Annotated in this window: 45 protein-coding genes and 2 tRNA genes (1 of these 47 only partly in view); 18 read left to right on the forward strand and 29 right to left on the reverse strand. The window is 61.2% G+C overall.

Features of this window, described 5'->3' with window-relative positions:
- A protein-coding gene (fabB, locus tag J7U39_RS19455) for a beta-ketoacyl-ACP synthase I (RefSeq protein ID WP_210629661.1) crosses the window boundary here: on the reverse strand, nucleotides 1-140 show its start. Its footprint begins 1,093 nt before the window's first position; 140 of the gene's 1,233 nt are visible here — the first part of the coding sequence; the start codon lies at nucleotides 138-140; its stop codon lies beyond the left edge, outside the window.
- Between the two features lie 45 nt (nucleotides 141-185).
- Nucleotides 186-701 carry a 3-hydroxyacyl-[acyl-carrier-protein] dehydratase FabA gene (gene fabA / locus J7U39_RS19460; protein ID WP_020920068.1) on the reverse strand — a complete coding sequence of 172 codons (516 nt, stop codon included), beginning with the start codon at nucleotides 699-701 and terminating at the stop codon, nucleotides 186-188.
- A 301-nt stretch (nucleotides 702-1,002) separates the two neighbouring features.
- On the opposite strand from fabA, the gene irrA reads away from it, so the two are divergent.
- The gene (irrA, locus tag J7U39_RS19465) at nucleotides 1,003-1,422 is read left to right on the forward strand and encodes an iron response transcriptional regulator IrrA (protein ID WP_210629662.1); all 420 of its coding nucleotides are present in this window, start codon (nucleotides 1,003-1,005) and stop codon (nucleotides 1,420-1,422) included.
- A 15-nt stretch (nucleotides 1,423-1,437) separates the two neighbouring features.
- On the opposite strand, the gene J7U39_RS19470 is transcribed toward irrA, so the two are convergent.
- A complete protein-coding gene (locus J7U39_RS19470) occupies nucleotides 1,438-2,073 on the reverse strand; it encodes a trimeric intracellular cation channel family protein (protein WP_210629663.1) in 636 nt (211 codons plus the stop codon).
- Nucleotides 2,074-2,250: 177 nt separating this feature from the next.
- Between J7U39_RS19470 and J7U39_RS19475 the strand changes: the two genes are divergently transcribed.
- Entirely contained in the window at nucleotides 2,251-2,724 is a 474-nt protein-coding gene (locus J7U39_RS19475; protein WP_210629664.1) for a hypothetical protein, read from the forward strand.
- A gap of 2 nt (nucleotides 2,725-2,726) precedes the next feature.
- On the opposite strand, the gene J7U39_RS19480 is transcribed toward J7U39_RS19475, so the two are convergent.
- Both J7U39_RS19480 and J7U39_RS19485 read right to left on the reverse strand, forming a co-directional pair.
- Complete coding sequence (locus J7U39_RS19480) at nucleotides 2,727-3,515, reverse strand: YdcF family protein (RefSeq protein ID WP_210629665.1); 789 nt, start codon at nucleotides 3,513-3,515, stop codon at nucleotides 2,727-2,729.
- 74 nt (nucleotides 3,516-3,589) lie between these two features.
- A complete protein-coding gene (locus J7U39_RS19485) occupies nucleotides 3,590-4,306 on the reverse strand; it encodes a YoaK family protein (RefSeq protein WP_210629666.1) in 717 nt (238 codons plus the stop codon).
- A 228-nt stretch (nucleotides 4,307-4,534) separates the two neighbouring features.
- On the opposite strand from J7U39_RS19485, the gene J7U39_RS19490 reads away from it, so the two are divergent.
- On the forward strand, nucleotides 4,535-4,771 hold the full coding sequence (locus tag J7U39_RS19490) for a DUF2798 domain-containing protein (protein ID WP_210629667.1): 237 nt from the start codon (nucleotides 4,535-4,537) through the stop codon (nucleotides 4,769-4,771).
- A 56-nt stretch (nucleotides 4,772-4,827) separates the two neighbouring features.
- Here the strand turns inward: J7U39_RS19490 and J7U39_RS19495 are convergent, their stop codons facing one another.
- The 3 genes from J7U39_RS19495 to J7U39_RS19505 form a co-directional block, all read right to left on the reverse strand.
- On the reverse strand, nucleotides 4,828-5,067 hold the full coding sequence (locus J7U39_RS19495; protein ID WP_210629668.1) for a GIY-YIG nuclease family protein: 240 nt from the start codon (nucleotides 5,065-5,067) through the stop codon (nucleotides 4,828-4,830).
- A gap of 120 nt (nucleotides 5,068-5,187) precedes the next feature.
- Nucleotides 5,188-5,263: transfer RNA gene (locus J7U39_RS19500), tRNA-Ala, on the reverse strand.
- Nucleotides 5,264-5,411: 148 nt separating this feature from the next.
- The gene (locus J7U39_RS19505; RefSeq protein ID WP_210629669.1) at nucleotides 5,412-5,795 is read right to left on the reverse strand and encodes a TIGR02300 family protein; all 384 of its coding nucleotides are present in this window, start codon (nucleotides 5,793-5,795) and stop codon (nucleotides 5,412-5,414) included.
- A 386-nt stretch (nucleotides 5,796-6,181) separates the two neighbouring features.
- On the opposite strand from J7U39_RS19505, the gene cmk reads away from it, so the two are divergent.
- A complete protein-coding gene (gene cmk / locus J7U39_RS19510; RefSeq protein WP_210629670.1) occupies nucleotides 6,182-6,829 on the forward strand; it encodes a (d)CMP kinase in 648 nt (215 codons plus the stop codon).
- 175 nt (nucleotides 6,830-7,004) lie between these two features.
- Entirely contained in the window at nucleotides 7,005-8,708 is a 1,704-nt protein-coding gene (rpsA, locus tag J7U39_RS19515; protein WP_210629671.1) for a 30S ribosomal protein S1, read from the forward strand.
- Nucleotides 8,709-8,785: 77 nt separating this feature from the next.
- Here the strand turns inward: rpsA and J7U39_RS19520 are convergent, their stop codons facing one another.
- The 3 genes from J7U39_RS19520 to J7U39_RS19530 all read right to left on the reverse strand — a co-directional run bounded on the left by J7U39_RS19520 (nucleotide 8,786) and on the right by J7U39_RS19530 (nucleotide 12,057).
- Nucleotides 8,786-10,312: a hypothetical protein gene (locus J7U39_RS19520; protein WP_210629672.1), complete on the reverse strand. Its 1,527-nt coding sequence runs from the start codon at nucleotides 10,310-10,312 to the stop codon at nucleotides 8,786-8,788.
- A gap of 224 nt (nucleotides 10,313-10,536) precedes the next feature.
- Nucleotides 10,537-11,163: a ribonuclease D gene (locus J7U39_RS19525; RefSeq protein ID WP_064800202.1), complete on the reverse strand. Its 627-nt coding sequence runs from the start codon at nucleotides 11,161-11,163 to the stop codon at nucleotides 10,537-10,539.
- 84 nt (nucleotides 11,164-11,247) lie between these two features.
- Nucleotides 11,248-12,057 carry a MerR family transcriptional regulator gene (locus J7U39_RS19530; protein WP_210629673.1) on the reverse strand — a complete coding sequence of 270 codons (810 nt, stop codon included), beginning with the start codon at nucleotides 12,055-12,057 and terminating at the stop codon, nucleotides 11,248-11,250.
- 165 nt (nucleotides 12,058-12,222) lie between these two features.
- On the opposite strand from J7U39_RS19530, the gene J7U39_RS19535 reads away from it, so the two are divergent.
- Both J7U39_RS19535 and J7U39_RS19540 read left to right on the forward strand, forming a co-directional pair.
- Nucleotides 12,223-13,503, forward strand: a complete 1,281-nt coding sequence (locus tag J7U39_RS19535; RefSeq protein WP_210629674.1) for a 4-aminobutyrate--2-oxoglutarate transaminase — start codon at nucleotides 12,223-12,225, stop codon at nucleotides 13,501-13,503.
- 63 nt (nucleotides 13,504-13,566) lie between these two features.
- On the forward strand, nucleotides 13,567-15,048 hold the full coding sequence (locus J7U39_RS19540) for an NAD-dependent succinate-semialdehyde dehydrogenase (protein ID WP_210629675.1): 1,482 nt from the start codon (nucleotides 13,567-13,569) through the stop codon (nucleotides 15,046-15,048).
- Between the two features lie 43 nt (nucleotides 15,049-15,091).
- On the opposite strand, the gene J7U39_RS19545 is transcribed toward J7U39_RS19540, so the two are convergent.
- The gene (locus tag J7U39_RS19545; RefSeq protein WP_210629676.1) at nucleotides 15,092-15,301 is read right to left on the reverse strand and encodes a SlyX family protein; all 210 of its coding nucleotides are present in this window, start codon (nucleotides 15,299-15,301) and stop codon (nucleotides 15,092-15,094) included.
- A 180-nt stretch (nucleotides 15,302-15,481) separates the two neighbouring features.
- Between J7U39_RS19545 and uxaC the strand changes: the two genes are divergently transcribed.
- Nucleotides 15,482-16,897, forward strand: a complete 1,416-nt coding sequence (gene uxaC, locus J7U39_RS19550; RefSeq protein ID WP_210629677.1) for a glucuronate isomerase — start codon at nucleotides 15,482-15,484, stop codon at nucleotides 16,895-16,897.
- Entirely contained in the window at nucleotides 16,894-18,351 is a 1,458-nt protein-coding gene (locus J7U39_RS19555; protein WP_210629678.1) for a mannitol dehydrogenase family protein, read from the forward strand. Before uxaC ends, J7U39_RS19555 begins: the two co-directional genes overlap by 4 nt.
- Nucleotides 18,352-18,524: 173 nt before the next feature.
- Here J7U39_RS19555 and J7U39_RS19560 read toward each other — a convergent pair whose 3' ends face one another.
- The 7 genes from J7U39_RS19560 to J7U39_RS19590 form a co-directional block, all read right to left on the reverse strand.
- Complete coding sequence (locus J7U39_RS19560; RefSeq protein ID WP_210629679.1) at nucleotides 18,525-20,975, reverse strand: FAD-dependent oxidoreductase; 2,451 nt, start codon at nucleotides 20,973-20,975, stop codon at nucleotides 18,525-18,527.
- Complete coding sequence (locus J7U39_RS19565; RefSeq protein WP_210629680.1) at nucleotides 20,976-21,851, reverse strand: phosphotransferase; 876 nt, start codon at nucleotides 21,849-21,851, stop codon at nucleotides 20,976-20,978.
- A gap of 99 nt (nucleotides 21,852-21,950) precedes the next feature.
- Complete coding sequence (gene ugpC / locus J7U39_RS19570; RefSeq protein ID WP_210629681.1) at nucleotides 21,951-23,027, reverse strand: sn-glycerol-3-phosphate ABC transporter ATP-binding protein UgpC; 1,077 nt, start codon at nucleotides 23,025-23,027, stop codon at nucleotides 21,951-21,953.
- A 26-nt stretch (nucleotides 23,028-23,053) separates the two neighbouring features.
- The gene (locus tag J7U39_RS19575) at nucleotides 23,054-24,151 is read right to left on the reverse strand and encodes a Gfo/Idh/MocA family oxidoreductase (RefSeq protein WP_210629682.1); all 1,098 of its coding nucleotides are present in this window, start codon (nucleotides 24,149-24,151) and stop codon (nucleotides 23,054-23,056) included.
- Nucleotides 24,151-25,029: a carbohydrate ABC transporter permease gene (locus tag J7U39_RS19580; protein WP_210631714.1), complete on the reverse strand. Its 879-nt coding sequence runs from the start codon at nucleotides 25,027-25,029 to the stop codon at nucleotides 24,151-24,153. Before J7U39_RS19580 ends, J7U39_RS19575 begins: the two co-directional genes overlap by 1 nt.
- A gap of 1 nt (nucleotide 25,030) precedes the next feature.
- Entirely contained in the window at nucleotides 25,031-25,990 is a 960-nt protein-coding gene (locus J7U39_RS19585) for a sugar ABC transporter permease (protein ID WP_210629683.1), read from the reverse strand.
- Between the two features lie 6 nt (nucleotides 25,991-25,996).
- Nucleotides 25,997-27,283, reverse strand: a complete 1,287-nt coding sequence (locus tag J7U39_RS19590; protein WP_210629684.1) for an extracellular solute-binding protein — start codon at nucleotides 27,281-27,283, stop codon at nucleotides 25,997-25,999.
- 306 nt (nucleotides 27,284-27,589) lie between these two features.
- On the opposite strand from J7U39_RS19590, the gene J7U39_RS19595 reads away from it, so the two are divergent.
- From J7U39_RS19595 to J7U39_RS19615, 5 genes are all read left to right on the forward strand, one after another.
- Nucleotides 27,590-28,267 carry a TetR/AcrR family transcriptional regulator gene (locus J7U39_RS19595; RefSeq protein WP_210629685.1) on the forward strand — a complete coding sequence of 226 codons (678 nt, stop codon included), beginning with the start codon at nucleotides 27,590-27,592 and terminating at the stop codon, nucleotides 28,265-28,267.
- Between the two features lie 131 nt (nucleotides 28,268-28,398).
- Nucleotides 28,399-29,547 (forward strand): Gfo/Idh/MocA family oxidoreductase, encoded by a 1,149-nt coding sequence (locus J7U39_RS19600; RefSeq protein WP_210629686.1) that lies wholly within the window; start codon nucleotides 28,399-28,401, stop codon nucleotides 29,545-29,547.
- A gap of 3 nt (nucleotides 29,548-29,550) precedes the next feature.
- Complete coding sequence (locus J7U39_RS19605) at nucleotides 29,551-30,714, forward strand: dihydrodipicolinate synthase family protein (RefSeq protein WP_210629687.1); 1,164 nt, start codon at nucleotides 29,551-29,553, stop codon at nucleotides 30,712-30,714.
- 30 nt (nucleotides 30,715-30,744) lie between these two features.
- On the forward strand, nucleotides 30,745-31,575 hold the full coding sequence (locus J7U39_RS19610) for a sugar phosphate isomerase/epimerase family protein (protein ID WP_210629688.1): 831 nt from the start codon (nucleotides 30,745-30,747) through the stop codon (nucleotides 31,573-31,575).
- Nucleotides 31,576-31,724: 149 nt separating this feature from the next.
- On the forward strand, nucleotides 31,725-33,002 hold the full coding sequence (locus J7U39_RS19615) for a Gfo/Idh/MocA family oxidoreductase (protein WP_210629689.1): 1,278 nt from the start codon (nucleotides 31,725-31,727) through the stop codon (nucleotides 33,000-33,002).
- A gap of 22 nt (nucleotides 33,003-33,024) precedes the next feature.
- Here the strand turns inward: J7U39_RS19615 and J7U39_RS19620 are convergent, their stop codons facing one another.
- From J7U39_RS19620 to J7U39_RS19630, 3 genes are read right to left on the reverse strand one after another with little or no spacing between them, the layout of a single operon-like run.
- A complete protein-coding gene (locus tag J7U39_RS19620) occupies nucleotides 33,025-34,035 on the reverse strand; it encodes a hydroxyacid dehydrogenase (protein ID WP_210629690.1) in 1,011 nt (336 codons plus the stop codon).
- A complete protein-coding gene (locus tag J7U39_RS19625; RefSeq protein WP_210631715.1) occupies nucleotides 34,032-35,888 on the reverse strand; it encodes a DUF2264 domain-containing protein in 1,857 nt (618 codons plus the stop codon). Before J7U39_RS19625 ends, J7U39_RS19620 begins: the two co-directional genes overlap by 4 nt.
- Before the next feature lie 7 nt (nucleotides 35,889-35,895).
- The gene (locus J7U39_RS19630) at nucleotides 35,896-36,924 is read right to left on the reverse strand and encodes a LacI family DNA-binding transcriptional regulator (RefSeq protein WP_210629691.1); all 1,029 of its coding nucleotides are present in this window, start codon (nucleotides 36,922-36,924) and stop codon (nucleotides 35,896-35,898) included.
- Between the two features lie 147 nt (nucleotides 36,925-37,071).
- On the opposite strand from J7U39_RS19630, the gene J7U39_RS19635 reads away from it, so the two are divergent.
- Nucleotides 37,072-38,358, forward strand: coding sequence for an ABC transporter substrate-binding protein (locus tag J7U39_RS19635; protein WP_210629692.1), 1,287 nt, complete (start codon nucleotides 37,072-37,074; stop codon nucleotides 38,356-38,358).
- Nucleotides 38,359-38,418: 60 nt separating this feature from the next.
- On the opposite strand, the gene J7U39_RS19640 is transcribed toward J7U39_RS19635, so the two are convergent.
- The 5 genes from J7U39_RS19640 to J7U39_RS19660 are packed head-to-tail and all read right to left on the reverse strand — an operon-like array spanning nucleotide 38,419 to nucleotide 43,805.
- Nucleotides 38,419-39,390 (reverse strand): glycosyl hydrolase, encoded by a 972-nt coding sequence (locus J7U39_RS19640; RefSeq protein ID WP_210629693.1) that lies wholly within the window; start codon nucleotides 39,388-39,390, stop codon nucleotides 38,419-38,421.
- Nucleotides 39,391-39,393: 3 nt separating this feature from the next.
- Nucleotides 39,394-39,912 (reverse strand): DUF995 domain-containing protein, encoded by a 519-nt coding sequence (locus J7U39_RS19645; protein ID WP_210629694.1) that lies wholly within the window; start codon nucleotides 39,910-39,912, stop codon nucleotides 39,394-39,396.
- 35 nt (nucleotides 39,913-39,947) lie between these two features.
- Nucleotides 39,948-41,804: a glycosyltransferase family 2 protein gene (locus J7U39_RS19650; protein ID WP_210629695.1), complete on the reverse strand. Its 1,857-nt coding sequence runs from the start codon at nucleotides 41,802-41,804 to the stop codon at nucleotides 39,948-39,950.
- Entirely contained in the window at nucleotides 41,801-42,784 is a 984-nt protein-coding gene (galE, locus tag J7U39_RS19655; protein ID WP_210629696.1) for a UDP-glucose 4-epimerase GalE, read from the reverse strand. The genes J7U39_RS19650 and galE overlap by 4 nt, the downstream gene beginning before the upstream one ends.
- A 1-nt stretch (nucleotide 42,785) precedes the next feature.
- Nucleotides 42,786-43,805, reverse strand: a complete 1,020-nt coding sequence (locus J7U39_RS19660; RefSeq protein WP_210629697.1) for a UDP-glucuronic acid decarboxylase family protein — start codon at nucleotides 43,803-43,805, stop codon at nucleotides 42,786-42,788.
- A 385-nt stretch (nucleotides 43,806-44,190) separates the two neighbouring features.
- Between J7U39_RS19660 and J7U39_RS19665 the strand changes: the two genes are divergently transcribed.
- Complete coding sequence (locus tag J7U39_RS19665) at nucleotides 44,191-44,511, forward strand: hypothetical protein (RefSeq protein WP_210629698.1); 321 nt, start codon at nucleotides 44,191-44,193, stop codon at nucleotides 44,509-44,511.
- Between the two features lie 116 nt (nucleotides 44,512-44,627).
- On the opposite strand, the gene J7U39_RS19670 is transcribed toward J7U39_RS19665, so the two are convergent.
- Nucleotides 44,628-45,410, reverse strand: coding sequence for a response regulator transcription factor (locus tag J7U39_RS19670; protein WP_210629699.1), 783 nt, complete (start codon nucleotides 45,408-45,410; stop codon nucleotides 44,628-44,630).
- Nucleotides 45,411-45,751: 341 nt separating this feature from the next.
- Here J7U39_RS19670 and J7U39_RS19675 point away from each other — a divergent pair, with 341 nt between their 5' ends.
- Both J7U39_RS19675 and J7U39_RS19680 read left to right on the forward strand, forming a co-directional pair.
- Nucleotides 45,752-45,982 (forward strand): hypothetical protein, encoded by a 231-nt coding sequence (locus tag J7U39_RS19675; RefSeq protein WP_210629700.1) that lies wholly within the window; start codon nucleotides 45,752-45,754, stop codon nucleotides 45,980-45,982.
- A gap of 29 nt (nucleotides 45,983-46,011) precedes the next feature.
- The gene (locus J7U39_RS19680) at nucleotides 46,012-49,431 is read left to right on the forward strand and encodes a DEAD/DEAH box helicase (protein ID WP_210629701.1); all 3,420 of its coding nucleotides are present in this window, start codon (nucleotides 46,012-46,014) and stop codon (nucleotides 49,429-49,431) included.
- A 51-nt stretch (nucleotides 49,432-49,482) separates the two neighbouring features.
- On the opposite strand, the gene J7U39_RS19685 is transcribed toward J7U39_RS19680, so the two are convergent.
- Nucleotides 49,483-49,559, reverse strand: a tRNA-Met gene (locus tag J7U39_RS19685).
- Nucleotides 49,560-49,576: the final 17 nt, after the last annotated feature.

The following is a 49,576-nucleotide window of genomic DNA, read 5'->3' on the forward strand; positions in this document are numbered from 1 at the left end:
TGGCACTTGAAGCCGTGTTCGGCGAAATCGTTGGAAAAGGAGATACCCGACTTTGCCTGGCGCAAGGATTCGGTGACTTCGGCCGCATCGCTTCCGATCGAGGAAACGATACCCAGACCCGTGACAACTACCCGTCTCATCTGATCAAACCTTTGTTGTTTTCGTCAGCCGCTCGAAATGCGGTTTCAGGCGGTCTTGTCTTTCGATAGACCGACGCGAAGGTCGGACGCCTGGTATATGGTCTCGCCATCCGCCTTCAGCCAGCCATCGGCCGTGCCGAGCACGAGGCGACCGCGCATGACGCGCTTGAAGTCGATGCCGTATTCGATCAGCTTCGTATGCGGCCGGACCATGCCCTTGAATTTCACTTCGCCGGTTGAAAGCGCCATGCCGCGACCTTCCTCGCCAAGCCAGCCCAGGAAGAAACCGGTCAGCTGCCACATGCCGTCGAGGCCGAGGCAGCCAGGCATGATCGGATTGCCTTCGAAATGGCAGGGAAAATACCAGTCGTCGGGGCGTACATCGTATTCGGCCCTGAGATAGCCCTTGTCGAAGGCGCCGCCCGTTTCGGAAATGTCCGTGATGCGGTGAACCATCAGCATGGGCGGCAGCGGCAGCTGCGCATTACCGGGTCCGAACAGCTCGCCATGGGCGCAAGCGATGAGTTCTTCATACGAGAAGCTGGACTGTCTGGTGGTCATAAAATTTCTTTTTCCCCCCGCGTGAAGCCGATGGATGTGAACGTGTAGTCCAAGTTCTTCAGAAAATGAAGCACAAGCAAGGCAGCTTCATTCATCGGTTTGGACCAGGCTTACGCCATTATTTGGTGGTCGCATACAGGAAGGCCAGAGCTGCGACCAGACCTATTTGCATCAAAAGCCCGTTTTTGCCGCGTTTGTCAGGCTCTTGTCCCCACTGAACTATTGAAAGGCTCCGATGCAAAAGTTATACCGCTTGAAGAAACATGATTGCTTTATGCAGGAATAATCGGAGTTGGTGTTGATGACGGGTGCACTCCCGATCGCAATAGAGGTAAGGCTGCGCCGCGCGGGCCTTCGCCCCACACGCCAGCGCGTCGCGCTCGGCGACCTCCTGTTTGCCAAGGGCGACCGGCATTTGACCGTCGAGGAACTGCATGAGGAGGCGGTTGCCGCCGGGGTGCCGGTTTCGCTGGCGACCGTCTATAACACGCTGCACCAGTTCACCGAAGCCGGTCTCATCCGCGTTCTCGCCGTCGAGAGCGCCAAGACCTATTTCGACACCAATGTTTCCGACCACCACCATTTCTTCATCGAAGGCCATAACGAGGTGCTCGACATTCCCGTCAGCAACCTGACGATCGGCAATCTGCCGGAGCCGCCCGAAGGTTTGGAGATCGCTCATGTCGACGTGGTGATCCGCCTGCGAGCCAAGCAAGGCTGACGGCGACCAAAAGGCTCACATCACATCGTCGGGATGCCGCCCGGGCTTGTGTTTGTAGATCGGGAAGGTCCAGCCGAACCAAAGGGCGCCGCCGCGAACGGCAAAGGCCGCCACAACGCCGCAGCCGGAGGCGAGATAGAGCGGCATTCCCAACGCATTGGCGAGCGTGAACACGCCGGCCCCGACCAGCGCCGCCGTCACATAGATTTCCGGCCGCAACAGCACCGAAGGCTCGTTTGCCATCAGATCGCGCAGGATGCCGCCGAAGGTCGCCGTCAGTGTGCCGGTGACGATCGCGATGGTCGGCGAGCCGGTAGCGGCAAGTCCCTTGGCGGCACCCAGAACGCAATAGGCGGCAAGGCCGATCGCATCCAGCCAGATCAGCAGGCGATAGCGCGATTCCAGCAGATGGGCGGTGAAGAAGACAATCACGCCCATGATGCAGCAGACGAGGATATAGGCAGGGTTCAGCACCCAGAAGACCGGTACACGGCCGAGCACGATGTCGCGCACGGTGCCGCCGCCGGTTCCCGTGACCATGGCAAAAAACAGAAAGCCGATCAGATCGAGCTGCTTGCGCGAGGCGGCGAGCGCGCCTGTCGCGGCAAACAGCGCAATGCCGGCATAATCGAGATAGACGAGCAAGGACATGCGGACCCCGGAGCCGGCGAACAGTTTCCGGAAAGAACCATGGCGGCAAGGGCGGCGCAAGGCGGCGCGGCGATAAAGCATCAGTCTTTATTCGATGTATGTCGTATCCCGAAACCGCTGCATGGTTTTAGGCGACATGCCTTGGCTTCAGAGCCTTTGTCCAAAAGAGGAAAGCCCGTGAAAACGCTGGTGCTCGCCGTTCTCAATATTGTCCTGCTGCTCGCCATGCCGGTAGCCGCGCTTGCCCAGCAATCGCTGATCTCCGACCCCGAAATCTACGAGAAGAAGCATTTCCAGGAACAGTGCAAAGCGGCCGAATTCGCCGACGGCTTCATCACCCGGCAGGACATCAACAATGACGGGCTGATCGACGCCGTGGTCAATGAGGGCGAGCTCACCTGCGACGGGCAGAAGGGGCCGCAATGCAACGACGACGGCTGCACCTATAATTTCTATCTGCAGGTCGCCGAAGGCGGTTATTTCATGATCGCGACGGCACAGATCTACGGCTACGACTTCGTCCAGCGCTTCGGCAACATGGTGCTGGCGATGAAGATGCATCCGCGTTTCTGCGACCGCACCGAAGGCGATCCCTGCATCGTGACCGCGCGTGTGCGCGGCACGAAATTCGTCACCATCTCGAAGAAATAAGCTTAGCGCGGATAAAGCTCCGACGTCCGGCCGGCGAGATAGTAGCCGACCAGGCCGTACCATTCGCGGACCGCAGTCGCCATATTCTGGGCGTTGAGGTTCGGCTGAGTGAAATCCAGGTTCAGCCGAACCTGCCCGTCGGTGCGATAGTCGGTCGGCCAGGGCACGATGTCGATGCCGAGCTTACGGAAGATGCCGACGGAACGCGGCATATGGAAGCCCGAGGTGATCAGCAGGCACTGGGAAAGGCCGTGGCCCGCGAGGACTTCTTTTGTATTGACGGCGTTTTCGAAGGTGGTGCGCGATTGCCGCTCCTCGATCAGGCGATCCTTGCTGACGCCGAAGAGCGGGAAGAAGCGCTCGGATGCCGCCGCATCGCCTTCGTAAATGCCCGAGAGTGAGCCGTCGCCGCCCGAGATCAGAATGCGCGACTGCGGAAACTTCTGCGCGAGCCGCAGCGCTTCGATGAAGCGGTCGGCGGCAGGATTGAATTCAATGCCGTGGCGCGCCGTATTCACCTCGTTTTCGAAGGCGCCGCCGAGCACGATCATGCATTGCAGGCTGTCGGGATCGGCGGCAGGTTTGGCGAAGCGCTGCTCGAGCCCCTGCATCAGAAGGTTGCCGGCCGTGGTGTAGAGCGTGATGAAGAGGATGAGGGCTGAAGCCATCGCGCCGAGGACGCTTGAGCTGTGCCAGCGCAGAAGTCCGGCGGCAAAGGCGAAGAAGACGAGAAGGAATGCCAGCGACAGCGGCTGGGCAAAAATCCAGACAAGCTTGGAAATGACGAACAAGACCTACTCCTTGAGGATGGGCGCGCGTCCTTCCTATCCGATTCGGCGGTAACAGGAATGCGACGGTCCTATCGCTAGCGCAGGGCGCCCGTGTGATGCGGCGCGAGCTTCTGGTTGAAGCGCCGCTGAAGCGGCCGGGGAATGAACATGGCGACAAGCGCCAGCGCCATGGCAAAGATGGAGACCAGCCACAAGGCATGGGCGCCGGTCAACCGGGTCAGGACGGCACCGGCGATCGCGCCGAGCATCATGCCGCCCCAGGGGACGAGCTGGATCGTCCATTCGACACGGCGATCGCCGATAATCCAGCGGCCGATGCCGCGGCCGAAACGCGACAGTGCGCCTGTGACATAAGTCAGGCCGATCGGCAGGCCTTCGATATGTTCGACGGCGGCGTTCACCATGCCCATGGAACAAACGATCATGTAGAACCGCACCAGCATCAGGCTCTCAGCCGTCGTCATCGAAGCAAGCGCCAGAACGGCCCCGACGCAGCCGAGAACGACGAAGATGCGCCGCTCGGAGACATGGGCGATGACGATACCGGTCGCATTGCCGAGCACGAAAACGAGAATGGCGGAGATCAGCACCGCCGCATGATAAAGATTGCCCTGGCCCAGCGCGAGTGCGGCCCGCGTCGTATTCCCCGTCATGAAGGAGACGAAATCGCCGGTCAGCAGCAGCCCGGTCGCATCGGTCATGCCGGCCAGAAATGAAATCGAACCGACGAGGGCGAGCCCGGTCAGGGTTCGTCGTGTACGAATGATACGGCGGCGTCTTGCTCTGGTCATTGGGGATCCTGAAGGCGAATCACTGAGATTCCTGCAGCAAGGATAAATCCTGTTCGTTGAGGAATTGGCAAAGAGGATTTGGCCGGGGCCACGCTTGCGCGAAAAGATTCTTTCGATCATAAAACGGCGTCGCTTCAGACCGAAGCTCCGTAAGCGTTTACGTCAATCAACGCGCAACCGCCGATCGGCGCTGCGCGATTGTTCGATCGGCATCTTACGGAGATCAAAATGCCCAAAGGCAAACTCCCCAAGCGCTACAATGCGATCGTCATGCCGCTCATCCTCTCGCTGCTAATGACATCAGTCGTCTCCGCAATCAGCATCGTCAGAGCGCAAGGCCTGACCGCAGCTGCACTTGCCATGTGGCCATCCGCCTGGGTCCTCTCCTGGGCCATCGCCTTTCCGGTGCGGTTATTGGTGCTGCCGGTGGTGAAACGGGTGACGGCAGCGATCGTGGAGATGTGAGGCGGAAGGCGCCGGCAGGCTGTGGGAACGGTCTGCCGGGGGTGGCGTGAGCGCGGCTAGAGTCTTTTCTTTGCGAATGCTCTGCCGGAAGCCGACTTCAAATACTTCTCAAAGGCAAAGGCCTGCGCTTCGTCGGAGAAGGCGAGATAGGTCTTGAGAGACCAAGGGGCGTATTTCGAGGTATGAGAAACTTCTCCGGCATTATGTTTTGCCAGACGCGACTTCAGGTCGCCCGTCACGCCAACGTAATAGCGATCCGGAAGTTCGACACTATTGAGAATGTAGACATATTTCATGGAAGGATCACAGCCCGCCTACGTTGCTTCGCAACTACGTCGCGGCAGCCTCCGCCTCCTTCTCGCCCTCGTCCCGTCAAGCCTTCCGGCTTGCCAAGCCGAAGCTCGAAGAGCGTAGGCTGGTGGAGCTAAGCGGGATCGAACCGCTGACCTCTTGCATGCCATGCAAGCGCTCTCCCAGCTGAGCTATAGCCCCATCAAGGCGGTCCGGCATGGCCGGTCCTGGGATGCTCCGGAGGGCGTTCCCTCTGGAGTGGCGGCTTCTTACTTGCGGTTTTCGCAGATAGCAAGCCCAAAAAAACCGACCCGGAATTTTTTTGTTGTCCGGGCCGGCATTTGTCCGATCAGACTTCGTCTTCGTCGCCGGTCACGCCGATAATGTCGCTCATGTCGTCATCGTCGTCGTCTTCGTCGGGCGTGAGGAAAGTGTCGTCATCGTCGTCGCCTTCGATTTCGACATCGTCGTCGCCCATGTCCGGAATGTCGTCGCCAGAGGCGCCGTCGTCGGCATCCTCAAGCGAAACCAGTTCGACTTCGGTGTTTTCGGTATCGACTTCCGCGACCTCGTCTTCTTCGGCAACCTCAGCGATCGCCGAGGTTTCCTCGAAGAAGGACAGGGGATAGGACTTGCCGGTATAAGGGGAAACGATCGGATCCCGGTTCAGATCATAAAACTTCTTGCCGGTTTCCGGATCGGTGCGCTTGGTTCCAAGTTCCGCTTTCGCCACTATAAGCCTCGTGAGAATGGCCGAATCCGCGATTCGGCAAAATGCCGTGCAAGCCGGCGTTCCATCGGAATTTATAAGCCGGTCCCCTTAATCGCTGTGGCTTCCCATGTCAAAGCCAAACTTTATCATCTCGGCGCGGGCGTTTTGGCCTGCAGACGGATGACCGCTCATGGTGTTTGTGGTAACGAGCCGCGGCAGTAGAAGAAGCGGGCGAAGGCAGCAGCCGGCCAGGCCGACGCTTCGGAAGAAATGTGCTGCAGTTACAGAGGATTACGGGATGCATGGCTCTGCGCCGCAGCCCACCGCCAGCTTCCAGCTGTTCCAGCCGCATCCGCGCAAGACGACCCCTTTGGCGCCATACGGCGCATCATTGCAGGATTGATCCCATGGCAACAAAGAGTTTCACCATCGCCATCGACGGCCCGGCGGCGGCCGGCAAGGGGACGCTTTCGCGTCTTATCGCTGAACGATACGGCTTTCACCATCTCGACACGGGGCTGACCTACCGCGCAACGGCCAAGGCGCTGCTCGATGCCGGCCTGCCGCTCGACGACGAGGCGGTGGCCGAAAAGATCGCGCGGGAGGTTGAACTCGCCGGACTGAATCGCGATATACTTTCCCGACACGAGATCGGTGAAGCTGCCTCGAAAATCGCCGTCATGCCGGCGGTGCGCCGGGCGCTGGTCGAGGCGCAGCGCCGGTTTGCGGCAAAGACGCCGGGCACGGTGCTCGATGGGCGCGATATCGGCACGGTCGTATGCCCGGATGCGCCGGTCAAGCTCTATGTGACGGCGTCGCCGGAGGTGCGCGCCAGACGCCGTTACGACGAGATCCTGGGCAAGGGGGCGACGGCGGATTTGGAGGCGATTTTCGAAGACGTCAAGCGGCGCGACGAACGCGACATGGGGCGGGCCGACAGCCCTTTGAAACCAGCTGATGATGCGCACTTGCTTGATACGTCGGAAATGAGTATAGAGGCCGCGTTTCAAGCCGCTCAATCGATCATCGATGCGGTCTTGAACCGAAATGCCTAAATTCAAGCGATTTTGCATGCTCAGACGCATGGATCGCTTTAATGCAGCCTGAAATTCCGTCCAAGCGCCGGATTGCCTTCGTCAGAGAAGGCGGACTGGGTTCAGGCCCATTCAACACGAACCAACCGGCGCATACGTGGGCCTTGACGCTATCGAAGGCCACGCAGGAGATTTTATGTCAGTAGCAACTCCCTCTCGCGAGGATTTCGCGGCCCTTCTCGAAGAGTCCTTTGCCAAAAACGATCTGGCTGAAGGCTATGTCACCAAGGGCATCGTCACGGGCATCGAAAAGGATGTCGCCGTTGTCGACGTCGGCCTCAAGGTCGAAGGCCGCATCGCGCTCAAGGAATTCGGCGCACGCGCCAAGGACGGTTCGCTGAAGGTCGGCGACGAAGTCGAAGTCTATGTCGAGCGCATCGAAAACGCGCTTGGTGAAGCCGTTCTGTCGCGCGAGAAGGCTCGCCGCGAAGAAAGCTGGATCAAGCTCGAAGCCAAGTTCGAAGCCGGCGAGCGCGTCGAAGGCGTGATCTTCAACCAGGTCAAGGGCGGCTTCACGGTCGACCTCGACGGTGCGATCGCCTTCCTGCCGCGTTCGCAGGTCGACATCCGCCCGATCCGCGACGTGACCCCGCTGATGCACAACCCGCAGCCCTTCGAAATCCTCAAGATGGACAAGCGCCGCGGCAACATCGTGGTTTCGCGCCGCACGGTCCTGGAAGAGTCCCGTGCCGAGCAGCGTTCTGAAATCGTTCAGAACCTCGAAGAAGGCCAGGTTGTCGACGGCGTCGTCAAGAACATCACCGATTACGGTGCGTTCGTCGACCTCGGCGGCATCGACGGCCTGCTGCACGTCACCGACATGGCATGGCGCCGTGTGAACCATCCGTCGGAAATCCTGAACATCGGCCAGCAGGTCAAGGTTCAGATCATCCGCATCAACCAGGAAACCCACCGCATCTCGCTCGGTATGAAGCAGCTCGAGTCCGATCCGTGGGATGGCATCCAGGCCAAGTATCCGGAAGGCAAGAAGATCTCCGGTACCGTTACGAACATCACCGACTACGGTGCGTTCGTCGAGCTGGAGCCGGGCATCGAAGGCCTGATCCACATCTCGGAAATGTCCTGGACCAAGAAGAACGTTCACCCCGGCAAGATCCTGTCCACGAGCCAGGAAGTCGAAGTCGTCGTTCTCGAAGTCGATCCGTCCAAGCGCCGTATCTCGCTCGGCCTCAAGCAGACGCTGGAAAACCCGTGGGCAGCATTCGCCCGCAGCCATCCGGCCGGCACTGAAGTTGAAGGCGAAGTCAAGAACAAGACCGAATTCGGCCTGTTCATCGGCCTCGACGGCGATGTCGACGGCATGGTGCACCTCTCCGACCTCGACTGGAACCGTCCGGGCGAACAGGTCATCGAGGAGTTCAACAAGGGTGACGTCGTCAAGGCCGTCGTTCTCGACGTCGATGTCGAGAAGGAACGCATCTCGCTCGGCATCAAGCAGCTCGGCAAGGATGCTGTTGGTGAAGCAGCAGCTTCCGGCGACCTGCGCAAGAACGCCGTTGTTTCCTGCGAAGTCATCGCCATCAACGATGGCGGCATTGAAGTGAAGCTCGTCAACCACGAGGACATCACGTCCTTCATCCGTCGCGCCGATCTCGCCCGCGACCGCGACGAGCAGCGTCCTGAGCGTTTCTCGGTCGGCCAGGTCGTCGACGCCCGCGTCACCAACTTCTCCAAGAAGGACCGCAAGATCATGCTGTCCATCAAGGCCCTGGAGATTGCGGAAGAGAAGGAAGCCGTCGCTCAGTTCGGTTCGTCCGACTCGGGCGCTTCGCTCGGCGACATCCTGGGCGCAGCCCTGAAGAACCGCGGCGGCGAATAAGCCTCGCAGTCACGTCTGAAATGCGGAACCCGCCGGAGCGATCCGGCGGGTTCTTCATTTTCAGGTGATGAAAGCCGCTATTCCCAGCCGGCCATGCGCTGATAAAGCGCGTAGACCGGATCGGCTGCAGTGTCGGGCCGATATGCCGACGGCTCGGTATCGATCATCCTCGGCGTCCTGCGCTCGGGTGCCGCCTCCGCCCCTTCAGCATCGGGTTCGGCATCCTCGCCGCCGGATTGCGCCTGCTGCTCGTCCTGCGGCGCACCGTCCTGGTGATGGTGATGCTGGTGGCTCGTTTCACCGGCCTTTTCGTTCGACGGCGTATCCTTGGCGAACTGATAAGGCAGCTGAGCATAGGCAAAGCCCTCCGCCACCTTGGCCGCGAGCGGCACATAAGAGGCCTCCGCCATGTCGGGCAGCGGCATCGGTTGCGGCTGTGCGGCAATTTCTTTCGGCTGGCGGGCAGCCGCAGCCGTGGCCCCGGGTTCCATCTGAGACAGGTGGGGCATTGCGGACTGTCGAGCATCGGCAGCGGCCAGATCTGCCGGCTGTCTCGTCAAGGTCTCCTTCGCTTCGCTGATGACGGCCTCGTCGAGAATGGCATCGACCTCCACCGCCGCCTCGACGGGACCATCCTCCTGCACCGTTTCGACGTCCTGCTCACGGATGATGGTTACGATCATCTCGGAGACCGCTTCGGTCATGGAGGCGAGGATTCCCGTCCAGTTCCGGGGAATGAGAGGATCGGCTTTTTCCGACGTTGCGAGAGGCTGAATGACCGGCGGCTCCGTCACCTCGGCCGTGTCGTCACCCGCACGCGGCTCTGCCGGCACTGATTGCCGGGCTTCGACCTTCGGGGCAAGCTCTGCTTTTGTCACCGAAGCGGAGCGAATCCAGTTTTCAGACTGCGAAATTTCAGGATCCGCGGCTTCCACGGCTGCGGCGCTCACCGCTTCCTCGCTTGCCGCAAGCAGGGCGGTCTCGATCAATTTGCCGGCTGGTTCAGATTGCGTTTCCGCCGGCTGGCGGATCGCGGCGAGCAGGCTGGCTTCATGCAGCTGGATCTCGGGCCGGGCTTCGGCGCGCATCGGCGAAGCATCGTTCTGACCATAGGATCGGACGACGGCGCGGGCAGCGAGATCACGGTCCTTGTAGCGCACGATTTCCAGATAGGCGATGATACGCGCCGCCTCAGGCCCTGTCGGATTCTTCAAGGCTTCCGCGATCGTCCGAAGCGGCAGACTGTGCCCCTGCGCGCTCAGCTGGCCTTCGACCTCATCGATCCTGGCGGTCGGCAGCCCGCGGATGGCATCGGCGAGCCGGGAGGCGAAGGCGGAATTGCTCTCGTCCTCGCCGCGATCGAGCGAGATCGAGCGGCCAGCCGCATCGATGACATCGAAAAGGGCTTCAACCATGCGCTCGCGCGCCGCAAGGAGCAGGATATTGAGCTTGCCGGCAATGGCGGAATTCAGCTCAGTGGCCTCGACCGCGTTGACGGGCGCGGGGGCAATCACCGAACGGTCAGGACTGCCGGCCACGATCGCCGCAGTCTGGCCCTGAGATGAAAAGCTTGCATTGGACGCTGCACGAACGGGGGTCAGCATGGCATGCCTTTCGTAAAGTGACGATGAAAGCAGGCTCTATGAAAGGACCGCGCTCATCCGGTCCCTTGCATCCCGAGCAGATCCTCCTGTCCGCATGACGCAAGCGGCGCCATCGAATGCCTAAAAATTAAATCGAATATTAAGAAACAGAGATTAACGAATCGCTAACGCCGGCGGATCAGTTCACCCGCGACCGCAGACAGTGAAGATTGACGGCAATTCGCTCAGCTGTGAGCGAAGATATCGGCCTCTTCCCAGCCGAGCAGGTCGAGCTTGGCGCGCGTCGGCAGGAATGCGAAGCAGGCCGTGGCATGATCGAACCGGCCGTCGCGGATCAGGCGGGCCGTCAGCTTGTCGCGAAGCGCGTGCAAGTAAAGCACGTCGGAAGCGGCATATTCGAGCTGGGCCGGCGACAGCGTCTCGGCCGCCCAATCGGACGATTGCTGCGCCTTGGAGACATCGACGTCGAGCATTTCCTTGAGATTGTCCTTGAGGCCGTGGCGATCGGTGTAGGTGCGGCAGAGGCGCGAGGCGATCTTGGTGCAGAATACCGGGTTCGTCGTGACGCCGAAGGTATGGAAGAGCACGGCAATATCGAAGCGGCCGTAATGAAAGATCTTCTGGTGCGTGGGATCTTCGAGCAGAGCGACGAGATTGGGGGCCTCTTTCTGGCCGGCCGCGATGCGGATGATGTCGGCGGTGCCGTCACCCGGAGAAAGCTGGACGACGCAGAGACGATCCCGCCGCGGCACCAGGCCCAGCGTCTCGGTATCGATCGCGATCGCGCCGGTGTAGCGGGCCGCGTCGGCCGCGGAAATATCGCCTTCGTGATAACGGATGGTGGCGGCCATGAGACTGTCTTTCGTTCGGATATTCTCCACTCGCGCTATAGCGCAAAGGCACACATTGCGAAACTGCTTCCTGCTGCGGCTGGTTCAGAATGTCGGCGGCGTGTTGATCCAGAGAAGCACGGTTTCGCCATCGTGGCGGTTGCGCCAGGAATGGTAGCGGCGGCTTTCGAAATACAGTGAATCGCCCGGGCCGAGATCGAAGAACTGATCGCTGTCGAGCACCAGTTCCAGCCGGCCGGACAGGACATGCATGAATTCCTCGCCTTCGTGGCGATAGGCGCCCTCGCTGGCAGCGCCCGGCGCCAGCACGAAACGATGGCAATCCATCATCCTGCGGCCTTCGGCAAGCAACTGCACCGTAACCCCGGGGGTCGTTTCCGGCCAGGTGCGCCACTCGCCGGCGCGTATCACTGCCGGCACCTCCACGCTTTCCTCGCCGGAGAGGCGGGAGACGGTGGTGGCGTAATATTCGGCGAGGTCGTGCAGCGTCTTGAACCCGACGCCTTGCGAGGTGCGCTCCAGCGTCGAGAGCGTCGACGCGGTGATGCCAATATCACCGGCCACCTGATCGAGGGTCTTGCCTGCGGCGTGGCGGAGGCTCCGCAGTTTCCGGCCGAGGCCGGAATCCTGGCCGGGTTCGGCACTGTCCGCGGAGGGTTCCTCGCTCTCCAGCGCCTCTCGGATTGCTGCCGGATTGAGACCGCGCTCGACCCGGTACCAGGAGATGCGCTTCAGCCGCGCCACGTCGTCGGCGCTATATTGCCGATGGCCGGTTTCGGAGCGGCCGGGAACGACCAGGCCCTGGCTTTCCCAGAGGCGCAGCGTCGAGGCGGAGACTCCCGCCAGCCGCGCGGCCTCCGCTACCTTGTAGCGCACAGGCCCGTTGTCACTCATCAGCCAATACCCCGATTCTCGTTGCGCGAGCATTCATCAAATCGCGTGATGTTTGAAGCAAAAAATGCCGCTTGTTTTCTTGCAGAAAAAATGTAGGAATTTCCAGAGATTCTTACAGAACTTATGTAAGATAATTCCAAAAACCTTCAACACGGGAGCAGATCGATGACCGCGACAAGCCTTACCGACCGGAAGAACGCCGCGATTTCACGCGGCGTCGGCATGACTACCCAGATCTATGCGGATCGCGCAGAGAATGCCGAAATCTGGGACAAGGAGGGCCGCCGCTATATCGATTTCGCCGCCGGCATCGCCGTGCTCAACACCGGCCACCGCCACCCCAAGGTCATTGCGGCGGTCAAGGATCAGCTCGACCGCTTCACCCATACCTGCCACCAAGTGGTGCCCTACGAGAACTACGTCAGCCTCGCCGAGCGCTTGAACGCCCTGGTGCCCGGCAATTTCCAGAAAAAGACCATCTTCGTCACCACTGGCGCCGAGGCGGTCGAGAACGCCGTCAAGATCGCCCGTGCCGCGACCGGCCGCTCGGCCGTCATCGCCTTCGGCGGCGGCTTCCACGGCCGCACCTTCATGGGCATGGCGCTGACCGGCAAGGTCGTGCCCTACAAGGTCGGCTTCGGCGCGATGCCCGGCGATGTCTTCCATGTTCCTTTCCCCGTCGAACTGCATGGCGTCTCCGTCGATCAGTCGCTTGCGGCGCTGAAGAAACTCTTCGCCGCCGATGTCGATCCGCAGCGTGTCGCAGCCATCATCCTCGAGCCGGTGCAGGGTGAAGGCGGCTTCTATCCGGCGCCCGCAGCCTTCATGAAAGCCCTGCGCGAACTTTGCGACCAGCATGGCATCCTGCTGATCGCCGATGAGGTGCAGACCGGTTTTGCCCGCACCGGCAAGATGTTCGCGATGGATCACCACGAGGTGGCCGCCGACCTGACGACGATGGCGAAAAGCCTCGCCGGCGGCTTCCCACTTGCTGCCGTCACCGGCCGCGCCGAAATCATGGACGCGCCGGGGCCGGGCGGGCTCGGCGGCACCTATGGCGGCAATCCGCTCGGTATCGCCGCTGCCCATGCCGTCCTCGACGTCATCAAGGAGGAGGATCTCTGCAACCGCGCGAACCTGCTCGGCGGGCGGCTGAAGCAGCGGCTGGAATCCTTGCGTGAAAAGGTGCCGGAGATCGCCGATATTCGCGGACCGGGCTTCATGAACGCCGTCGAATTCAATGACCGGAGGACGGGATTGCCGAGTGCTGATTTCGCCAACAAGGTGCGGCTGACAGCGCTCGACAAGGGGCTGATCCTGCTCACCTGCGGCGTCCATGGAAACGTCATCCGCTTCCTCGCGCCGATCACCATCCAGGACGAGGTCTTCGGCGAGGCGCTCGACATTCTCGAGACCTCGATGCTGGAGGCGAGTGCCGCCAGCTAGCGCCGATCGAACCCGGATTTCAATGGCGCCGGCGATCGGCAGCCGCTCCCAAGGAGATATGATATGGCTTTCACTACCGCACTGACCAGGCACATTGCCTTTTCCTCGCCGCTGCTGCGCGATGCCGGCTATATCAACGGCGTCTGGACGTCGGGCGACGCCGCAAAGACCTTCGACGTTCTGAACCCGGCAACCGGCGAGCTGCTCGCCTCCCTCCCCGATATGGGCGCAGCCGAAACGCGGGCGGCGATCGATGCGGCCTATGCTGCCCAGCCGGCCTGGGCTGCCCGCCCCGCCAAGGAACGCAGCCAGATCCTGCGCAAATGGTTCGACCTGATCGTCGCCAATGCCGACGCGCTCGCGGCGATCCTGACGGCCGAAATGGGCAAGCCCTTCCCCGAAGCGCGCGGTGAGATCCTTTATGCCGCCGCCTATATCGAATGGTATGCGGAAGAGGCCAAGCGCATCTACGGCGAGACGATCCCGGCGCCTTCCCAGGATAAGCGCATGATCGTCATCAAGCAGCCGGTCGGCGTCGTCGGCACGATCACACCGTGGAATTTCCCGGCGGCGATGATTGCCCGCAAGATCGCCCCGGCGCTTGCCGTCGGCTGCACTGTCGTCTCGAAGCCGGCCGAGCAGACTCCGCTGACTGCGATTGCCCTCGCCGTGCTCGCCGAACAGGCCGGCATTCCCGCCGGCGTCTTCAATCTGATCGTCGGGCTCGACGGGCCGGCAATCGGCCGAGAGCTCTGCGGCAATGAGAAAGTGCGCAAGATCAGCTTCACCGGCTCGACGGAAGTCGGCCGCATCCTGATGCGGCAATGCGCTGACCAGATCAAGAAGGTGAGCCTGGAGCTCGGTGGCAACGCGCCGTTCATTGTCTTCGACGATGCCGATCTCGACGCCGCCGTCGAGGGCGCGATCGCCTCCAAATATCGCAATGCCGGCCAGACCTGCGTTTGCGCCAACCGCCTCTATATCCAGTCCAGCGTCTATGACGCCTTTGCCGCGAAGCTTGCCGCCAAGGTCGCCGAGTTGTCGGTCGGGGACGGGTTCAAGCCCGGTGTCGAGATCGGGCCGCTGATCGACGAGCAGGGTCTTGCCAAGGTGGAGGACCATGTCGGCGACGCGCTGGCCAAGGGCGCCAAGGTTCTGACCGGCGGCAAGCGCATCGACGGCGCCGGCACCTTCTTTGCGCCGACGGTGCTGACCGGCGTGACCCGCGGCATGACGGTGGCGCGCGAGGAAACCTTCGGGCCGGTGGCGCCGCTCTTCCGCTTCGAGACGGCCGAGGACGTCATCGCTCAGGCCAACGACACCGAATTCGGCCTGGCCGCCTACTTCTATGCCGGTGACCTGAAGAAGGTCTGGCGGGTGGCGGAGGCGCTGGAATACGGCATGATCGGCATCAATACCGGGCTGATGTCATCCGAGACGGCGCCCTTCGGCGGCATCAAGCAATCCGGTCTCGGCCGCGAGGGCTCCCGCCATGGCGCCGACGATTATCTAGAGATGAAATATCTCTGCATTGGCGGCGTCTGATCGGCCCCTGTACCGAGAGCACGCGGCATTCCGCCGCGTGTTTTCAATAATGCGGCGGACGAGTGATGGCCGGCGCGTCCAGCGACTGCTCCTCCAGCGACAGGAAGCGTTCTGTCAACCGTTCGAGCTTGGTGCGCATCTGCTCCACGCTCTTCCATTGTTCGGCGAGCTGATCGGAAAGCTCCTCGATCGTCTTTGCCTGATGGGCCAGCATTTCCTCCAGCCGGGTGATGCGGTTGGTCTCGTCGGACATCGATCCTCCTTTGCCGACACCGGCAGAACAGATGGTTCTCCCAAACCGGAAATAGGCCGCCGCGTCAATGTTTTCGATCCCCGGCGCGGCCATGCGCAAAACTGAACCGTTTGGTTACTGAAAGACCTTGCCGTGCCCGATGTAGTGGGGTAGGCCCTAATCCATCAGGGAGGAATACTGATGGATGCAGGCAACGGCTTTCTTCATCCGGACCGGCTCTTTCCGGCCGACCCGGCGACACGGACCATCGCGCGAGACCTCTACGAGACGGTGCGCAATCTTCCGATCGTCAGCCCGCATGGGCACACCGAGCCGTCCTGGTTCGCCGACGATAAGCCGTTTGAAGACGCCGCTTCGCTGCTGGTCATTCCCGATCACTATCTTTTCCGCATGCTGCACAGCGTCGGCGTCACCTTGGACGAGCTCGGTGTTCCCAGGCTCGACGGCAAGCCGGTGGCTGAGGGGCGGGCGATCTGGCGGACCTTTGCCAAGCATTACCATCTCTTCCGCGGAACGCCCTCGAGCCTCTGGGTTGATCATGCAATGTCGGCCGTGCTCGGCTGCACCGAACCGCTGACGGCGGATAATGCCGATGCGCTTTACGATCACATCAATGCCCAGCTCGCCCGTCCCGAATTCCGCCCGCGGGCGCTGCATCAGCGATTCGGCATCGAAACGATCGCGACGACCGAAGGTGCGCTCGACCCGCTTGTCCATCACCAGAAGATGGCGGCGGAGGGCTGGATCGGTAAGGTGCGCACCACCTACCGGCCGGACAGCGTCACCGATCCTGATGCCGTCGGTTTCCGCGACAATCTCCTCAAGTTCGGAGAAATCACCGGCGCCGACGTGACGAACTGGGACGGCCTGATCGAGGCGCATCGGCGCCGGCGCGCCTATTTCCGCAAGTTCGGCGCGACTGCCACCGATCACGGCGTGCCGACAGCCTTCACCGCTGATCTGCCACTGGCCGAAAAGCAGGCGTTGCTCGACAAGGCATTGAAGGGCCCGCTTTCGGCTGTTGAGGCCGAGCTTTTCCGCGGCCAGATGATGACCGAGATGGCCGGTCTCTCGGCCGAGGACGGCATGGTGATGCAGATCCATGCCGGCTCGCGACGCAATACCGACAGCGGACTCTTTGCCACCCGCGGCCCCAATATGGGCGCCGATATCCCGACACGCACGGACTGGGTCGGAGGCTTGAATGCGCTGCTTTCCAAATATGGCCATGCGCCGGGCCTGCGCATCCTGCTTTTCACGCTCGACGAGACGACCTATGCGCGAGAGCTGGCGCCGATGGCCGGCCATTGGGCCTGCCTGATGGTGGGCCCGCCCTGGTGGTTCCATGACAGCCCGCTCGGCATCCGTCGCTATCTCGACCAGGTGGTAGAGACGGCCGGTTTCGCCAATATGGCAGGTTTCAACGATGACACGCGGGCGCTGCTGTCGATCCCGGCCCGCCACGACGTCTGGCGCCGTGAAGTCTGCCGCTTCCTCGCTCAACTCGCAGCCGAGCATCGGATTTCCGGGAAGGAAGCCGAGATCGTGGCGCGTGAACTCTCCTATGACAATGCAAAGAAGGCCTACAAGCTGTGAGCGACAGACTGCAGAACGTGACCGGCCTTGCGCCGACGGCGAAGCTTCCCGCCTATAACAGGAATGCGCTGAAGGCTGGCATCCTGCATCTCGGCCCGGGCGCCTTCTTCCGCGCCCATTTCGCGCCCTTCACGGATGCTGCACTCGCAGCAGCCGGCGGCGACTGGGGCATTGAGGTGGCGAGCCTGCGCACGCCCGATGTCGCGGACAATCTCTCCGCCCAGAACGGGCTTTATACGATGCTGATCCGCGATACATCAGGCACGACGGCCGAAGTGATCGGCTCGATCCTGAAGGCGCATGTGGCGCCACGCGATCCGGCCGGCCTGCTGGCGCGGCTCGAGGACCCTGCCATCCGCATCGTCAGTATGACGGTCACGGAAAAGGCCTATGGCTTCGATCCCGCAACCGGCGGCCTCGACCTCAAGCATCCCGATGTCGTTGCCGACCTCGCCAATCGGCATGCGCCGCGCGGCGTCATCGGTTATCTCGTCGAAGGACTGGCGCGCCGACGGCAGAAGGGCATCGCCCCCTTTACGCCGCTCAGCTGCGACAATCTGCCGAGCAACGGCGCCGTGCTGAAACGCCTCGTGCTGGAATTCACTTCGCGCATCGATGCCGACCTGCATCGCTGGATCGAAGCGAATGTGCCCTTCCCCTCGACGATGGTCGACCGCATCACGCCGGCAAGCACCGAAGCGACCTATGCCGATGCCGAGCGGCTGACGGGCCGCACCGACATGGCGGCGGTCGAGACGGAACCCTTTACGCAATGGGTCATCGAAGACCATTTCGCCAATGGCCGTCCGGCCTGGGAAAAGGTACGCGGCGCGCTGATGGTCGAGGAAGTCTCGGCTTACGAAAAAATGAAGCTCAGGATGCTGAACGGAGCCCATTCGCTGCTCGCCTATCTCGGTTATATCGGCGGCTATGAATTCATCCGAGACGTTATGGATGATGCCGGCCTGGCGGCGCTTGCCTACCGCCACATGCACGCGGCGGCGCGCACACTGGACGCGGTGCCGGGCATCGATCTCGATGACTACGCCAATGAATTGATAGCACGCTTTGCAAATAAGGCGATCGCGCACCGCACCTATCAAATCGCCATGGACGGCACGCAGAAACTGCCACAGCGGCTGCTGGAGCCGGCATGCGAGGCGCTTGCCCTTGGCGACCGGGCGGAGACCTACGCGATCGCCGTCGCGGCGTGGATGCGTTATGCGATCGGCGAACATGGCAATGGCGAGCGCTATGAGCTGCGCGATCCCCGCGCTGCTGAGATCGCCGCGCTGATTGCCGACGTCCCGCGCACCGGCCCGGCGATTTCGGCGGCGCTCTTCACCCTCCCCGGCCTTTTCCCGGCGGCTTTGACCGGACATCGGGCCTGGACGCAGGATGTCTCGGACAAGTTGGAGATCCTAATCCAGGACGACCGGCTGCCGCTGTTTTAAGAAGTGTGAGTCTTTTCGGCAAAAGAGAGGGTGTGCCACACGGCATACCCTCTCCTCCGTCATCGCTGTGCTCGTCACAGGGATCCAGTGCGCCCAAGTCCCTGGGCGCGGGGAACTCTATTCAGGCCGTAGGAAGTTCAGGGTTGCTCTTTCTTCTCCGCCATACCGCATGGTCAAGCCTTCACCCGCGTCATATCGGGATCGTAGAGCGGCGCCAGCGACACCTTGCAGGGAATGCGCTCCCTGGCGACATCGAGTTCATAAGTGCCGGCGAGAACGAAATCCTCCGTCACGCCCTCCGGGTCGCGGACATAGCCGTAGCCGATCGCCTTCCCAAGCGTATAACCGAAGCCGCCGCTCGAGAGCCAGCCGACACGTTTGCCGTTGCGATAGATGGTTTCACGGCCGAGCAGCACGGTATCGGGATCGTCGGGAACGAAGCAGGCGAGGCGCTTCTTGACGCCGTCTGCAAGCTGCCGCTCGATCGCCTCGCGGCCGCGGAACGGAATGTTCTTCCTGATCTTCACCGCCCAGCCGAGGCCGGCTTCAACCGGCGTGTGGTCGGGGCCGATATCGGAGCCCCAGGCGCGATAGCCCTTTTCCAGGCGGCAGCTCTCGATGGCGCGATAGCCGGCATTGACGAGGCCGAATTCGCCGCCTGATGCCATCAGCACGTCATAGACCGTGGTCGCATATTCAATGGGAACATGCAGTTCGTAGCCGAGCTCGCCGACATAGGTGATGCGCAATGCTCGCACCGGGCAGCCCGATATGCCGATGGTTCTGACATGACCGAAGGGGAAGGCGGCATTCGAGACATCGCTGCCTGTCACCTTTTCCAGCACCGCGCGTGCATTCGGTCCCATCAGCGACAGCACGGAATAGGCCGAGGTGACCTCGACCAGCTCGGCATGCATCTCCGCCGGAATATTGCGGGCGATCCAATTGAAGTCGTGGGTGGCGAAACCGGTGCCGGTGACGATGTAATATTCGTCCTCGGCGATGCGGGCGACGGTCAGATCGCATTCGATTCCGCCCTTGTCGTTCAGCATCTGCGTGTAGATGAGCGATCCCACGGGCCTTGCAACATCGTTGGCGGCAATCCAGGAGAGTGCCGCCTCGGCATCCCTGCCCTTCAGCACGAATTTGGCGAAGGAGGTCTGGTCGAAGATGACGGCCGCCTCGCGCACCGCCTTATGCTCGCGACCGACGGCATCGAACCAGTTCTGCCTGCCGTAGCTGTAGATATCCTTCGGCTCCTCATTGGCGAAGAGATCGGCAAACCAATTCGGCCGCTCCCAGCCGAGCTTTTCGCCGAAACAGGCGCCTTGCGCCTTCAGCCGGTCATAGAGCGGCGATTTGCGGCAGGGGCGGCCGCTCGAATGCTCCTCGAAAGGCCAGGCCATGGTGTAGTGCTTGCCATAGGCTTCGAGCGTGCGGGTGCGCACCCAGTCGGTATCGAAGTGCGGGCGACCGAAGCGGCGGATGTCGACCGGCCAGAGATCATAGGGCGGCTCGCCCTTCGTCACCCATTCGGCGAGCGCCATGCCGGCGCCGCCGGCCGAGGCAATGCCGAAGGCGTTGAAACCGGCGCCGACGAAGAAGTTCTTCAGCTCCGGCGCCTCACCGAGAATGAAGTTACCGTCAGGCGTAAAACTTTCCGGGCCGTTCAGCAACTGCTTGACGCCGACATCCTCCAGCGCCGGAACGCGGCCGAGCGCTTGTTCCATGATCTGCTCGAAATGGTCGAAATTGCTATCCAGCAGCGTGTAATGGAAACCCTCCGGGATGCCCTGCTTCGCCCAGGGAATGGGATTGGGCTCATAGCCGCCCATGATGATGCCGCCGACCTCCTCCTTGTAATAGGTCAGGCGATCGGGATCGCGCAGCGTCGGCAGGTTGGAGGGCACGCCGAAGGATTCGGTGATGATATATTGGTGCTCGACCGAGACCAGCGGCACGTTGACGCCGAAACGCTGGCCAAAGGCGCGCGTCCATTGGCCGGCGCAGACGACGACGCGCTCGCATTCGATACGTCCCTCGGCGGTCACAACGGCGCGGATTCGTCCCTTGTCGATCTCGAGGTCGAGGACTTCGGTATCCTCGAAGATCGAAACGCCTGCTATGCGGGCGCCTTTCGCCAGCGCCTGGGTGATATCGGAAGGATTGGCCTGACCGTCCGTCGGAAGGAAGGCGGCGCCGACGAGATCGTCAATCGTCATCAGCGGCCAGAGATCGAAAGCCTCCTGCGGCGTCAGCAACTGCATTTCGAGGCCGAAGGACTGGGCGGTGGTCGCCTGGCGCTTGACCTCCGTCCAGCGCTCCTCGTTGCAGGCAAGGCGCAGGCCGCCGTTCATCTTCCAGCCGGTGCCGAGGCCCGTTTCCTCTTCCAGCCGCTTGTAGAGATCGACGGAGTAGCCGAGCAACTGGGTGATGTTGGCGCTGGTGCGCAGCTGGCCGACGAGTCCGGCGGCATGAAAGGTGGTGCCCGAGGTCAGCTTCTTGCGTTCGAGCAGCACGGTATCGGTCCAGCCGAGCTTGCCGAGATGATAGGCTGTCGAGCAGCCGATGATGCCGCCGCCGATGACCACGGCCTTTGCCGTCTTCGGTAATTGTCTCGTCATTTATGGATCCTGTTCAAAGGCTTGATAGGCGCACTCGAAGCGCGCCAGATTCTCGGCCGTATAGGCGGCATAGTCGAAATCGATGGTGGAGTGGATTTCCGAAATCATGCTCCAGAGCGTCTCGCGCAGCAGCGAGGCGCATTTCATCGCGCCGTAGCGGCGGCTCAGCTCATCGGTCAGCGGCCGGTCGAAATAGCCCTCGAGCATCATCTGCTCGGCGGCTTGCGAGAACTCGTTGTTGGAGGCCAATCCGCCGAGATCGAACAGCGGCGTGTTGAAGCCGGCATAATCCCAGTCGATCAGCCAGAGCCGCTTGCCGTCATCGAGAAAATTGGCGGCCAGCAAATCGTTATGGCCGAAGGCGATCTCGAACGGCCCTGCCGCTGCTTCCAGCATCTCGGCCTTGCCGATCAACGCCGGCAGCAGCGGAAGGTGGAGGCTGCCCGATTCCTTCAGGCTGGCGGCGTAATCGCGGATGACGTGGAAGACCCAGAAGATCATCGCCGGGCCGCGGAAATGCCGCGCGATGTCATGGTGGCAGGCGCGCAGCAGCGGCACGACCCGGGCCAGCATGTCAGGTGCCCTGATATCCTCGGGCGACAGCGCCCGCGCCTCGACATAGTCGAGCACCAGCACCCCGGGCGAATGGTGGATGACGGCAGGCGACAGGCCGGCGGCATGCGCCGCGCGGCTTGCGGCAAGCTCGTTCTGCCTGATGATGTGGTGGATCGGAATATCGGCGCCGAGTCTCACCACGCAGCGCACGACGGCATCGCTAACCAGATAGTTCCTGTTGGTGATGCCACCGGATATTGGCGAAATTTCAATCGGACCCTGCCAGATGCCAAGCGCATGAATCCTATCCTCAGGCGTCATGCTATCCCCCTTGCGGCGCTTGCAAAATGATGGGGCAGAGCGGGATAGGCTGTCAAGCCGCGGCGCGCGTCCTTCCGGACGCGCGAAGGGGCTATAGGGTCAGATCGTCTTGCCGGCAGCGTCGAAGACGTGGCAGCGGGCCGGATCGAAGAAGGCCTGCACATTGGTGCCACGCTCGACCTTCTGCTGACCGTCGAGGGCAATCGTCAGGAGCTGTCCGTCCGGCGTCGTCGTATAGAGCATGGTGGCGCCGCCGAGATTTTCGACGAGATCGACATTGACGGTCGAAAGCGTGATGGTGCCCTGCGTGAGGGACAGATGCTCGGGGCGGATGCCGAAGGTGACGGCCTCGCCGGCCTCGCCCCTCAGCCGGCGCGGCAGGCGGACGGAATTGCCGCAGACATGAATACTGGTTTCGGCCCCGCCGACCTCTTCGATGCGCGCCTGCAAAAAGTTCATCTTCGGGCTGCCGATAAAGCCGGCGACGAAGCGGTTGGCCGGGTTGTTGTAGAGATCGAGCGGCGCGCCGACCTGCTCGATGCGGCCGGAATTCAAGACGACGATCTTGTCGGCCATCGTCATCGCCTCGACCTGGTCATGGGTGACGTAGATCATGGTGTTGCCAAGCTGCCGGTGCAGGCGGGAGATCTCGACACGCATCTGCACACGCAGTTCGGCATCGAGGTTCGACAGCGGTTCGTCGAACAGGAAGATGCGTGGCTCGCGCACGATGGCGCGGCCGATCGCCACGCGCTGGCGTTGGCCGCCGGAGAGCGCCTTCGGCTTGCGCTCCAGCAGCTTCTCGATCTGCAGGATTTCGGCGGCGCGCTTCACCTTCGGCTGGATCTCGGCCTTCTTGTAACCGGCCGTCTCCAGGCCGAAAGCGAGGTTCTTGTAAACCGACATGTGGGGATAGAGCGCATAGGACTGGAAGACCATGGCGATGCCGCGCTTGGCCGGCGCCACCTCGTTCATGCGCTCGCTGTCGAGCAGCAGCGCCCCACCGGTGATCTCCTCGAGGCCGGCGATCATGCGCAGAAGGGTCGATTTCCCACAGCCCGAGGGGCCGACGAAAACGACGAATTCGCCGGGATCGATCGCCAGGTCGATGCCATGGATCACATCCAGCGAGCCGTAGCGCTTCTCGACCTTCTGAAGAACGACACTGGTTGCCATCGTCTCAAAACCCTCTCTTTTGCAGGTTACTTCGTTCTTGCGCGCCAATCGGCGTATTTGGGACTGTCGGGACCGACCGGCAGCGGCACTTCGGCGCCGCTGTCCGATGACTGGTAGATGGCGGTGACGAGTTCCAGCGCGCGGCGCGCATCCTTCGATGTCACCGGCAACGGCCCCTGGCCGCTGAGGAAGGCATGGAACTGGCCCATCTGTGTGGTGAAACGCGGCGCGACGGGCTGCCAGTCGCCGACCACCCGATCGATCTTTTCGCGGACGTCATCGTTGGCGGCGATGATTTTCCAGGGATCCTTGCCTGGCGTGTAGGGTTCGTGCGTGCTTTCGAAGGTGACGTTTTCAAAATGCAGTCTCAGCCGGCTGATCTGTTCCTGCGAACCGAGCGTGCAGGACAGCGAGACGAAGGCGCCGTTTTCCATCAGCAGGCTGGCGGAGGCGCAGTCCTCGACCTCGATATCGTTGACACGGGTGGCCACCCGGCCGAAAACCCTTGCCGCCGGGCCCATCAAATGCATCAGCATATCATGCAGATGCAAGGCATGGGTGACGAGCACGCCGCCAAGCTCCGTCGCCCATTTGCCGCGCCAGGGCACGGCGTAATATTCGGGCTTGCGCAGCCAGAAGGTTTCGACAGATGCCGTATAGGGCTTGCCGGCAATGCCGGCATCGATGATCCGCTTGGCCTTCTGGATGCCGTCGCCGTAGCGGTACTGGAAGATCGGCATCAGCACGCCTTTGGCGGTTTTTTCCGCCTCCATGATGGTATCGACCCCGGCAAGGGAGCCCGTCAGCGGCTTTTCGCAGACGACGTGCTTGCCGGCCGCCAGGGCCGCGACCACCTGTTCCAGATGGATGCCGGGAGGGGTGCAGATATCGATGATGTCGATCGTGTCGTCGGCCAGCAGCGCCTGGAAAGAGGTGGTGCGGCGTTCGATGCCGAACTCGTCGCCGACGGCCGCCAGGCGTTCTTCGTTCAGATCGCAGATCGCCGTCACCTTGAACTTGTCGGAATGCGGCAGATAGCCTTCGACAATATGCGAACGGCCGATGCCGCAGCCGACGATCGCGACGGTCTTGATGCTCATGTCACTCTTTTCCACTACTGCCATCAGCGTTTCATGCCGGTCGTGGCGATGCCTTCGATCAGCAGGCGTTGGAAGAACAGGAAGAAGAAGAACACCGGCACCAGCGTCAGGGTCGACATGGCGAAGAGACCACCCCAATCCGACGCGCTGGTGGAATCCACGAAGGTGCGCAGGCCGAGCTGGATCGTGTAGGTGTTCATGTCGTTCAGGTAGATCAGTGGTCCGAAGAAATCGTCCCAGGTCCAGATGAAGGAGAAGATGGCGGCCGTTGCCAGCACCGGCAGCGACAGCGGCAGCATGATCTTCCAATAGATCCGCCAGGCGCTGCAGCCATCCATCATCGCCGCCTCGTCGAGTTCACGCGGGATGCCACGGAAGAACTGCACCATCAGAAAGATGAAGAAGGCGTCGCTTGCCAGGAACTTCGGCACGACAAGCGGCAGGATGGTGTTGACCCAGCCAAGGTTGAGGAAGAGCACATATTGCGGGATCAGCGTCACGTGATAGGGGATCATCAGCGTGCCGAGCATGATCGCGAACCAGAAATTCCGGCCGGCAAAACGCAGCCGCGCAAAGGCGAAGGCCGTCAGCGAACAGGCGATGACATTGCCGGTCACCACCAGCAGCGAGATGACGAGCGAATTCCAGAAGAACCGGCCGAAGCTGACATCGAGGCCGACCCAACCGCGCGCATAGGACGAGAAATCGATCGATGACGGAATGAGCGAGGTCGACGAAAAGATCTCGGTTTCCGGCCTGACCGATGCCGAGACCATCCACAACAGCGGATAGAGCATCAGAAGCGAGGCGGCGATCAGCAGGGCGTGGATCATGAGTGACCCGGGCAGGCTGCGTTTCGTGATGTCCGATGGCGGCCTGGCCGCGGTGACGGGAGCGGTCATCTCAGTCATCGTAATGCACCCAATAACGCGAGGTCAGGAAGGAGAAGGCGGTGAAGATCGCGATGATCACCACCAGGATCCAGGCGAGCGCCGAGGCGTAGCCCATGCGGAAATTGCCGAAGGCTTCCTGATAGAGGTAGAGCGTGTAGAATAGCGTCGAATTGATCGGCCCACCCGTGCCGCCCGATATGATGAAGGCCGGCGTGAAGGCCTTGAAGGCTTCGATCGTCTGGACGACGGCGTTGAAGAAGATCACCGGCGTCAGAAGCGGCAGCGTGATCTTGTAGAATTGACGGAATTTCGAGGCGCCGTCGAGACTTGCCGCCTCATACATATCCTGCGGGATCTGGCGCAGGCCGGCGAGGAAGATGATCATCGGCGAACCGAACTGCCAGACGGACAGCGCCACCAGCGTATAGATCGAATAATTCGGATGCGAGATCCAGCTTGGTCCTTCGATGCCGATCTGGGCGAGCGCGGCGTTGACGAGGCCGTCGCTGGCGAAAAGCTGGCGCCAGAGCACGGCGATCGCCACGCTGCCGCCGAGCAGTGACGGCAGGTAGAAGATGGCGCGATAAAAGGTCAGCCCGCGCAGGCCGCGGTTTAGCGCCATGGCGACCAGCAAGGCAAAGGTCAGCTTGAACGGCACCGAGAAGACGACATAAGTCAGGGTGACGTGCATGGCGGCGGAAAATTTCGGATCCGCCGTGGCGATGCGCACGTAATTCGCAATTCCCACCCACCGCGGCGACTGCAGCATGTCGAAGTCGGTGAAGGAGAGGTAGAGCGAAATCAGGGCCGGCCCGAGCGTCAGCCCGAAAAAGCCGATAAGCCACGGAAGGAGGAAGAGATAGCCGGGCGCGTTGGCGTTCCAGAGACGCCTGAAGCGTCCCTCGGCCACTGCGCCTTGATATCTTTCCACTGGTATGGCCCCTGCGGGCGTGCGCATCGCATTGCTCATACGGGATCAGCCTCGTGCGAGAATCTGCGTGATTTCATCAACAAGTTGTTTGCCGCCATCGGCGGGAGATAACTGCCCGAACCCGACCTGTTCGGCGATGTTGCGCAGCATGAGTTCGCCTTCACCGGCACCGGCCGGCGGGGGCGGCGGCAATTTGCCGGCGAGGTCGCCAAGGCCGCTGACATATTCCAGCGGGACCTTGCCATTCTCGTCGAGCTTAGCTGCTACGACCTCGCGCATGGCAGCGGATTCCGGGATGCCGCGTTCGACGTCGAGCAGAACCGCTGCCTCGGGATTCTTGACGAAGAAATTGACGTAATCGACCGCCAGGTCCACGGATTTCGACTGGGCCGAAACCGAGAAGAACATCGACGGCTTGCGATAGTGGCCGCCCTTCGAATCCGGCTTGATGCGCATGTAGTTGGTCAGTGCCAGCTTATCCTTGTTCATTGCCTGATAGGCGACGAACTGGTTGGAATGGGCAAAACCGGCCGCAGCCTTGCCAAGCGACACCGTGTTGGTTTCGATATCGTTTTTGTCGAGAGCCTGGATATCTGCCGGAACGCAGGCGCCGGACGCACGGAACTTGGCCCACATGTCGTACCATTCCGAGGCGTCATCCACGTCGAATCCGATCTTGCCGTCGGCGGTATAAAGCGCCTTGCCGCGCTGGCGCAGCCAGTTTTCGAACAGTGGTTCGCCGCCGCTGCCGTCGGCGATGCCGAACATGCCCTTGCGCTTGCCTGCCTTGGTAATCTCAGCACCCATGCGACCAAATTCCTCCCAGGTGGTCGCCTGGGTCGGCAGATCGACGCCGGCCTCCTTGAAGGCAGTGGTGTTCAGCACCGTCGCAGCCGAGTTCGCGCCCAGGCTGACGCCGTAGAGATGGCCGTCGACGCTGCCGCCTTCAATTTGCGCCTTGTCGAAATCCCCGAGATCGAGCTTGGCAGGCATATAGGATTCAAGCGGGGCGAGCGCGCCGCGCCGTGCATATTGGACGATGTAACGGTAATCCATCTGGATGACGTCCGGCGCGTTGCGGCCCGCGACCTGGGTCGCAAGGCGCGGCCAGTAGTCGCCCCAGCCCAGGAACTCGCCGGTGATCGACGTCCCCGGATTCTTGGTCTGATAGAGCTGCGATACCTTGTTGGTGCGGTCGGCGCGCGGCTGCGAGCCCCACCACAGGAGACGCAGGCGCTTTTCCTGTGCCAAGGCGCTGGTTCCGAGCGCCGAGAGCGACAGAAGCGCGGCGCTTCCCGCAACGAAATTACGCCTGCTTACACGTAGAGTCATTTCTTTCCTCCTCCAAAGGGAAGCGCCTCCACACGCTTCCAAACTAGTTTCGCTTGCGCAAATAACTAATTGGTTACAAGCTACGTGCAAAGCGGCAAGGCTGTCAAGCGGTGTTGGCCAAAGCATGATGCCGAACGTGTAAGCGAGCGGACGACATCCTGCTCTCACTGCTTAAGTGGGAGCAGGATGATTTTGGGGGCTAACAGGCCTCATCATCCTGTTTCAGCAGGGGCCTTTCCAAATTCGGTTTTTACAATTTCGCACCGAAGGCTTATGAGCGCAACATGTGACGACAGGGGTGGAGCGATGAACGATAGCGGGGGAAATAACGGAAAGAAGCAAGCCCGGCGACCGTCGATGGAACGGACGGCCCAACGCGATCCGGAGCGGACACGCGCGGCAATCCTCGATGCGGCAACCCGGGAATTCGCCGAAAACGGCATGGGCGGCGCCCGCGTCGACGCCATCGCCGAACGGGCCGGCACCAACAAGCGCATGCTCTACCACTATTTCGGCGACAAGGAGCAGCTCTACCTCAAGGTGCTCGAAGAGGCCTATGTCGGCATCCGCACGGCCGAACGCGCGCTGCATATCGGCGACCGCAGCCCCGAGGAAGGCATCGGCGAACTGGCGCTCTTCACCTGGCGTTATTTCCTCGAGCACCCCGAATTCCTGAGCCTGCTCGGCACCGAAAACCTGCATCGCGCCCGGTGGCTGCGCCAGTCCGTCCGGCTCAAGGAGCTGCATTCGCATCTGATCGGCGAGCTGTCGCAGGTGCTCGAGCAGGGCAAGAAACAGGGTGTCTTCATCGAGACCGCCGATCCCCTGCACGTCTATCTGACGATCGCCTCGCTCGGCTATTTCTATCTTTCCAACCAGTACACGCTTTCGACGATCTTCGGCCGCGACCTGATCGAGCCGGCCAATCTCAGTGCCTGGGAAAGGCATATCGTCCACGTCACCCTCGCCTCGATCAAGCGCTGAACACTGAAAGCAGGATTTGGCTATTGACAGGCTCGCCGCTCTTCTGCCATCAAGTAACCGTTTAGTTACCGGCTTGGGAGGGCCGGGCGAGGACGCCCGCTCCCACCGCAAAAGATTGCAGGGAGGAAAATATGGCACGCTTGGGGATCATCTTGCACGGCGTCACCGGCCGCATGGGTTACAACCAGCACCTGGTGCGCTCTATCCTGGCCTTCCGCGACCAGGGCGGCATCACGCTGAAATCGGGCGAGAAACTCGAGATCGACCCGATCATCGTCGGCCGCAACGGCGCCAAGATGGAAGAGCTGGCGAAAAAGCACACCATCAAGCGCTGGTCGACCGATCTCGATGCTGCGCTGGCCAATCCCGACGACACGATCTTCTTCGATGCCGGCACGACGCTGATGCGCGCCGAGCTTCTGTCCAAGGCGCTCGACGCCGGCAAGCACGTCTATTGCGAAAAGCCGATTTCCGACGATCTGCAGGTTGCGATCGATCTCGCCCGCAAGGCACGGCGCTCCGGCCTCAAGCACGGCGTCGTGCAGGACAAGCTCTTCCTGCCCGGCCTGCGAAAGCTGGCGCTGCTGAAGGATTCCGGCTTCTTCGGCAAGATCCTCTCGGTGCGCGGCGAATTCGGCTACTGGGTCTTCGAAGGCGATTGGGGCGTGCCCGCCCAGCGCCCTTCCTGGAACTACCGCAAGGCCGACGGCGGCGGCATCATCCTCGATATGCTCTGCCACTGGCGCTACGTGCTGGACAACCTGTTCGGCGAGGTCAAGGCCGTCTCCTGCCTCGGCGCCACGCATATTCCGCGGCGCATCGACGAGCAGGGCAAGCCGTATGATTGCGACACCGACGATGCGGCCTATGCGACCTTCGAGCTCGACGGCGGGGCGATCGCCCAGATCAACTCCTCCTGGGCCGTTCGCGTGCGCCGCGACGACCTCGTCACCTTCCAGGTCGACGGCACGCATGGCTCGGCCGTCGCCGGCCTGACGAAATGCTGGAGCCAGCACCGTGTCAACACGCCGAAGCCGGTCTGGAATCCCGACCAGCCGCAGACGATCGACTTCTACAAGACCTGGGATGAGGTTCCGGATACCCAGGCCTTCGACAATGGTTTCAAGGCGCAGTGGGAAATGTTCATCCGCCACGTGGTCGAAGACGCGCCGTGGCCCTACGGGCTGGAAGCCGGCGCCAAGGGCGTGCAGCTCGCCGAACTCGGGCTGAAATCCTGGGCCGAGCGCCGCTGGCTCGACGTCCCCGCACTGGAGTTCTGAGCCGTGAGCACGATCAACCTTCCCCTCGACGGCAAGATCGTTCCCTACGCGCTCGCCGGCACGCCGATCGAACTCAAAAAACGCGATGCCAAGAGCTTTCCGCGCATCGCCTTTGCCGCTGCCCATGTGGTCGCCGATCCGCTTGCCGACAACGATCCCTGGCTGACGCCGGCGATCGATTGGGAGCGGACGCTCGCCTTCCGGCACCGGCTCTGGGATCTCGGCCTCGGCGTCGCCGAAGCGATGGATACGGCACAGCGCGGCATGGGCCTCGGCTGGCCGGAAGCCCGCGACCTCATCCGCCGGGCGCTTGCCGAGGCGGCCGGCCGCAAGGACGCGCTGATCGCCTGCGGCGCCGGCACCGATCATCTGTCACCCGGTCCGGACGTGACCATCGACACGATCATCAGGGCCTATGAAGAGCAGATCGAAACGGTGGAGGCGGCCGGCGGCCGCATCATCCTGATGGCAAGTCGGGCGCTTGCCGTCGCGGCCAAGGGGCCGGACGACTATATCAGGGTCTATGACCGCATCCTTCGCCAGGTCAAGGAACCCGTCATCATCCACTGGCTGGGAGAAATGTTCGACCCGGCGCTCGAGGGATACTGGGGCAATGGCGATCACCTGAAGGCAATGGAAACGTGTCTGCAGGTGATCGAAGCCAATGCTGCAAAGGTCGACGGCATCAAGATCTCGCTGCTTTCCAAGGAGAAGGAAGTGACCATGCGCCGGCAACTGCCGAGATCCGTGCGCATGTATACCGGCGACGATTTCAACTATGCGGAATTGATCGCCGGCGACGAAGAGGGCCATTCCGACGCGCTGCTCGGCATTTTCGACGCCATCGCCCCGGCAGCTTCGGCTGCGCTCGACGCGCTCGGCCGCAAGAGCAACCACGAATTCTTCGACCTTCTCGAGCCGACCGTTCCGCTATCGCGCCACATCTTCAAGACGCCGACCCGCTTCTACAAGACCGGCGTCGTCTTCCTCGCCTATCTCAACGGTCTGCAAGATCATTTCGTCATGGTCGGCGGCCAGCAGAGCACCCGCTCGCTGGCGCATCTGGCCGAACTCTTCCGACTGGCCGACAAGGCGCGGGTTCTTGCTGATCCCGAACTCGCCGCAAGCCGCATGCGCCAGGTGCTCGCGGTCCACGGCGTCAACTGACGCCGCTATACCTGACGGAAGGAGAATGACATGCAGGTCGAAGGACTTTCGATCAATCTGGCGACGATCCGTGAGCAATGCGGCTTTGCCGAAGCCGTCGATACCTGCCTGAATCACGGCATCACCTCGATCGCGCCCTGGCGCGACCAGGTCGCCAAGGTCGGCCTCGACGAGGCGGTGCGGATCGTTAAATCGAACGGTATCAAGCTGACCGGCCTTTGCCGCGGCGGCTTCTTTCCGGCGGCAAACGAGGCCGACTGGCAGAAGAATCTCGACGACAACAGACGGGCCATCGACGAGGCGGCCGCCTTTTCCGCCGATTGCCTCGTGCTCGTCGTCGGTGGTTTGCCGGGTGCATCGAAAGATATCGTCGCGGCTCGTCAGATGGTACTCGACGGCATTGCCGCCGTGCTGCCGCATGCGCAGGCTGCCGGCGTGAAACTTGCAATCGAGCCGCTGCACCCGATGTATGCCGCCGACCGGGCCTGCGTGAACACGCTCGGCCAGGCGCTCGACATGTGCGAGCCGCTCGGCGAGGATGTCGGCGTGGCGATTGACGTCTACCATGTCTGGTGGGATCCCGATCTTGCCAACCAGATTGCTCGCGCCGGACGCATGAACCGTATCTTCGCCCATCACATCTGCGACTGGCTGGCGCCGACGAAGGACATGCTGCTTGACCGCGGCATGATGGGCGATGGCGTCATCGACCTGAAGGGCATAAGACGGATGATCGAAGCCGCCGGTTTCTTCGGCGCACAGGAAGTGGAGATCTTCTCGGCCGAAAACTGGTGGAAGCGTCCGGCCGACGAGGTGATCGCCACCTGCGTCGAGCGGTTCCGGAGCTGCTGCCAGATGTGATTCTTGAGCATTTCCGTTTTTCTTCGAAACACGAAAATGCTCTATCTCTTTGTTTTTACGCAATTCCGGACGCAAAAACCGCTGCACACTTTTGCTGGAATTGCTCTGAAATCCCATTGTTTCATCACGTATGAAAGAGGAGTCATTCGATGGAGAAACGCCGTTTTGCCCTGATCGGCACCGGTAACCGTGGCACCACCATGTGGGGCAAAGACCTGCTTGCCGGCTGGCGCGAACATGTCGATCTCACAGCCATCGTCGAAAAGAACGCGCTACGCGGCGAGCGCGCCCGCAACATGATCGGCAGCAATGCGCCGCTCTATGACAACATCGAATCCATGCTCGCCGAGCAGAAGCCGGATCTTGCCATCGTCTGCACGCCCGACCATACGCATGACGATATCATCGTGCGGGCGCTGGAATCCGGCATCGATGTCATCACCGAAAAGCCGATGACCACTTCGATCGAGAAAATTCGCCGGATTCTCGACGCCGAAAAACGCTCCGGCCGCCGGGTCGACGTCTCCTTCAACTATCGCTATGCGCCGACAGCCGCGAAGATCAAAGAGCTCCTGAACGCCGGTGAGATCGGCCGCGTGACCTCGGTTGATTTTCACTGGTACCTCAACACCAAGCACGGCGCTGATTATTTCCGCCGCTGGCATGCCTATACGGAAAATTCCGGCAGCCTGTTCGTCCACAAGGCCACCCACCATTTCGATCTGCTGAACTGGTATCTCGACAGCGATCCGGAAGCCGTCACCTCGTTTGCCGACCTGCAGAACTACGGCCGCAGGGGCCCGTTCCGCGGCCCCCGCTGCAAGCTCTGTCCGCACGCGCAGGAATGCGACTATTATCTCGATATCGAAAAGGATCCCTTTCTCGATCAGCTTTACGAGGATCCTTCGAAGATCGACGGCTATTTCCGAGACGGCTGCGTCTTCCGCGAAGATATCGACATTCCCGACACGATGGTCGTGTCCATCCGCTACCGCAACAACGTCCATGTCTCCTATTCGCTGAACACCTTCCAGCCGATCGAAGGCCATCACCTCGCCTTCAACGGTATCAAGGGACGTATCGAGCTTCGCCAGTATGAGGCTCAGCCCTGGGAGGTGCCGAAGGAAGACACGATCCTTCTCATTCGCAATTTCCCGAATGGGAAGGAGGCGGTGGAGCGCATCGTCGTGCCGCATTTCACCGGCGGCCATTACGGCGGCGACGATCGGATGCGCAACATGATCTTCAAGCCCGGCATGGAAGATCGGCTCGGCCAGCGCGCCGGCACACGGGCGGGCGCCATGTCCGTGCTCTGCGGCATTGCGGCGCTGACGAGCTCGCGCACCGACAAGGTGGTCGATATCGCCGAGTTGATGCCCGAGCTTGCCAATGACGGCTCGCCCAATTCCTTGAGATCACCACGCTGACGCGTGTCCCTGACGGGATGCGTCAGGCGATATTTTCGAGATCCTGCCGGCTGATCTGGTAGAGCAGCGGCCGGCCCGTTGTAAAACGCTCGACCTCGTCCGCCGCCATCGCACCGAGACGCGCCCGTTCCAGGCCGATGGCGCCGGCGATGTGCGGCGTCAGGAAGACATTGGGCAGATCGTAGAATGCCGAACCCACTTCCGGAATTTCCGGATCGGTGACGTCGATCACCGCGTCGATGCGGCCGGTCTTCAGCTCCGAAAGCAGGGCTGCCTCATCAATGAGGATTCCGCGCGCGGTGTTGATCAGCGTTGCCCCGTCCTTCATCAGCGACAGTCTTCGCGCATCGATCATATGCTGCGTCGACGGCAGCGACGGCGCGTGCAGGGAAACAATATCGGCTTGCCGCATCAATTCGTCGAGATCGACCTTTTCAGCTCCGAGACCGGCTGCTTCGGCGGCATCGAGCATGGGATCGAACAGCAGCAGCCTGTAGTCGAAAGGTTTCAGGAGTTCGATCACCCGCCTGCCGATGCGCGAGGCGCCGACGATGCCGAGGGTTCGGCCATAATTGCCGATCGCTTCGCGCTGCATCGGATAAGTCCGATCGCGATTGCGGTCGCCGACGTAAAGCTCGCGGAAGCGGAAGGCGCGTTTGCCGGCAAAAAGGATCGCGGCGAGCGTGAATTCGGCAACCGGCACGGCATTGGCCTCGGCCGCGTGGCTGACCGCGATGCCGGCTTCGAAGATGGCGTCATCGATGATGCCCTTGACCGTACCGGCCGCATGGACGACGAGGCGCAGCCGCGGCGCGACAGCAGGGATCTCAGGCCCGACACAGGGCGCACCCCAGCCGGTGATCAGGATTTCCGCTCGGGAAAGCAGGCGTCTCGCCCGCGCGTCGTCCAGCCGCTGCAGCGGCTCGGGATCAAGCAGGCGGCCGATCGCATCGAGCCGGCGCAGGATCTCATCGGGCAGGACATGCTCCGTGCGGGACGGCTCCATGGCAAGGACGATGGCCGGTCGGCTCATGGCATCTGACCCGGTGCTTCGATGGCGCTGACGGTCACGCCCTTTTCCCGCACCAGCGCCTGCAGCGCCGCAATATCGGGCGCTTTCGGCGGCTGCGTCCAGGCCGACGAGACGGCGGCGGGATCGTCGAGCGCCAGCACCGCCGTCACCAGGATGGTCTCGCCGGCCGGAATCTGACCGCGCAGTTGTGGCACGATGGTCTTGGCGACGATCACATTGGTGTTGGGTTGGGCCTTCTGCGCGAGCCCGACACGTTTGATCGAAGAGCCGAGATCGAGAATGCCGGTGAAATCGGCTTCACCGATCGCATAGGCTGCCCCCTCCGAGGCCGACAGCCGATCCTGCTCGAAGTCGCGGCGGCCGGTGGCAAAGCCGCCTTCGGCAATCCGCAGCGGCCGGCCCGACCTGATCCGGTGGAGGCGGATATGCCAGGGGGCGGCGGGCACGAGCCAGGTTTCGACTTCGGCATCGGGGAAGGGCGACCATCTCGAATGAAGCACATCACCCGCGAGCCGGGCTTCCTCATTCGTTTCACGCACGCGGTAGTGCAGGCCGTCATCGCTGAAGGCCAGCATCGAATCGAAGGCGGCCAGCGCAAAGCCGCGTTCATCGGACTCGACGCTGAAGCCGTACCGGGCCGAATATGCGAATTTCGCGTATTTCTCAGTGCCAAAACGCATCTGCAGGTTTTCCTGGCCAGAAGACAGCGCCACGACATCGCCGCCTGCCCGCATCAGAACCATGCCGGGATGACGCTGGGGAACGACCTCGGGCGCCGGCTCCGGCGCCTTCTCGCTGGCGGTCCAGAAGGGATGATCCCCAGCGATTGCGAGCGGCAGAAAGGCCTTCAAGGCCCAATAGGGCGAGCCGGCGGAGTTGTAGCTCTCCGACATCAGCAGGTTCGGGTAGCCGAAACCGATCGACAGAACGCCGTCACGATCGGCAATCGGCTTGTCCCTCCACCAGCGCAGATGCTGCAGGCAGAGATGCTTGACCTCGCCCCAGGGCAAAGCCTCGAGATCGGCAAAGGCGAGCGCCGACCAGAAGCCAGCGCAGGCAAAGCGATAGGTCAGGCTGCGGCCGAAGGGGATCGTCGCGCCGTCGGCGGCAAACCAGTGGCGGAAATCTCGGGCGAAGAAGATGGCGCGCTCGCGATAGCGTTTCGCATAATCGTCATCGACGAGCTTCGAATAGATCAGCCCGTAAAAATGCATGGCGAAGGGAATGTAGTGGTCGATGCGGCGCACGTTTCCGTCGCGATACCAGCCGTCGCCGATATAGAAGCCTTCGAGCTCCTGCAGATATTGCCGCGTCAGGCTGCGGTCGAAATCAACGCCGAGACGATCGAGGGCGATATCAACGAAGATGCGGAAAAATTTCCAGTTGTTGTCGGCATAGTCGAACTGCCTGGCATGTTTGAGATAGGCGACGACATTGCCACGGGCACGCGCATCAAGCGGCTCCCAGATCTTTTCCGGCACCAGCGCCAGGGCAAAGCCGAGGGCAGCAAGCTCGACCATCCGCTGATCCCGGCCGTTGACTGTTCCCCAATATTCGGGATGGGCGGGGTCGGTGCCGTTTGCGAGGCCTTCGGCAAAACGATGCCAATGGGCGAATTCTCCACCACCGGCGCCAAAAGGGGCCAATCCCCAGAGCGGGCGGGCGAAACCCTCGAGATCGGCGGCCGCCCGATCGAAATGGGCGGCGAGACCACTGAGCCTGACGCGGGCATTGCCCTTGGAAAAACAGGGAAGCAGCGGATCGAAGAGCGCGAGCAGAGCGCGGCTCATATCGGCGCGGCTTTCCAGCGGATTGCCGGCAAGCGGATTGGCGCTGGCGGGATCATAGGTCATCGGCACCTCACGGGTTCTCGGCATTGGCAACGGTCCCTCCCGGAACGGGAACGACCGCCTGGCAGATGTGGCGCGCAGCCGCTGTTCGGTTGCGGAACCGGGTGAGCATCATCGACACAGCCTCGCGCCCGAGGGCAGCCCGATCGACCCGCATGGTGGAAAGCCGCGGATTGGTCATCAATGCGCAGGGCAGATCATCAAAGCCGACAATCGCGAAATCGTCCGGCACTCGCAGGCCGGCTTCGGTGACCGCCTCCAATACGCCGACGGCAATGAAATCATTCATGCAGAACGCCGCGGTGAAGCCGGCATTCTCGGCAAGAACTGCCGCGGTGCGTTCATGAGCCTCGCGGCTTGCGCTACCCTGCAGCGCCAGCGAAACGAATCGTCCTTCGGCGCCGGGGACGGCGGAGATCGCCGCCTCGAAGCCACGAATGCGCTCCCGAATCGTATGGCGGTGAGAGCCGCTCAGATGCAGGATACGGCGATGGCCAGCCCTCGTCAGCCGGCTGGCCGCCTCGTAGGCCCCAAAGAAATTAGCCGGCGAAACACCGTCGAACTGCATCCTGGGATCAGTGCCATTGACAAGCACGGTCGGCGTCATGGTGGCCCGCAGCCAATCACGCAGAGTGTCGTTGGGATCGATGCCGACGAGAAAAAGACCCTGGGCACCCGCCGCCTGCATATAGTCGCGCAGGGCATCCGGCGTGATTCGATCCTCGCGGACCATGCGAATTTCGAAGGGCATGCCCGCTTCGGCGGCTCCGGTACGCAAGCCGTCGACGATCGCTTCGTAGAAGACGCTGAGCCCGCCGGTGACGCCGTCGCTGGCAATCAGCGCCAGCCCGCCGGCAACGGCTTCGGCAGCAGGTTTGACCGGATAACCGTGTTCGGCGGCCACCTTCAATATCTGCCGCCGGACGGTTTCGCTGATCCCAGGTTCGTTGGCGAGCACGCGCGACACGGTCGAAACGGAGACGCCGGCCAATGTGGCTATGTCGGCCTGTCGCAGCCGTCTGACTTTTTCATCGCTCATAGGCAAACTTTATGCAAATAATGCAAATTTGCAATACCAGAGTTTATTTCTTGCAATAAATTCGTTTTTGCGTAACCTGTCTCACGAAAATGCCGGACGACGCCATGGAGGATGGCAGCGGACATATTGGGACAAGGGAGGATACCGATGCAGGTCAATCGCCGTTCATTTCTGATGGGTTCAGCCGGTGCATTCGCCGGCCTTGCCTTTGGCGCCGGAAGCGCCGTCCCGGCCTTTGCCGAAGACACGCAGCTGCGAGCCATGTGGTGGGGGTCGAACGACCGCGCCAAGCGGACGCTCGACGTCGCCAAACTCTACCAGTCGAAAACGCCCGGTGTGACGATCATCGGTGAATCGCTTTCGGGCGACGGCTACTGGACGAAGCTCGCCACGCAGATGGCCGGCCGCTCGATCGCTGACGTCTTTCAGCTCGAGCCCGGAACCATCTCCGATTATTCCAAGCGCGGCGCCTGCATGCCGCTCGACGAATTCGTCCCCTCGACGTTGAAGGTTCAGTCCTTCGGTGCCGACGTGCTGAAACTGACCACCATCGACGGGAAACTCTACGGTGTCGGCCTCGGCCTCAACTCTTTCTCAATGTTCTTCGACACGGTGGAATTCGAAAAGGCAGGCATTCCGGTGCCGACACCCGACCTGACGTGGGATGAATATGCCAAGCTCGCGGTGGAACTCGGCAAGTCCTCGGGCAAGGCAGGCGGCCCTTATGCGGCCCGCTACGCCTATGTCTTCGATGCCTGGCTGCGCCAGCGCGGCAAAAGCCTCTTTGCTAAGGAAACGGTCGGTCTCGGTTTCACGGCCGACGATGCCACGGAGTGGTTCGACTATTGGGAGAAGCTGCGCAAGGCAGGAGGCACCGTTGCTGCCGACGTCCAGACGCTCGATCAGAACACCATCGACACCAACGCCCTCGGTCTCGGCAAATCGGTGATCGGCATGGCCTATTCCAACCAGATGATCGGCTATCAGCTGATCATCAAGAACAAAATCGGCATCACCATGCTGCCGCGGGAAAGGAAGGGCGGGCCGTCGGGCCACTATTACCGCCCTGCGCTGATCTGGAGTGTCGGCGCCACGACAAGGAATGGCGAAGCGGCCGCGAAATTTATCGACTTCTTCGTCAACGACATCGAAGCCGGCAAGATTCTCGGCGTCGAGCGCGGCGTGCCGATGTCGCCGGCCGTGCGTGAAGCCATTCTACCGCAGCTGAACCCGACTGAGCAGGAAACGGTCAAATACGTCAATATGCTCAAGGATCAGGTCGGCGAATATCCGCCGCCGGTGCCGATGGGTGCAACGCAATTCGACCAGCGCGTGCTGCGCCCGATCTGCGACGAACTCGCCTTCGAACGGACCTCGCCCGCCGATGCGGCGACCCGGCTCGTCGAAGAGGGTAAGGCAACGCTCAAGGGATGATCGCCTGCCTGATATGAAAGGAGAGGGCCGCAAACCCCGGCGGGCCTCTCCCTCGCAACATCAGTTGGCCGCCAAGCTCTCGACCACGCGCCAGTCAGGCCGGCCGAGATTGAACGGCCAGGCGTTCACGTCCCGGTCATTGAAATAGACCACTTCCCGAAGGTTCGGGAAGGCGCCCTGCTTCAGAGTCGCGGTGTCGATCCAGGGCCTCATATAGGCGTCGCCGCCTTCGTAGCCGAGCTCTGCGACCCAGATGGGCTTTCCGTAGCCGGCGACGAGATCATACCCCTGCTTCAGCGCCTCCGAAAAGGTCCGGTGCGTGTTGTAAGCAAGTTCATCATAGCGCTCCAGCCCGAAGACCGACAATCCGACGAGATCGACATAATCGTCGCCGGGATAGTAGTCCTGCAGGCCCGGCAGGCCCTTCGGCGACCACATTATTTCGGTGCCGGGCGCCTCCTCGCGGAGGATGTCCATCATTCTTTTGTAGGCGGTGATATAGTCTTGCGGGTCCCAGCCGGCCCACGAAAACCGCCCGGATTTGTCTTCCATCTCCTGTCCCCAGCGGAGGATCACGGGGCTTTTCAGCTGGGATATCATTTGCGCGATCGCCCGCATGTTGACATCGTAGTCGCCGCGCAGAACCTTTGCGCGAAGCTCGCCCGAGGTCAGCCGCCAATCGACATCCCAGGACCAAGGCTCCACCGTTATCAGCAGGTTGCGGCCCCTGGCCAGCGCATAGGCATCCGCGATGCGCAGCGTCTCCAGGTCAACGTCTTCCCACGGCAAGAACAGAGCTTCGGTCGAAACGTTGGCCTGAGCGCCGAAATCCCCATGCGGGTCGTAGGCGCCGAACTTGATGCCATCGGCATGAACGACCGGGCGTTTGTCGATGATCGTCCGCGCGCTCGCCGCCGGGTTCGACGCAATGCCCGCATATTGCACCTCACTTCGGCCCGGCAGTTCCGCGACGCACAACAGCAGCAGCGCGATGGCGGCGGTGGAGAGGTGATTTTTCGTCAGCTTCTTCATGGCTCACCCTCCTTTTCGGGCTATTTCCTGATGCAGCAGGAGCTGCTTCAGGTCATACGCCTTGGCGCTGACGGTATCCGTGGAGACGAGCTTGCGGAATTCGTCATCCTGGCGCACCGAAGAATGGCGGAAGACGTACCAATCGCCGTCGGGCTGACGGCGCTGGTAGATCGTGTTGCCGATCTTGCGGTGACCGAAACAGGTGCTGGCACGCGCTGCTCCCTCGGCATTCGTCCAGGTCGCGCGCATGCAGAGCTGGCCGAGATCGTCGACCACCCATTTGCCTTCGGCGAAGGACTGCTTGCCCTTGTCGTTGGTCCAGGCCACGAACCGCCGGCCCTCATCGAAGAAACGGCCGCCGCCGGTGCCCCAGGTCCAGGTCTTGTCACCGTAGATACGATAGAGTTCATAGGCGCTGAGCGGTGTCGGCGGCTTCTTAGCGGCCTCGGCAGCTTGCGCCACCACAGGCAGGCACAGGCTGAGAGCCAGGGCTATGCCATACAGTCTCGGTCCGATGCTCATTGTATACTCCTCTCGACACATGCCGGTTGGCCGGTTCAAACACCCTGTTGGTCCCGTCCCGTGCTTCCGAATCCATTCCACCTGAGGCGAAACTTCACGGTCCTGGTCTTGCCGAGCCCGGCCCCGGCGACGGCAAATTGCGATTGGCTGAAACTGACAAGCGTCTGGCCATGAGAAAGGGCTTCGAGGCCGCGCAGACCGTGATTGCCCGCCTGCATGCCGCCGGTGACACAGATCGCCAAACCCATGGCCGTCGCGAACCAAAGGCCGCGCGATTGCGGCAGCAGCGGCAGGCCGTTCTCGATCGCATGGCGAATGACGATCAGCACCGTCAACGACAGATAGATCGCGAGGTTCATCGCGGCGAAAAGATAGAAGCCCTGAGCGGCGGCCTCGCCGGCGAGCGCCATGGCTGCGGCGCAAAGCCCCGCGAGAGCAAGATAGGGCGCAACGACACGCAGCGGCAAAGACTGCTGCTGCTGCTTTCCCTTCGGGGTGATGCGAAAGTCGACGAAAGAACCGGAGACATGGTCGCGAATGGCGGCCAGGCTGCCGGCCAGCGACCATGGCCAGCGCAGAAAGATGAAGGCGAGCCCTTCCCAGCCAAACAGTTTCGCATCGCACGGCCGGAAAGTTCCCGTGGCCCGCCAGAAGAAAGCAAAGAGCGCCAGCACGATCGATATCGGCGCGAAATGCAGCAGAAAATCCGGATAGGTCACGTTGACGAAGACCTGGCCCGTCAGCAAGGCGGCCACCGGCAGCAGGAACGTCACTGCCATGACGGTGGAGAAGAGCGGATACCACAGCTGCGAAAAGACGAACTGGAATTTCAGCCGCCAGGGCAGATGGATGACATAGCGGCGGGAATATTGCAGCAGGATGGTGACGAGGCTGCGCGACCACTGGAATTCCTGCACGGCGAGATCGACGAAATTCGCCGGGCCGTCGCCATGAGCGATCGCATCGATCGCGTGGACGCCGCGCCAGCCGCCGGCGTTCATCATCAGCGTGGTCGAATGATCTTCGGCAAGCTCGGGCCCAAGGCCCCCGATCTGGCGAAGGGCTGATGTGCGGACCGCATAGTGGGAGCCGATGCAAAGGGGCGCCCAGCCATTGTTGTAACCGGTCTGCAGCGAGCCGTGCAGACTTGCCTCTGCGTAGAGCCTGCCGCGCGCGACCCAACTCGCCGCGGCATTCGCATCACAGATGCTGGGAGCGGAAACATAGCCGACGCCAGGATCGGCGAAGGGGCGCAGGACTTCACGGAGATAAGTCGGTGTCGGCACATGATCGGCATCGAACTGGGCGACGAAATCGTAACGCGCATAACCGAAATGGTCGTAGAAATAGGCAAGATTGCCTTCCTTGCACCGCGTCCGGCGCGGCCAGGTCGTGCGGTGATACTCCGCCACGCCCTTTCGCGTCGAGATCAGCACGCCGTGCTCGGCGCACCAGCGTCTGGTTTCCGCGGAAGGATCCTCGTCGGCCAGCCAGACATCGAAGTCGACACCGGTCTGATCGAGCATCGCCTGAAGCGTGGCGCGGACGACGGCAAAGGGCTCGGACGGCGCCTTGGTGACGACCATCGCCACGCGTCCTTCCGGCAGCCGGGCGCGCGAACTGATCGCTCTCGCATCGAGGAAGATCAGGATGAAATAGGCAGGCACAAGCGTGATCCAGGCAAGCACGACGGTGACGAGCACGAAGGCTGACCAGGAGATGATATGGGCGGACTGACACCACCAGATCCAGAAATAGCCGAGTGCCGCCAGCCAGCAGAAGATGCCGAAACCATAGGCGACACGCTTCCGACCGGTGAAAACCGGGTTGAATGCATCAGCGGCGGCTTTCGCCGTCCTGATCCGGTGATCGATCTCCGAAACCAGGCTCATGCCGTCACCTCCAGCCCGAAGGTGGGTCCGGCCGTGCGGATGATGGTGTCGAGATCCGAAAGAGCCGGCACGAAGCCGAGCTCTGCTTTGGCCCGAGCCGTATTGGCAAAGAGGATCGGCGGATCGCCGGGGCGGCGAGCGCGATAACGGACGGGGACTTCGCGGCCGCTGGCGCGATAGACCGCGTCGAGGATCTCGCGCACTGACGTGCCGCGGCCGGAACCGAGATTGACGCTGAGCGAGGCGCCGTCTGCGATCAGGTGGTTGACGGCGGCCAAATGCGCCTGCGCAAGATCGCTGACATGGATATAGTCGCGAACACAGGTTCCGTCCTCGGTCGAATAGTCGGTGCCGAAGATATCGAGCCGCTCCAGCCTGCCGGCGGCAGCCAGGAGGGCGCGAGGAATGAGATGTGTCTCGGGCTCGTGACGCTCAGAAAGCTCGCCCTCCGGGTCGGCGCCGGCCGCGTTGAAATAACGCAGGGCGGCGAAGCGGATGCCGTAGGCGGCAGCAAAATCCTCGAGCGCCATCTCGAAGATCAGCTTGGTGCGGCCATATGGATTGACCGGTTGCTGCAGGCTTTCCTCCCGTACCGGCAACGAGGCGGGAACGCCATAGGTGGCGCAGCTGCTCGAAAAGACGATCTTGTCGATGTCCTGGTCGAGACAGGCCTCGAGCAGCGTGAGACTGCCGACGACATTGTTGCGGTAATATTTCCTCGGCATGTCGACGGATTCGCCGACATAGGCGTTGGCGCCGCAATGGATGACGCAATCCGGCGAAAATTCAGCCATCGTCTGGCGTAGCGCGGCTGCGTCGCCGAGCTCACCGCGGACGAGCGGGCCCCAGCGGACACTGTCGGCATGTCCGGTCGAGAGGTTGTCGTAGGTAACCGGAATCATCCCGACGCGCGACAGCGCTTTGCAGATGTGACTTCCTATGAAACCGGCGCCGCCGGTGACGAGAATATAGCGGGGCATCTCATACAGCCTCCGCCTGCTTCGTCCCGGCTAGCAGGCCGTCGAAATATTCGACCGTGCGCGCCAAGCCGGCTTCGAGCTCGATATGAGGCTGCCATGCCAGCTCCGTCTTCGCCCGGGAGATGTCCGGCCGCCGCTGGCGGGGATCGTCGACGACAGCAGGCAGGTGAACGATGCGGGAACGCGAATTCGTGAGGTCCCGGATGATCTCCGCCAAGCGTCGGACGGTGAACTCGCCCGGGTTGCCGAGATTGATCGGGCCGTGGCATGCACTGCCGGAGGCCGAGAAACGCAGGAAACCTTCGACAAGATCATCGACATAACAGAAAGAGCGGGTCTGCTGGCCGTCGCCGTAGATGGTCAGGTCGGCGTTGCGCAGGGCCTGCACGATGAAGTTGGAGACCACCCGGCCGTCATCCAGGCGCATGCGCGGGCCGTAGGTGTTGAAGATGCGGCCGACCTTGATATCGACGCCGTAGGTCCTGTGGTAGTCGAAGAACAGGGTTTCGGCGCTGCGTTTTCCCTCGTCGTAACAGGCGCGCGGTCCGATGGAGTTGACATTGCCGCAATAGGATTCGCGCTGCGGGCTCTGGGTCGGGTCGCCATAGACTTCCGAGGTCGACGACTGAACGACAATCGCGCCCGTCTTTCGCGCGCAGTCCAATGTGTTGACGGCGCCAAGTACGTTGGTGAGCAGGGTACCTACCGGGTCCCGTTGGTAGTCGGGCGGAGAGGCCGGCGAGGCGAAGTTGAAGATCAGCGACGCTTCGATATCGAAGGGCTGACGGACATCGTGCTCGATGATGCGAAAGCGGGGGTTCGACGCGAGATGCTCGACATTCGCACGGCGCCCGGTCGAAAAATTGTCAAGGCATATGACGCTGTGGCCGCCCAGCAGAAGCCTTTCACAGAGATGCGAGCCAAGAAAGCCGGCTCCGCCATTTACAAGAGCGGTGCCCATATACTTGAGCACCGCCATGTTCTTTACTTCAGAGCCTTCGCCGGGAACGAAACTACGCATTACAAACTCCTCCCCACGGTTTAGTCTTTTGTTTTATGGATACGCTTCACACCCCCTTACCCGGATGGATATTCACGCAACTAAGCACAAATACATGAATAAACCTCCAAGGTTATTCTTCATTTAGCTCATTTACTATTGAAATGATAGGGAGATTGTTACCGCGGTCAACTTTAAAAGCGCAAAATATCCCAAATAATTACATAGTTGTTCTTTAGAATAACAAATGATTAATCATTTTACTTGTTTTCTCACGTAAAACGGGAATCGTGCCGCTGCTCAAGCTTTGCTCAATAAATACGAGATAGAAGAGGGGAGAGGTCGGTCGCGCAGAACTGCACGACCGGTCTTGCATCCGGAAGCGTCATATGCGAGGGATCTGGTCATGTTTAAAAATCGGGCCGCAGCCCAGCCGAAAGGCTGGCGTCCATTTCATTTTGCGATGCTTGCCGGGGGAGCGACGCTTCTTGCGATCGGAGCGACGGCTTGTGCGGTTGACGACGACATGGCGGTCATCGCGAAAAAGAATGTTGTCGTCGTCGAGACGCCGTCCGTGTCGAAGGCCTATACCTACCCGGAAAAACGAACTGCTCGGCCGACTGCGGCACGAGCCCACATCGTCGCCTATCACGGGTCCGCGCGCTATATCTGCTCTCCAAGCGGCTTCGGGCAGAAGTCGCGCTGCTTTGCGCGTCCCTCGATCTGAAGCAAAAGCGCCGCTGCATATTCCTTAAATCGGAATCGATTTAAGGATAGAACTAGGCTCAACGCAAAAGTGAGACAACGCTCGTTGCGCGCATGAAAAGCGCGCGGCGCAATCGATCAGTTGCGCCACCGGCTGGACATGTCGTCATCGCCGACCGGATGGTCGTTGAAGAAGCGGGACGCTGCTTCCGTGCGGTTTCGGACGTTCATCTTCTTATAGATGTTGCGGACGTGAACCTTCACCGTGTTTTCGGAAAGATGCAGCTTGTCGGCAATAATCTTGTTCTGCGTCCCCTTGCAGATGAGGTCCAGGATCTGAACCTCCCGGGTCGTCAAGGCGGAGATGCTGTCGCGTCTCAGCTTGAGCGCATTGTTGCGGGCGGCATCAACCGATTTGGTCTGATAAAGTGAGGGCTCCAGCTGGGCCCCCTTATTGGTGAGGCGGTTGAGAAGCGCGGAGGGAAAATGCTCCCCGCCTTTCATCAGCAGATCCACTGCGGCCATGAAGACATCAAGTCGAAGATTAAGCGGCAGGACGCCGTCGATGATCCTTGCCTCCACCAAACGGCTGACATAAGGTTCCATCATGTCGATGGCCTCGACGACAAGCCCGATCGAGGTTTCCGGGTGATTTTCTCTGACCGCCTGCAGCGCGTCTTGCAGCTCAGGCGCAGGTATATGGTAAAATAAGACGAGCTTTATATCGCTGGTATCCTTTTCCAGCATCGGATTTGCGTTCGTTATGCTTGGCACATCGCAATTGGGAAATTTCTTTGCCAGCGCTTCCACCATGCATTCTGAAAACAGATCAGCCTTGGCTACTACAAGGATAGTATCTCCGGATGGGCTAGACTTTCTTGCCTGGTCCGCATTCTCCATTCCTGAGCCTGTCATGAACATATACGCCTCCCCTAGCGGTACACTTTACTCAAACATGAAGCGATGGCAGGTATAAGATAGTATGAAATGCCGGTCCTATTGTGACATCGCCTTCTTCTTTAGACATTTCTTAATTATGTTAATACGGATTGAGAAGGAAGGAAATGGCCCAAAGTGATTAGTTTTAGGGAGCGAGAAACAATAAGATACTGCGTATCGGTTGTATTTTTATCCATCCTTATACTTCGAGGTTATATTTGCCCCCACTATAGATAATTCAGTGGATGTAATGTTTCAGTACAAATTGTAATATTTTTGCGATCTGCCCCTGAAGATTACGAGACAAGCGAAACGCTCGCAAGTTGGCGCTCAACCCGGTGATGCCTGGCAGAAGCCTCGCATTCCGGCTGCATCGCAGGGCTGATATCGTGCCGGAGACCCTCGTGGGCTGGAACAGGGGGCGCCTGCAAGGTGAAGAAAGGCGGCCGCGTCTGCACTGGCACGCTTGCGCGGCTGTTGAAATGCACCCGACCGGGCGCATCATCACCATGCTCTTTGATTTTGAGCTGCAATCGCTGCTAAAAGAGGCGTGAGCCTATTTTGCACTCCTCAGTGAGACGTCATGCAGATTGATGCGGACAGGGCGGAACGGGAACGGCTTCTGGCCATTCTCGATTTCTGGCATAAAATCGAGTTTTTCATACCTTATGATCTCTCCAGTCGCCTTGTCTCCGGCGAAGGACGGACCGTTTTCTGGCTACATGCAGAGACGCTCTTGCAGGACAGCGCTGCACTCAGCCGTCCTGTCATACCCGAGGAGAAGCAGATCACCGGCTTTACCCTGTTCCTCGGCGTTTTCAGCAAATCCGAGATTGCCGAGATCCGCAGGCACTTCGACAGCGCTGCGGTCGACATTGCCGAGTATGAGGATGCCGAACGCGGCGATCTCGATGGCGATACCTGCTTTGCCAGCCTGCAGCTTACTCCGCTCGGACAGCCGATGTTCGAAACATTTTCCGTCTCGACGCTTCCGTGGGCCCTCGGACGGGTACGGAAAACCGGTCTCTCCTCGCTCAGCCATGAGGCATTTGCAGACGGCAAGCGGCAGCTGTCGGAGTTACTTCAGAACTTTCAGGCGCAGCGACAGCTGGGATCTTCATCCTTCGAGGCTGCCGCCGATCAGCCGATCGATGCCGTCGAAATCCTGGCGCTGCACGAATTGCTCTGCGATTGGGCGGGTTTTGCCTCGCGCCAGGAAAAGCCCATCGCCGCCGTTGAAATCCGCTACCGCGACAGGGCGGAAAGACCCGAGCTGATCTCGTTGCCGCCTCAACAGGAGGACCATGCATCCAATGCCGACGAGGAAGACGAAAGTGCAAGCCTTGATGAAGACATTGGCATTCTGAACAGCTTCTTCATCGAGGATATCGAACGGGCGATGATCTGCGTCAAGCAGGGCAATATCCCGGAGCCGCTCCGGCGGTACCTCAACCCGCCGGCAGGTGAAAATCGGGTCGACCTTTATTCGGAGGAAGGGCGCCGGTCGATCATTCGGGCGCTGCATCCCGGCAATCTCAACCGTGGACGCTGGCTGAGCGAGCCTCACCTTGCAATGAGCCTCATGCAACAGTTCGCGATCAATTCGGCGATCGGCGGCCTGTCGGAAACGGGATTGTTCTCAGTCAACGGCCCGCCGGGCACCGGAAAGACGACCCTGCTTCGGGACATGTTCGCCGACAATATCGTTCGGCGCGCCCGGGTGCTCTCCTCCTTGACGATGGCGCGCGACGCCTTTGACGGAACGCTGCGCCGTGTCGGTTTTGCGGATCGGAGCACCGCCTCCATATCCGCGCTGATCCCGGCTCTTGCCGGGTTCGAAATGGTCGTCGCCTCCTCCAACAATGCCGCCGTGGAGAATATTTCGCGCGACCTTCCCAAGCAGAGCTCGATCGCAAGGACATCTTCATTTCAATATCTGCAGACGGTCGCGCACAAGATCGCCTGCCAGAAAGACAATGGAGCAGTCATCAAGCTCTCCGACGGCGATCGCCCGTGGGGGTTGATCGCCTGTGCGCTCGGCAACTCCAGAAACCGCCGAGCCTTCAAGGAACGTTTCGCCTTCATGGAAATCGCCGAAAGGCCGAAGCCCGGCTGGTCGGGCGCCGCAAAGCCGCAGACCATCTGGGAATGGTTGAAGAGCTATGAGGGGCCAAGCTTTGCCGAAGCGGCATCGGCTTTTCATGCCGCCGACGAGATGGTTCGCGAAAAGATCGGCCAATATGCGCGTTATGCCGATCTCCGCGATGAAATAGCACCCGTTTCGCAGGATGCATTCTGCCGCGAGGCGCTTGAGAGGGTGGCCGCCGCCGCGGACGAAGTTTTGCATGCGCAGAACCGATGCGAGATGCTGGCGACCGAAATGCGCCGCATCGCCGACGGTTTGGCTTATCTGAAGGAGGAGCAACAGTTGCTCGACCGCAGCGCTCCTGCACGATGGAAGAGGGTGCTCTCGACCAACCCGGCCCGGCAGCATCGGCAAGACGTCATCGGCAATGCGCGGAAGCAGCTGGAACTGCGTAAAGCGCTGGCCGAATGCGAAGATCGGCTTGCAAAAACCGAAAGACCCGCGCTGGAACTGGCTTTGCGAGCGCATGACCGGGCCGAACGGTCCCTGCGGTCACGACGAAAAATCTGGTCTGCGAAAAAGGAGGAACTCGAGCGGCTGGGGGAAATTCTCGATCGTCCCACCGCACCGGAGCGTCTCACCGATCTCGATAAGGATCAGGTGCAGATCGACGGTCTCTGGCATCAGGACGAACTGGCGGCTCTGCGTTCGGCATTGCTGGAAGCAGCGCTGACGCTGCATGAAGCTTGGTTGGCCGATGTCGGCAGGAAGGGCGGAGGTTTTGGCGGAAATATCGTTGCCATCACCAAGCTGCTTTCCAACAACAATCCCGTCGATGACAAACACATCGCATCGATCTGGCAGAGCCTTTTCATGATCGTTCCGATCGTCTCCACGACGTTCGCGTCCTTTGCCAAGCAGTTCCGCGGGCTCAAGCCCGGCTCGATCGGCTGGGTCTTCATCGATGAAGCCGGCCAAGCGGTGCCGCAGGCGGCGGTCGGGGCTTTGTTGCGGGCGCGCCGCGTCATGGTGATCGGCGATCCCTTGCAGATCGAACCGGTTTTCACGCTTCCGAGCGCGCTGATTTCAGGCGCCTCGGCTCTTTCACCCCACACGGCGGCAGGTCAATATTCGCCGAACAGGGCGTCGGTGCAGATGCTGGCCGATGCCGCCAATCGCTACGGAACGACGCTTCAGGGCGAAGAGGCAGATCGGCTCTGGATCGGCAGCCCACTCAGGGTGCATCGACGCTGCATCGATCCGATGTTCAGCCTTGCCAATCAGATCGCCTATCAGAACAAGATGATCTTCGGGCTGCACGAGCGCCGACCGGCCGGCGACGCATCGCCCTTTTATGGCGACAGCGCCTGGATCGACATCAAGGGCAAGGTATCGGGCAAACAGGCCGTTGCCGAGCAGACCGACTTCATCGTCGACCTCCTCGCCTCGACTTATCGCCGAGACGGTGCATTGCCGGACATCTACCTCATCTCCCCGTTCAAGGAGATCAAGACCAGTTTGAGACGGGCTCTTTTCCATGCGGTCTGGATCGACCAAGACGGATATGCGCGCGGATCTCCAGCGAAACTGCAGAAATGGCTTCAGGAACGGGTCGGCACGGTTCACACCTTCCAGGGCAAGGAAGAAGATATCGTTTTCATGGTCCTCGGCGCCGATGCCGAGCATCGCGGAGCGGCCGGCTGGGCCGCATCCAAGCCAAACCTGTTGAACGTGGCGCTGACGCGCGCCAAGCGTCGTTTCTACATCGTCGGCGACCGCACGCTCTGGCAAACGCTCCCCTATTTCAGGGAAGCAGCAAATGCATTGCAGACGATCCGGCCCGCGGAATTCCTGGCCCGCAACGAGCTGAACGTGAGAGATCGGACTCCGGCGCCGTTCGCTGAACGCATGCTTTGACGTTTCCCGGAAACATAGAAAGCCCGCACGAGGCGGGCTTTTTGGGAAGATTGGTTGCGGGGGCAGGATTTGAACCTGCGGCCTTCAGGTTATGAGCCTGACGAGCTACCGGGCTGCTCCACCCCGCGATATTTCATTCCGGACG

Origin of the sequence: Rhizobium sp. NLR16a, from assembly GCF_017948245.1 — a bacterium.
In the GTDB taxonomy this organism is placed as follows: domain Bacteria; phylum Pseudomonadota; class Alphaproteobacteria; order Rhizobiales; family Rhizobiaceae; genus Rhizobium.

Coding starts and splice junctions, on each gene's coding strand:
- J7U39_RS19490 (WP_210629667.1), top strand. CDS start 4,535: ATGCCCAAAGGCAAACTCCCCAAGCGCTACAATGCGATCGTCATGCCG.
- J7U39_RS19595 (WP_210629685.1), top strand. CDS start 27,590: ATGAACGATAGCGGGGGAAATAACGGAAAGAAGCAAGCCCGGCGACCG.
- J7U39_RS19620 (WP_210629690.1), bottom strand. CDS start 34,035: ATGAGCCGACCGGCCATCGTCCTTGCCATGGAGCCGTCCCGCACGGAG.
- J7U39_RS19470 (WP_210629663.1), bottom strand. CDS start 2,073: ATGTCCTTGCTCGTCTATCTCGATTATGCCGGCATTGCGCTGTTTGCC.
- J7U39_RS19600 (WP_210629686.1), top strand. CDS start 28,399: ATGGCACGCTTGGGGATCATCTTGCACGGCGTCACCGGCCGCATGGGT.
- irrA (WP_210629662.1), top strand. CDS start 1,003: ATGACGGGTGCACTCCCGATCGCAATAGAGGTAAGGCTGCGCCGCGCG.
- J7U39_RS19665 (WP_210629698.1), top strand. CDS start 44,191: ATGTTTAAAAATCGGGCCGCAGCCCAGCCGAAAGGCTGGCGTCCATTT.
- J7U39_RS19625 (WP_210631715.1), bottom strand. CDS start 35,888: ATGACCTATGATCCCGCCAGCGCCAATCCGCTTGCCGGCAATCCGCTG.
- J7U39_RS19525 (WP_064800202.1), bottom strand. CDS start 11,163: ATGGCCGCCACCATCCGTTATCACGAAGGCGATATTTCCGCGGCCGAC.
- J7U39_RS19530 (WP_210629673.1), bottom strand. CDS start 12,057: ATGAGTGACAACGGGCCTGTGCGCTACAAGGTAGCGGAGGCCGCGCGG.
- J7U39_RS19560 (WP_210629679.1), bottom strand. CDS start 20,975: ATGACGAGACAATTACCGAAGACGGCAAAGGCCGTGGTCATCGGCGGC.
- fabA (WP_020920068.1), bottom strand. CDS start 701: ATGACCACCAGACAGTCCAGCTTCTCGTATGAAGAACTCATCGCTTGC.
- J7U39_RS19680 (WP_210629701.1), top strand. CDS start 46,012: ATGCAGATTGATGCGGACAGGGCGGAACGGGAACGGCTTCTGGCCATT.
- J7U39_RS19640 (WP_210629693.1), bottom strand. CDS start 39,390: ATGAAGAAGCTGACGAAAAATCACCTCTCCACCGCCGCCATCGCGCTG.
- J7U39_RS19580 (WP_210631714.1), bottom strand. CDS start 25,029: ATGACCGCTCCCGTCACCGCGGCCAGGCCGCCATCGGACATCACGAAA.
- J7U39_RS19645 (WP_210629694.1), bottom strand. CDS start 39,912: ATGAGCATCGGACCGAGACTGTATGGCATAGCCCTGGCTCTCAGCCTG.
- J7U39_RS19545 (WP_210629676.1), bottom strand. CDS start 15,301: ATGTCCGACGAGACCAACCGCATCACCCGGCTGGAGGAAATGCTGGCC.
- J7U39_RS19520 (WP_210629672.1), bottom strand. CDS start 10,312: ATGCTGACCCCCGTTCGTGCAGCGTCCAATGCAAGCTTTTCATCTCAG.
- J7U39_RS19610 (WP_210629688.1), top strand. CDS start 30,745: ATGCAGGTCGAAGGACTTTCGATCAATCTGGCGACGATCCGTGAGCAA.
- J7U39_RS19575 (WP_210629682.1), bottom strand. CDS start 24,151: ATGGCAGTAGTGGAAAAGAGTGACATGAGCATCAAGACCGTCGCGATC.
- J7U39_RS19540 (WP_210629675.1), top strand. CDS start 13,567: ATGGCTTTCACTACCGCACTGACCAGGCACATTGCCTTTTCCTCGCCG.
- cmk (WP_210629670.1), top strand. CDS start 6,182: ATGGCAACAAAGAGTTTCACCATCGCCATCGACGGCCCGGCGGCGGCC.
- J7U39_RS19565 (WP_210629680.1), bottom strand. CDS start 21,851: ATGACGCCTGAGGATAGGATTCATGCGCTTGGCATCTGGCAGGGTCCG.
- J7U39_RS19630 (WP_210629691.1), bottom strand. CDS start 36,924: ATGAGCGATGAAAAAGTCAGACGGCTGCGACAGGCCGACATAGCCACA.
- J7U39_RS19585 (WP_210629683.1), bottom strand. CDS start 25,990: ATGAGCAATGCGATGCGCACGCCCGCAGGGGCCATACCAGTGGAAAGA.
- galE (WP_210629696.1), bottom strand. CDS start 42,784: ATGCCCCGCTATATTCTCGTCACCGGCGGCGCCGGTTTCATAGGAAGT.
- ugpC (WP_210629681.1), bottom strand. CDS start 23,027: ATGGCAACCAGTGTCGTTCTTCAGAAGGTCGAGAAGCGCTACGGCTCG.
- J7U39_RS19615 (WP_210629689.1), top strand. CDS start 31,725: ATGGAGAAACGCCGTTTTGCCCTGATCGGCACCGGTAACCGTGGCACC.
- J7U39_RS19535 (WP_210629674.1), top strand. CDS start 12,223: ATGACCGCGACAAGCCTTACCGACCGGAAGAACGCCGCGATTTCACGC.
- J7U39_RS19660 (WP_210629697.1), bottom strand. CDS start 43,805: ATGCGTAGTTTCGTTCCCGGCGAAGGCTCTGAAGTAAAGAACATGGCG.
- J7U39_RS19635 (WP_210629692.1), top strand. CDS start 37,072: ATGCAGGTCAATCGCCGTTCATTTCTGATGGGTTCAGCCGGTGCATTC.
- J7U39_RS19485 (WP_210629666.1), bottom strand. CDS start 4,306: ATGACCAGAGCAAGACGCCGCCGTATCATTCGTACACGACGAACCCTG.
- J7U39_RS19650 (WP_210629695.1), bottom strand. CDS start 41,804: ATGAGCCTGGTTTCGGAGATCGATCACCGGATCAGGACGGCGAAAGCC.
- J7U39_RS19670 (WP_210629699.1), bottom strand. CDS start 45,410: ATGTTCATGACAGGCTCAGGAATGGAGAATGCGGACCAGGCAAGAAAG.
- rpsA (WP_210629671.1), top strand. CDS start 7,005: ATGTCAGTAGCAACTCCCTCTCGCGAGGATTTCGCGGCCCTTCTCGAA.
- J7U39_RS19590 (WP_210629684.1), bottom strand. CDS start 27,283: ATGACTCTACGTGTAAGCAGGCGTAATTTCGTTGCGGGAAGCGCCGCG.
- uxaC (WP_210629677.1), top strand. CDS start 15,482: ATGGATGCAGGCAACGGCTTTCTTCATCCGGACCGGCTCTTTCCGGCC.
- J7U39_RS19495 (WP_210629668.1), bottom strand. CDS start 5,067: ATGAAATATGTCTACATTCTCAATAGTGTCGAACTTCCGGATCGCTAT.